Raw genomic sequence first — 56,419 nt, 5'->3', positions numbered from 1 at the left:
AGTCGCCAAGAATGACATTGCCCAACTGCGCGCGGACGAGATCCGGAACCGGTTGCGCCGGCGTGGCGTCACCGGCATCTCCGGGCTGCGCAAGGACGAGCTGGTGAACACCCTCGTCCGGACCATGCGAGCGGAGGGCCGGGGCCGTACCGGTCCGGCCGGACGGTCCGGCGCGGCGAAGCCTGGCGGCCGCGGAGCGGCGGCGGCGAAGCCGGCCGCCCGGAAGCGGTCGACGGCCACGGCCCGGGCCAAATCCGCCGGCCGGACGGCCGGGTCCGCCCCACGCACCTCGACCGCCAAGCGGACGTCCGCGGCGAAGCGGACGACGGCCGCCAAGCGTTCCGGCACGGCGAAGCGGACCAACGCCACGAAGCGGACGACCGCCGCGAAGCGGACGACCGCCGCGAAGCGGACGACCGCCGCGAGGGGGACGACGACCGCGAAGCGGACGACGGCCGCCAGCCGTCCCGGCACGACGAAGCGGACGACCGCCGCCGCGAAGCGGACCACCGGCACCGCGGCCAAGCGAACCACCGGCACCGCGGCCAAGCGAACCACCGGCACCGCGGCCAAGCGAACCACCGCCGCGAAGCGGACGTCGGCCGCCACCAAGCGTGCCCCGGCGAAGCGGACATCGGCCGCCACCAAGCGTGCCCCGGCGAAGCGGACGTCGGCCGCCACCAAGCGTGCCCCGGCGAAGCGGACATCGGCCGCCACCAAGCGGACATCGGCTGCGAAGCGGACGTCCGCGGCTTCAGCGACGAAGCGGACGCCCGCCGCCAAGCGGACGTCGACGGCCACGAAGCAAGCCTCGCCGGCCACAAAGCAAGCCTCGCCGGCCACGAAGCGGGCCTCGACGGCGACCAAGCGGGCCTCGACGGCCACGAAGCGGACGTCGTCGGCGACCGCCAAGCGGACGGCGCCGGCCAGCAAGCGGACGTCGGCCGCCACCGGCCGCAAGCCGGCCGGGACCGCCGCGAAGTCCAGCGCCGTCCCCCGGAAGACGACCGCGACCGCTCGCAAGGCGCCCTCGGCCGGCGCCGGGACCGCGGGCGCGGCGCCCAAGGCCCGGACCGGCGAGGGCGGCATCCGCGAGGGCGAAGGCACGTCCCGGTCCCTGCAGTACGCGCAGCGGATCGCCTCGCCCGACGACAGCCCGGACCGCCCGGGTCGCAGCCTGGTGACCACGAACCACGACGTCATCCGGCGGTGGGCCAGTGACCGCCGGGCCGAGCCGGCGACCATCTCCGGTACGGAGCGGGATGGCCGAGCCGGGGTGCTCACGTTCGACTTCCCGGGCTACCGGGAGAGCGGCCGGATCAGGCCGATCACCTGGGACGAGTGGTTCGACACGTTCGATCTGCGGCAGCTGAACTTCATCTACCAGGAGGAGCGGTCGAACGGCGGGCAGAGCAACTTCTTCCGTACCGAATCGCCGCACCGGGAAGATGCGTGATGCTCCGGGAATGCCCGGGCGGGCCGGCCGGTTATGACCGAGTGCCCGGAAAGCACGCTCCTGGTGTGACCCGCAGAACATGGAAGCCGGGTTGTGGGGTATTCCAGGGGACCTCTAACGTTATTGCACGCGCCGCGCTCGAAACGGCTCGGGGGAGCCGTGGTTCGCGCAGAACCGAGCAGTGGCGCCTGGAGGTGGCATCCCGCCGTTGGGGGACGGCGCGCCACCTGATGACCGGCGGTGTGAGCGGGCGACGCTTACGGGGGTGAGCGTCGCCCGCCGCCGCCGGCCCCACCCAGCCGTACGCATTCCCGCGGTTGCCGGCTCTGCTGGCTGACCTGACGGGCGGCCCGACTGGGAGATCTTGGACCGAAACCGTTCGCCGAGAACGGTTTCGGTCCAAGATTCATATTCGGCGAACCAGGCGATCAGGGTCGCCGTCCGCCGCCCGGTCCGGCAGCGACCCGGTCGGCCGCCTCGGCCGCCGAACCGGCTGCCAAGCACTCGACCTTCGGCCCGACCGCCGAGCCTTCGGCCTTCGGCCCGACCGCCGAGTTTTCGGCCTTCGGCCCGACCGCCGCATCCCCGCCCGCCGGCCCGACCGCCGCACCGTCGGCCGCCTCGGGCGGTGCCGCCAGCGAAATCGCCGCGTCCGCCGCGACCGTCATCGCGTCCGCCGGGGCCGTCGTGTCCGCCGCGCTCGCCCCGACAGCGGTGCCCGCCGCGTCCGCCGTGTCCGCCGGGACCGCCGTCGCGTCCGCCGGGACCGCCGCGCTCGCCCCGACAGCGGTGTCCGCCGCGTCCGCCGCGGCCACCGCGTCCGCCGCGGCCATCGCGTCCGCCGCGGCCGTCGCGTCCGCCGCGGCCGTCGCGTCCGTCGCGTCCGCCGCGGCCGTCGTGTCTGCCGGGACCGTCGCGCTCGCCCCGAGACCGGTGTCCGACGCGACCACCGCGACCACCGCGGCCGTCGCACCCGACGCGACCACCGCGCCGACCGGATCCCCCGACGTCGCCGGGACGCCTGCCGCGCCGGCATCGTCGGCCGGGCCGGCCGAGCTCGCCGGGCCAGCAGCATCCCCCGAGCCGGCGGCGGCGGCCGGGACCGCCGCGCTGCGCGGCGCGGGCGGCGCGGTCCGCGGCGTACCGGATGTGCTGGCCACAAGCGCGGCGGCCTGCCGTTCCCGGGCCGGTCCGGAGATCAGGTGGGCCAACGCCACCAGCAGGCCGAGCGCCGCGCAGCCGAGCCAGAGCGCGGCGTTGCCCTGTCGCTGCCGGACCAGGCCGCCCACGATCGGGGCCGCGGCACCGGCGATCTGCCAGGACAGCGAGAAGACGCCCTGGTAGCGCCCGCGATGCGCGGCCGGCGAGAGTTCGGCGATGAGGGTGGAGTTGGAGGGCGCGCTCAGCATCTCGCCGAGGGTCCAGATCAGCACGGTCAGCGCGTACAGCCAGGCCGTGTCGGCGAGGGCGGTGAGTCCGAAGCCGGCGCCCATCACCACGGCGGCCACGGCGAGCACCTGGGACCGGTTCCGGCCGCGGATGAGGCGGGGCACGAACAGCTGGCCCACCACGATCAGCACGCCGTTGAGCGCGATCACCGAGCCGTACGTCGAGGGCGCGAGCGCGTCGTCGGTCATCGCGATCGGCAGCATCGAGACGTGCTGCAGGAACACCATGGCCGAGAACAGGTTGAGCGCCACGAACCCGAGGAACACCCGGTCGGTGGCGACGGTCCGCAGCCCGCCGCGGCCACCGCCGGCGCCGCGGCCGCCATCAGCGCCGCCGCCTGGCGCCGGCACCGGTCGGCGGTACGCGCCGGACGGGCGGGTCTCGCCGACCTTGATGAAGACGATGAGCGCGGTGATCAGCGTGGTGCCGGCGTCCACCAGGAACAGCAGCAGATAACTGGCCTCGGCCGCCAGCCCGGCGAGCAGGGCCGCGCAGGCGAAGCCCAGGTTGATCGCCCAGTAGTTGAGTGAGAACGCGCGCAGCCGGTCCCGGGCCGGTACGACATCGATCATCATGGCCCCGAACGCCGGCCGGGCGGCCTCGGCGAACATCCCGAGCAGCAGGGCGCCGAGCGCGACGGACCAGAGGTCGCGGGCGAGCCCCAGGCCCACCATCATGGCCGCGCCGCCGAGTTGGGCGGTGAGCAGGGTGGGTCGGCGACCCCAGCGGTCGGCCAGGGTCCCGCCGAGCATCGTCCCGGCGGCGCCGCCGACCCCCCAGAGCGCCAGCACGCTGCCGGCCTGGACCTCGGTGAAGCCGCGCGCCCGGGTCAGGTAGATGGCCAGGAAGATCAGGACGAACGAGCCGAGCTTGTTGATGAGGGTGCCGGTCCAGAGGTACCAGAATGATCCGGGTAGTCCGCCCGTCGTCTGGAGAAGCCATCCCCGTACCGACCGCACGCCGCCGACCTCCGTTGCGTAATGAGTCGAATAAGTTCGATCACTTACAACCTAGGCTCGTGGCCCCGACCCGGTCACCCGAATTCGGGCGTGGCGGTGGTCACGCCGGCCGGTCACCGTCCACCCAGCGGGTCCGTCGGGTACGCGCGGGGCGGGTCGGGCAGGATGAGCCCATGACTGGGAGCACGAGGAGCGAATCGGCCGGCCGGTCCGTGGCGAGCGAGGGCGCCACCATCGGCACGCTGGTGCTGCTGCGGCACGGCGAGAGCGACTGGAACGCCAAGAACCTCTTCACCGGTTGGGTCGACGTGGACCTGACGGCCAAGGGCGAGGCCGAGGCCAGGCACGGTGGCGAGCTGATGGCCGAACACGGTCTGCTGCCGGACGTGGTGCACACCAGCGTCCTGCGCCGGGCCATCCGGACCGCCGAACTGTCCCTGAACGCCGCCGACCGGCACTGGATCGCGGTACGCCGCTCGTGGCGGCTCAACGAGCGGCACTACGGCGCGTTGCAGGGCAAGAACAAGAAGCAGACCCTCGACGAGTACGGCGAGGAGCAGTTCATGCTCTGGCGCCGCTCGTACGACACCCCGCCGCCGCCGATCGCGGACGACGACGAGTGGTCCCAGGCCGGCGACCCGCGGTACGCGCTGCTGCCGCCCGAGCTGATGCCCCGGACCGAGTGCCTCAAGGACGTCGTCGAGCGGATGCTGCCCTACTGGTACGACTCCATCGTGCCGGACGTGCTGGCCGGCCGGACGGTGCTGGTGGCCGCGCACGGCAACTCGCTGCGGGCGCTGGTCAAGCACCTGGACCAGATCTCCGACGAGGCCATCGCCAAGCTGAACATCCCGACCGCCATCCCGCTGCGATACGACCTCGACGCGAGCCTGCGACCGCTCACCACCGGCGGGACCTACCTCGACCCGGAGGCCGCGAAGGAGGCGGCGGCGGCCGTCGCCAACCAGGGGCGGTAGGGGTCGGAGGTTCGCCGGCCCCGCCCACTCTGGGCGGTCAGGCTTGATCCCGACGTGGGCGGGGCCGGCGAACCTCAGTGTTGAGCGGCTTGAGTGCTGCTGCCCAGCCGGGATGGGTCACTGGTCGGTGGGTTGGCCGGTGATGAGGTAGATGACGTGTTCGCCGGCGTTCACGGCGTGGTCGGCGAACCGCTCGTAGAAGCGGCCCAGCAGGGTGGCGTCGATGGCGGTCTCCACGCCGTACGGCCAGTCGTCCCTCAGCAGCACCGCGAACAGGCTGCGGTGCAGATCGTCCATGGCGTCGTCGTCGCGGTCCAGTTCGGCGGCCACCTCGGCGTCCGGCTTGGCGAGCACCGAGCCGATCTTGCCGGCCATCCGGTCGGCCACCCCCGACATGTCGGTGAAGACGGCCCGCAGCTCGGCGGGCACGGCCGGGGACGGGTGCCGGCGCAGCGCGGTCTTGGCCACGTGATCGGCCAGGTCGCCCATCCGCTCGAGGTCGGCGGCCACGTGCAGGGCGGTGATCATCGCCCGCAGGTCCGACGCCACCGGGGCCTGGCGCGCCAGCACGTCGCAGACCCGCTCCTCGACCTGGCGGTACGTGGCGTCGATCTCGGCGTCGGCGCTGATGACCTCCTCGGCCGCCGTCCGGTCGGCGGTCAGCAGCGCCCTGGTGGCCTGCCCCATGGCCGCACGGACCGACTCGGCCATGTCGACCAGCAGCTGGGCGACGATGTGCAGATCTGCCCGGAACTCCTCGCGCATGATCACTTCCTGTGTTTCGGGCGGCACCGGGGAGGGTCAACCGCAGGGATGGGCGAACTCGGCTTTCACGGTAGGTCGGCGGAAACCCGGCGAGAAACCGCGGGGTGAACTCGGCCGGTCCGACCGGTTAACTTTCCCGGTGCTCGGTCCGATTTGCCCTCTTTAAGGTGGTGTCTCGGTTAACGAAGAATCTACGATCGGCTCGTGACCGGGTACGTCGTGGCTGCGCTGGCGGCCGGGCTGGCGCTGGGGCTGGCCGTGGCCCTGCTGATGGCCCGCGCCCGGCGCTCCATCGCGGCCGGCGCGGGCGGCCGCGGCCGCCTCGACATCCTCGCGGACGGGGGAGCGGCCATCGAAGAGGATCTTCCAAGCGGACTGCCCGGGCTGGGTCGCCGGACCGTCGACTCGCTGCGGGTCGGCGTCGTGGTGCTCGGCCCGGACGAGCTGCCGGTGCTGATCAACCCGGCCGCCCGGGCCATGGGGCTGCTGCGCACCGGACCCGAGCCGGGCACCGTGGTGCCGCACCCGATCATCCGTACCCTGGCCGGACAGGTCCGGCGGACCGGCGTGCGGCGCGAGGTGGAGCTCGACCTGCCGCGCGGCCGCGCCGACTCCGGCTCGGACCCGCTGGGCGTGCACCTGCGGGCCATGGGGATCGGCGAGGGGTACGTCGCCGTGGAGGCCGCCGACGTCACCGAGGCGCACCGGGTGGCCCGGGTGCGCCGCGACTTCGTGGCCAACGTGAGCCACGAGCTCAAGACTCCGATCGGCGCCCTGCAACTGCTGGCCGAGGCGCTGCTCGACGCCACCGACTCGGCCGACCACCCGGACGCGGAGGCGGCGGCCGAGGATGTGGCGGCGGCCCGCCGCTTCGCCGAGCGGATCTCCAGTGAATCGGCCCGGCTCGGCCGGCTGGTCAACGAGCTGCTCGAACTCACCCGCCTGCAGGGCGCCGAGCCGCTGCCGGCGCCCGAGCCGGTCTCGCTGGACTGGGTGCTGGCCGAGGTGGTGGACCGGACGCGGACGACCGCCAGCGCCCGCGGGATCGAGATCGAGGTCGAGGGCCTGCGCGGGCAGACCGTGTACGGCAGCGACTCCCAGCTCGCCACGGCGGTGACCAACCTGGTCGAGAACGCCATCGCGTACTCGGGCGAGGACACCCGGGTGACGATCGACATCTCGGCCGACGACGAGCAGCTGGAGATCGCCGTCACCGACCAGGGCATCGGTATCGCGCCCGACGACGTGAACCGGATCTTCGAGCGGTTCTACCGGGCCGACCAGGCGCGGTCCCGGTCCACCGGCGGCACCGGGCTCGGCCTGGCGATCGTCAAACACATCGCCACCAACCACGGCGGCCGGGTGCAGGTCGCCAGCACGCTGGGCGGCGGCTCCACGTTCACCCTGCGGTTGCCGGCCCGCCCACCCGATGCCTTCCTGCCGCCACCACCATCCGCTGATATCGACAGCGGTTCGGCCGCGCTCCGCTAGGCCGGATCCGAGGAAAGGAACGTTTCGTTGGCCCGCGTGCTCGTGGTCGAGGACGAGGAGTCGTTCTCCGACGCCTTGTCGTACATGCTCCGCAAAGAGGGGTTCGAGGTGTCGGTCGCCGCGACCGGCACCGCCGCGCTCACCGAGTTCGACCGCTCGGGTGCGGACATCGTGCTGCTCGACCTGATGTTGCCCGAGATGTCCGGCACCGAGGTGTGCCGGCAGCTGCGACAGCGGTCGGCCGTGCCGATCATCATGGTCACCGCCCGGGACAGTGAGATCGACAAGGTGGTCGGCCTGGAGATCGGCGCGGACGACTACGTCACCAAGCCGTATTCTCCGCGCGAGCTGGTGGCCCGGATCCGGGCGGTGCTGCGCCGGCAGACCCCCGAGGCCACCGAGACCGCGGCGGCCACCCTCACCGCCGGACCCGTGCGGATGGACATCGAGCGGCACGTGGTCACCGTCGAGGGCAGCACCGTGCAGCTGCCGCTCAAGGAGTTCGAGCTGCTCGAACTGCTGCTCCGCAACGCCGGCCGGGTGCTCACCCGGGGCCAGCTGATCGACCGGGTCTGGGGCGCCGACTACGTCGGCGACACGAAGACGCTGGACGTACACGTGAAGCGGCTGCGGTCCAAGGTCGAGCCGGAGCCGTCGACGCCCCGGCACATCGTCACCGTCCGCGGCCTGGGCTACAAGTTCGAGCCCTGACCGGTGCCGCTACGGCTGACGCGGCGGGGTGGCCGGTTCGCGACCGCCGGAGAGCCGCGGCGCCGGCCGGGCGGACGGCGGCTTCTTCGGCGAGGCCGGGTGCGGCGCGATCAGGCCGCTCCGGACGCGCGCCGCGCACAGCTCGGCCAGCCGCTCGTACGCGGCCCCGCCGATCAGCGCGGTCAGCTCCGGAGCGTACGACTGGTACATCGGCTCCTGGCCGACGTGCGCATCCGGCGACGAGGTGCACCACCAGTCCAGATCGTGCCCGCCCGCTCCCCAGCCCCGGCGGTCGAATTCGGCCAGCGTCGAGACCAGCACCTTGGTGCCGTCGGGCCGGGTGCTCCACTCCTGGTCGCGCCGGACCGGCAGTTGCCAGCAGACGTCGGGCTTGTATTCCAGCGGGTGGGCGCCGTCCCGGAGCGCCTGGGCGTGCAGCGCGCAGCCGCCGCCGCCCGGGAAATCGGCGTCGTTGAGGAAGACGCACGGCCCGTCCTCGCCCCGGGTGGCCGTCCGCCGGGCCGGCTTGGTGCCGTCGACCGAGTCCAGCTCGGTCCAGTTCTGGAAGCCGCGGCGGTGGTGCTGCCACGTCTGCGGGGTCAGCCGCCGCGCGGCCGCGCGGACCCGCTTCTCGTCGTCCGCGTCGGTGAAGAATGCCCCGTGCGAGCAGCAGCCGTCGGCGGAGCGGCCGGCGATGATGCCGTGGCATCCGCGGCCGAACACGCAGGTCCATCGGGACAGCAGCCAGGTCAGGTCGGCCCGGATCAGGTGCTCCTCGTCGGCCGGGTCGAGGAACTCGATCCACTCCCGGGGGAAGTCGAGCCCGACCTCCCGGCTGCGGGGATCGTCGTCGTCATCGACCAGGACGCGGAGTTCGGAGCCGGCTGCCACCCGGTCAGCGTACGCCGCCGGCACGGATGCGCTGGCCAACCGTGCGAATTGCGGCCATTGACTTAGGGTCATGGCATGCGGCTGGGTGTGCTCGACGTCGGCTCCAACACCGTCCACCTGCTCGTGGTCGACGCGCATCGCGGCGCCCACCCCTGGCCGGCGCACTCGGAGAAGGCCGTGCTGCGGCTGGCCGAGCAGATCGGCCCGGACGGCGAGCTCACGTCTCGGGGCGAAAAGGCGCTGGTCACGGCGGTGGCCGAGGCGAGGGCCGCGGCCGAGGGACTGGGCACGGACGACCTGCTGGCCTTCGCCACCTCCGCCGTCCGGGACGCCACCAACGCGCCGCAGGTGCTGAATCGGGTACGCAAGGAGACCGGCGTACACCTGCACGTCCTGCCCGGGGCCGACGAGGCCCGGATGACCTTCCTGGCCGTCCGCCGTTGGTTCGGCTGGTCCGCCGGCCGGCTGCTGGTGCTGGACATCGGCGGCGGCTCGCTGGAGCTGGCGGCGGGCGTCGACGAGTATCCCGACCTGGCGCTCTCCGTACCGCTGGGGGCGGGCCGGCTCACCCGGGACCGGCTCCGGGTGCAGCCGGAGACCGCCACCCCGCCGCCGGCCGCGGCCATCGACGAGCTCTACCGGTACGTCGAGGAGACGCTCGACCCGGTCGCCGACAAGCTCGGTCAGATCGCCTGGGAACGCACGGTGGCCACCTCGAAGACGTTCCGCACGCTGGCCCGGCTGGCCGGCGCGGCGCCGTCCGGGGCCGGCCTGTGGGCCCGCCGCTCGCTGTCGCACGACGGGCTGCGCCAGGTGATCGGCTTCATCCGGCACATCCCGCCGAGCAAGCTGTCCGAGCTGGAGGGGGTGAGCGCGAGCCGGGCCCACCAACTGCTGGCCGGCGCCGTGGTGGCGGAGGCCACAATGCGCCGGCTGGGCATCGACTCGCTGGACATCTGCCCGTGGGCGCTCCGGGAAGGGGTGATCCTGCGCCGGCTCGACCAGCTCGACGGCAGGTGACGCCGGCGGTCGCGGCCCGGCGTTCATCGGCGCGGGTGGGCCGTGGCGGACGGGGCTACGCTGATTGGCGTGACTTCCCGCGTACCGGTCCTGCTGTCCAGCTCCTCGGTCTTCCCGGAGCCGACCGCGGCGGCGTTCGAGCTGGCCGCCCGGCTCGGCTACGACGGTGTCGAGGTGATGGTCTGGACCGACGCGGTGAGCCAGGACGCCGGGGCGCTCCGCGGGCTCTCCCAGCACTACGGCGTGCCGGTCCTGTCGGTGCACGCCCCGTGCCTGCTGGTGACCCAGCGGGTGTGGAGCTCCGACCCGTGGGAGCGGCTGCGCCGGGCGGCCGAGCTGGCCGAGACCCTCGAGGCGCCCACCGTGGTGGTGCATCCGCCGTTCACCTGGCAGCGGGACTACGCGCGGACGTTCGGCGACGGGGTGGCCCGGCTGGCCGGTGAGCACCCCGGGCTGAGCTTCGCGGTCGAGAACATGTACCCGGTCCGGATGGCCGGCCGGCAGTTCGTCCCGTACGTCCCGGGCTGGGATCCGACCGAGGCCGGCTACTCGGCGTACACCCTCGATCTGTCGCACTGCGCCGCCGCGCACCACGACAGCCTGGAGATGGCCGACCGGATGGGCGCCGGCCTCGCCCACGTCCACCTCGGGGACGGCACGGGGGAGGGGCGCGACGAGCACCTGGTGCCCGGGCGCGGCAACCAGCCCTGCGCCGAGCTGCTCTCCTCGCTGGCCGGGCGCGGCTTCACCGGCGCCGTGGCCGTGGAGGTGGCCACCCGCGGGGCGCGCAGCCGCGAGCAGCGCGAGGCGGACCTGCGGGCGTCCTTGGAGTTCGCCCGCGAGCACCTCGCGGCCACCAGCACGGTCGGCTGAGGCGTACCGGCGGGCAGGACGCCCGCGCCCGACGGGCCGGGCAGGTGCGGGCGGTGATCGCGGCCGCGATCAGCCGACGGGGGTGAGCGGCGCCGGCACGGCGGCCGGCGCGCGTCCGGCGCCCGCGGTCTGACCGGCCCCGGCGGCCTGCCCGACCCCGGTGTTCTGCCCAACCCCGGTGTTCTGCCCGACCCCGGCGGCCTGCTCGCCGACGGCGGCCCGCTTCCGGGCCCGGTGCGCCGCCACGTGCGAACGGGTGGCGCACCGCTCCGAGCAGAACCGCCGGCAGCAGTTCGACGAGGTGTCCAGGTAGACGTTGCCGCACCGGTCGTCGGCGCAGACGCCGAACCGGGAGCTGCCGAACTCGCACAGCCAGACGGACAGCCCCCAGGCCGCGCCGGCGATGAACTCGGCGGCCACCGACGAACCCCGGCTGGTGACGTGCATGTGCCAGTCGAAGGAGTCGTGCCCCGAGATCCGGGGCTGCACGGGGTACGTCTCGAGCAGCGCGTTCAGCTCGGCGACGGCTTCGGTGTCCCGGCCGGAGGTGCCCAGCTCGAATACGTCACGCAGGCGCTTCTGCGCCCGCCGGAAGATCACCAGATCCCGCTCGGCCACCTCGTCCCGCATCCACGGGTTGGCGTCGCCGAACACGGCCCGCAGGCCGTCGAGGTCGTCCAGCCGGGCGTTGACGAGGTCAACACCGGTCCGGGCGTACGCGTCGAAGTCCACCCGACAACCGTAGACGACTCCCGGCCGGATCGACCCCTCCCCGTGCCACGGCCGGCCCCCGCCGGCCCCCCGACAGGGCCTTGGCTCCGCAGGTGGTTTCGGCCCCTTCGTGGCGTTCCTAGCGGTTGGTGCCCCGGGCGGTGGGCGCCCGTCCCGGGCCCGCGCCGGTGCCCGGACCGGCCGCTGGCGGGCGCCCGTTCAGGGGCCGCGCGGGCGCCCGGACCGGCCGCTGGCGGGCGCCCGTTCAGGGGTCGCGCCGGCGCCCGGACCGGCCGTCTCACCGGGCGTTAGGCTCAGGTCATGCTCCGATCGGTCATCCTCGCCGCGTCCCGGTCATCCCGGGTCGAGCGGCTCGTCGCGACCGCCCCGTACACCCGGGACGTCGTGCGCCGGTTCGTCGCCGGCACCACCCCCGACGACGCGCTGCGCGCCACCCGCGAGCTCGTCACCGCAGGTCTCACCGTCACCCTCGACCACCTGGGCGAGGACACCGTCACGGCGGAGCAGGCCACCGCCGTCCGGGAGGCGTACCTCGAACTCCTGGCCGTGCTGCGAGCCGCCGGGCTGACCGGCTCGGCGGAGGTCAGCGTGAAGCTGTCGGCCGTCGGCCAGGCCTTCGACGAGAAGCTGGCGTACGAGAACGCCCGGCTGATCTGTGCGGCCGCCGCCGAGGCCGGCACCACGGTCACGTTGGACATGGAGGACCACACCACCACCGACTCGACGCTGGACATCCTGGCGAAGCTGCGGGCGGACCACCCCAGCACCGGCGCGGTGCTCCAGGCGTACCTGCGGCGCACCGAGTCGGACTGCCGCGAGCTGGCCGGGGCCGGTTCCCGGGTGCGGCTGTGCAAGGGCGCTTACAAGGAGCCCGAATCGGTGGCGTACCAGTCGGCGAGCGACGTGGACAAGTCGTACGTTCGCTGCCTCAACGTGCTGATGGCCGGCGACGGTTACCCGATGCTCGCCACCCATGACCCCCGGCTCATCGCGATCGGCCAGGAGCGGGCCCGATGGTACGACCGCACGCCCGACTCCTTCGAGTTCCAGATGCTGTACGGGATCCGGCCGGACGAGCAGACCCGGCTGGCCAGCGAGGGCCACACCGTCCGGGTGTACGTCCCGTACGGCGACGAGTGGTACGGCTACCTGATGCGGCGGCTCGCCGAGCGCCCGGCCAACGTGGCCTTCTTCGCCCGATCGCTGATGTCGAAGAAGTGACCCCTCACGGCTCGCTCGACCAGGACCGGCTGCTGAGCACCAACCGGTAGCCGTCCGGGTCGGCGATCGTCACCCCCCACCGGTCCCAGTACGGGCCGCCGGAGACCCGCGTGCCGCCGGCCCGTACCAGGCGATCCACCAGGCCGTCCCGGACCGGGCCGGCGAGGTAGAGGACCAGCAGGTCGTCCTCGGTCGGTCGGGGCGGCTCGGCCAGGTTCGGCCCGCCCACCAGCTCCAGGTGCCAGGGGCCGCCCGGCCAGCCCACCATCAGCAAATCGTGCTCGCCGGGCCCGACCTCGGCGCTGCGCCACAGCACCGACAGGCCCAGGCCGTCGACCCAGAACCGTTCGGCGGCGGCCAGGTCCAGACTGGGCCGGGCCAGCCGGATATGCGGTGTCGGTTTCATTCCGGCAGCGTATGACTTCGGTTCACGTCCGCCCGGGCGACGTCGCCGGTGCACACCTCGACGCCGCCAGCCGGCGACATCTCCCGCGGCACCGGCCTGGTACTCCTGGATCTTGCAATTCTGCTCCCCCTCCGAGGGCAGCAGAATTCCAAGATCTGGGTCGCACGACGTAGCCTTCGACGGTGAACGATGGAGCGGCGCGGGCGAACGCGATGGCGCCGGCCGAACCGCCGGCGCCTGCCGAACCGCCGCTGCCCACCACGCCGGCCGCGTCGGACGCGCCCACTGCGCCTGTCGCGCCCACCGTGCCGGCCGCCCGGCCCGCCCCGGCCGCGCCGGCCGAATCCACTCCGCCGGTCGCCCCGGCCGCGCCGGCCGAGTCCATTTCGCCGGTCGCCCCGGCCGCGCCGGCCGAGTCCATTTCGCCGGCTGCGCCGGCCGTCCCGATCGCGCCGACCGTCCCGATCGCGCCGGCTGTGCCCGCCGCCCCCGCCGTGCCGACCGCGCCCACCGCCCCCGCCGCGCTGGCCGAATCCACTCCGCCGGCCGCGCCGACCGCCCCGACCGCGCCGATCGCGCCGGCTGTGCCCGCCGCCCCCGCCGGGCTGGCCGAACCCACTCCGCCGGCCGCGCCGACCGCGCCCACCGCCGACGCCGCCCCGGACGAATCCACTCCGCCGGCTGCGCCGGCTGCGCCGGCCGCCCCGGCTGCGCCCACTCCGCCGGCCGTGCCCACTGCGCCGGCCGCCCCGGCTGCGCCCACTCCGCCGGCCGTGCCCACTCCGCCGGCTGCGCCGGCTGCGCCCACTCCGCCGGCCGTGCCCACTCCGCCCACTCCGCCGGCCGTGCCCACTCCGCCGGCCGCGCCGGCCGCGCCCACTCCGCCGGCTGCGCCGACCGAGTCCACTTCGCCGGCGGCATTCCACCCGTCGGTGCGGCGTACCCGGTGGAAGCCGTGGTCGGCGCTCGGGCTTGTCGCCGTACTCCTGCTCTGCCTGGTTCCCCTCGGCCTGCTGGCCAGCACGGTGCTGCACCGGGCGGACGGCGGGGTGGCCGGCGGACGCCGGCCGGCGCCGAGTCCCCGGCCGGGGGACGGCGCCGGCGCCACCGGGGCCTGGCTGCGGGATCGGGTGGCCGAGCAGCTCGACCGGCAGGCGGCCGCGCTGCTGGCCGGCGATCGTGCCGGCTTCCTGGCCGTGGCCGATCCGGAAGGTGCGGCCGCCCCGACGCTGAAGCGGGAGTACGCCGCGCTGCGAGCCCTGCGCGTGCGGGTGTGGCGCGCCGAGGTGGCCGACCGCCCCACCGCGGAGCCGGGCGAGCCGCGCCGGTGGCGGTTCACGGTCACCTACCGGTACTGCTTCGCCGAGCCGGACTGTGCGCCGATCCCGTTCACGGTCGGCACCCGGTGGGTGGACGGGGGAGCACGGCCCCGGCTGGTCTCGTTCGAGCCGCCCGGCCCGGCCACCGCCGGCCCGGCCACCGCCGCGTCGCCCACCGCCGGATCGCCCACCGCCGGATCGCCCACCGCCGGATCGGCCACCGCCGGATCGGACGCCGTCGGGTCCGGCGCGCCCGGCCCGGATGCCGCGGGACCGCGCCCGTGGCAGGTGAGCGAGCTGGTGGCGCTGACCGGCAGCCGGGTCACGGTGGCCAGCACGCCCGCGCTGCGCGGCCGGCTGCCGGCCCTGCTGGCCAGCGCCGAGCGGGCGGCCGGGGTGGCCGACCGGTACGCCGTCAGCGGGGCCCCGCCGCGCCGGTACCTGATCTTCTACGCCGGTCGGTCGGAGTGGAGTTCCTGGTACGGCGGTGACCTGCCGAAGTGGACCGGTGGCTACGCGATCCCGGTGGGCGGCGGGCAGCACGACGTGGTGCTCAATGCCGACGAGCTGACGCGCGGCGGGGCCGACGTGGAGCTGCTGCTGCGGCACGAGATGACGCATGTGGCGTCGATGTCCGACCGCAACCGGGTCGGCGCCGACGAGTGGTGGCTGGTGGAGGGGCTCGCGGAGCAGGCGGCCGCGAACGGTCGGCGGCCCAGCCAGTCGCCCGAGCTGGCCGCGGTGCGCCGACTGCTGCGCAGCGGCTGGGACGGCCGGCTGTCCGGGCTGCGGCCGGCCGACGACGCCGCGGACTGGCGGGTGGTGGCCGGGTACGGCGCCAGTTACCTCGCGGTCCACCATCTCATCGAGCGGTTCGGCCAACGGTCGGTGTTCGACTTCTTCCGGCTGGTGGTGCAGGACGGGCGGACCCCCGACCGGGCCGCCCGGGAGTCCTTCGGCGGCGCCTGGCAGCCGCTGGCGGAGGACTGCGTCGGCTACGTCCGCGGCATGCTCGGCTGACCGCCGCGGCGGCACCGCCAGCCCGATCCGGACGCTTGCGCCCCCGCAGTCACCCGGGTCCAGCGCCGCAACTTTCATGATCAAAAGTGCGAAGGGATCGCGCCGGCAACAGTTGCCCCGCTACCGTACTGGTAACACGCGCGTTGCCTGCCGTGACGGAGACGGTCGTCACTCTCCGGGCGCGCGCCGGGGATGGGATGGATTGGTGAGCCATGACGGGATCACCACAGTCCGACGGTCGGCTGTCGGAGGTCAGGTTCCTGACCGTTGCCGAGGTGGCGTCGCTGATGCGGGTTTCCAAGATGACGGTCTATCGATTGGTGCACTCGGGCGAGCTGACGGCCGTCCGGGTCGGGCGTTCGTTCCGGGTGCCGGAGCACGTCGTGCATGAGTATCTGCGGGGAGCGTTCCAGCAGAGCGCCTAGCGGCCGTGCCCGCGTACGACGCTTCCGGCGGGGCCGCGTTGGCCTTGATCGGGACCGGCGGCTACCCTGGACCGCGACCGTGACCTCACTCCGGTGCGCCACGCCGCCCGCCAGCCGGGTCCGGTCCGTTGTCCAGTTCGGTCGCCGGGCCACCGATGGTGGTCCCGGTCAGTTCCGCCAGATTGCATGAGAAGGGCTGTCGTATGGGCTCGGTGGTCAAGAAGCGCCGCAAGCGCATGGCTAAGAAGAAGCACCGCAAGCTGCTGCGCAAGACCCGCGTCCAGCGTCGCCGTCTCGGCAAGTGACCCGTTGGCCGGGCTCCGGCCCGGTCAACGGTTGCGCCGGCCCCCCGTCGACCCTCGGAGGCTTGCGGTGAACAGCTCCCGGCAGCATGGGCCCGGCCCATCGACGCCGGTGGAAAGCGCGCCATGACCCTCGGCCACACCGTCGGTGTGCCGGGGGTCGTCGTGGTGACCGGGGTCAGTCGCTACCTCGGCGCTCACGTGGCCGCCCGGCTGGCGGCCGATCCGGCGGTCGGCCACGTGGTCGGGATGGACCCGGTCGACCCGCCGGCCGAGCTGGCGCCGCTGCTCGACGGCGTCGAGCGGGTACGCGCCGACGCGGGCACGGTGAGCGGGGTCATCGCCGACCTGGACGCCGCCTGCGTCGTACACCTGGCCCTGGTGACGGCGCCGGACAAGCAGCAGGGCGGCCGCGCGGCCATGAAGGACCAGAACGTCATCGGGACGATGCAGCTGCTCGCGGCGTGCCAGCGGGCGCCCCGGTTGCGCAAGATCGTCTTACGGTCGTCGACGGCCGCGTACGGCGCCTCGTTCCGGGATCCGGCCGTCTACACCGAGGACACCGAGCCGCGCGAGGTGCCGCGCGGCGGTTTCGCCCGGGACATCCTCGACATCGAGGGGTACGTCCGCGGGTTCCGCCGGCGGCGCCCCGAGGTGACCGCGACGGTCCTGCGGTTCGCGCCGTTCATCGGGTCGACGGCGGACACGACGCTGACCCGATACTTCGCCCAACCGGTGGTGCCCACCGTCCTGGGCCGGGATCCCCGCCTGCAGTTCGTGCACATCGACGACGCCCTCGAGGCGCTGCACCGGTCGGTCGTCGAGGACCACCCGGGCACCTTCAACGTGGCGGGCGCCGGGGTGCTCACCCTCTCCCAGGCCATCCGGCGCGCGGGCCGGATCGCGCTGCCGGTCCCGGAACCCGGCCTGTCCGGCGCGGCGGGGCTGGCCCGGACCCTCGGGTTCGGCCGGTACGGGTTGGACCAGGTGGACCTGATCGTGCACGGTCGGGTGGTGGACACGACCCGGCTGGTCGACGAGTTCAACTTCACCCCGCGGAGCACGGCGGCGGCGTTCGACGACTTCATCCGCGCGCACCTCGACAACGCGCTGGTCAGCGGTGAGCGGCTGCGAGCGGCGGAGCAGGCGATCCTGGACGGGGTCCGCCAGGTCCGGCAGGTCCGCTCGGCCACCGGGCGGCAGCCGTGAGCGACCATGATCGGCGCCGGACCGACGACGCTCCGGCCGCAGACCCGGGGCCGCCGGATCCACCGCCGGCGGCAACCGGATCGGGATCCGCTGCCGGCCCGGGCCGTACCGGATCGGCCGGCCCGGGTCGTGCCGGATCGGGTCGTGCCGGATCGGCCGGCTCGGTCGGCGCCGGCGCGGCCCGGAGCGGATCGGCGGACGTCGACCCGCCGGCGCAGCGCAACGGGCACCGGTCGACACCGCCGAGCCGGCTGGTTCCGCCGCCGGTGGACCAGGCCGTGGCCGACGGACCGGCCGACGTGTGGGACCGCCGGGTGGCGGGGGCGCTGGCCTTCCTGCGCCGCCGGCTCTCCGGGCAGTACGAGGTGGACGAGTTCGGCTTCGACCCCGAGCTGACCGACCAGCTCTTTCATCCGCTGCTGCGGACGCTCTACCGCGACTGGTTCCGCGCCGAGATCGACGGGGTGGAGAACCTGCCGGCCGGCGGAGCGGGCCTGGTGGTCGCCAACCACTCCGGCACGGTGGCGCTGGATGCGTTGATCCTGTCGACCGTGGTGCGCGACCGGCATCCGGAGCGCCGGCACCTGCGGCTGCTCGGCGCCGATCTGGTCTTCCGGATGCCGGTGGTCTCGGAACTGGCCCGCAAGTCCGGCGGGACGGTGGCGTGCAACCCGGACGCCGAGCGCCTGCTGGACCGGGGCGAACTGGTCGGCGTCTTCCCGGAGGGCTTCAAGGGCATCGGCAAGCTCTACGCCGACCGCTACAAGCTGCAGCGGTTCGGCCGGGGCGGCTTCGTCTCGGCGGCGCTGCGGACCGGTACCCCGATCGTTCCGGTGGCCATCGTGGGCGCCGAGGAGACCTACCCGATGCTGGCCGACGTCAAGCCGCTGGCCCGGTTGCTGAAGCTGCCATATTTCCCGGTCACCCCGACCTTCCCCTGGCTGGGGCCGCTCGGGATGGTCCCGCTGCCGAGCAAGTGGCTGATCCGGTTCTGCCCGCCGATCTCCACGGCGCACCTGGCCGAGCAGGCCGACGACCCGCTGGTGGTGTTCAATCTGGCCGACCAGGTCCGGGAAACGATCCAGCAGACGCTGCTGGAACTGCTGCAACGCCGTCCGGATCCGTTCGGCCCCTGACCGCCGTACCCGGCCTATCGGGCGAAATGCCGGCGCAGCGCGAGGCCCGCGCCGGCCAGCGCGCCGGCCGCGACGGTCGACGGCACGGCGATCTTGACGGCCCGGCGGCCGGTGCGGAAGTCCCGGACCGGCCACCCGCGCTCGCGGGCCACCCGGAGCAGGGCCGCGTCGGGGTTGACCGCCACGGCCTGGCCGACGGCCGAGAGCATCGGGATGTCGTTCGACGAGTCGCTGTAGGCGGTGCAGCGGGCCAGGTCCAGCCCCTCCACCTCGGCGAGCCGGCGGACCGCCGCCGCCTTGGCGGCGCCGTGCATGAGGTCACCGACCAACCGTCCGGTGTACGCGCCGTCCCGCACCTCGGCCACCGTGCCGATGGCGCCACTCAGGCCGAGCCGGGCCGCGATGGCCCGGCCGATCTCGACCGGGGCCGCGCTCACCAGCCAGACCTGCTGCCCGTACTCGAGGTGCTGCTGGGCGAGCGCCCGCGCGCCGGCCCAGATCCGCGGCTCGATGAGCTCGTCGAAGATCTCCCAGGTGAGCCGCTCGATCTCGTCCACCCGCCAGCCCGCGACGAAGGCAAGCGCCGTCTCCCGGGCCCGCGACATGTCGCCGGCGTGCTCGGTCGCGAGCAGCCGGAACCGCAACTGCTGCCAGGCGAACCGGGCCAGGTCGCCGGGCCGGAAGTAGTCGCGGGCGGCGAGCCCGCGGGCGAACCAGTAGAGCGAGGCGCCCCGCATCATGGTGTTGTCGACGTCGAAGAACGCCGCGGCCCCGGTGACCGGCGCCCAGCCGATCGGATCGCCGCGGTCGTCGGCCCCGACGATCACCTTCCGGGAACTTCCCACCAGCCAGGCCCCCTCACCCGTCGCGCCATCCCTGCCCCGGTACGAGGTTAGTCGGCCCGGCCGGGTGACGACCAAGAATGGGCGCTGAGCAGGGAAAATCGGCGTCAGCCGGGCGTTGCGGCCGGCTGGGGTGGCGCCAGGTGTCCCTGCGCGTCCCCGGGCCCGCTGGTGGCCGGACCGGCCGAGGCCGGCGCGGCCCGGGTCCCGCGCGGCTGGTTCGCCGGGTGGGCGGAGGCCCGCGTCGCCGTGGGCTCGGCCGAGTCGGCGCCGGTGGGCTTGCGCGACTCCGGGCAGGCCCGGGGCAGCGGCCCGATCGTGTCCGACCGGATCGACGGCTCGGCGCCGCAGGCCAGACCGGCCGACAGCGCCTCGGTCCGGGTACGGATGTCGTCCAGCAGGGCGCGCGAGGCAGCCACCCGTTCCCGGCCCGGTCCGTCCACCCCCTCGGCCAGCTCGTCCACCGCCCGGCGCTGGCCGGCGACGAACGAGGAGACCAGATCCAGGCCGTGCTGGTCGCGGTGCTGCATGGCCGTGCCGGTGAGCAGCCGTACGCCCTGCCGGGTGTCCGCGTCCATGTCGTCGAGGACCGCAGCGAAGCCGAGCGCGTTCCGCACGGCCGTGGCCTCGGTGAGCCTGGTGCGGGCGAAGTCGAGGAAGAGCTGACCGCGGCCGGTGTCCGAGCCGCTGAGGGCGAGCTGGGCGCGTTCGGTGGACCGCTTCATCCCGTACAGCGCGTCACCCGGTACGGCGTTCTCGCTCGCCGCCGAGATCCCGGACAGCGCGACGGCGCCCGCGGCGATCCCTACGACCAGCGCTGCCCGGGCCCGGGCCCGGCGGGCGTTCAGCCTGGGCAGCCGGCCGTGCCGGACCCGCCGGTCCGTACCGGCGACACCGTCCGCGGCCTCGCGCTCACCCACGCCGTCCCGCTCAGCGGTGGCCATCAGCATGGCGCGCAGGCTGGTTTGGAAGTCGGGGTCGACGGCGGGGCCGGGATGGATGTTCCGCTGGTCGCGCAACCGTTCGGAGAAGGTGACCAGATCGGCCAGTTCCGTGTCGAGCCGGGAGCGCATCCGATGCCGGCTGCCGCCGTCGATCTCGTCGACGAGCTGGGCGAAGCGCTCGGCGCGTCGACGCTCGGTGACCGGGTTCGCCATGCCGCACCTCCCTTTGCTGATCACGGCCGCGCATGGTCGGCAACCCACGTCAGCCGTTGCGACGCGGCGACGGGTACCGATGCCGGAGCTGTCACGTGAGTGAGCCGGGAAGGCCGGCCCGCGGACTCCGGGGAAGGTGGGCAACCGCCGGTCGCACCCGGACAAACGGTCGGTGAACCGAACCGGTTACGGGCGAGTCAACATGTCGAGCGAAAGGGTGAGGTGAGGCCTCGGCTCACGGCTGGAAGCCGTCGGGAAGCAGGCGGGCCAGGGCGCGTACCGCTCGGTATTGAAGGGCCTTGATGGCACCCTCGTTCTTGCCCATGGCCCGGGCGGTCTCCGCCACCGAGAAGCCCTGGAGGAATCGCAGTACGATGCACTCCTGCTGCTCCGGGTTCAGCTGTTTGACGGCGGTCAGCAGCGCGACGTTCGTGATGTGCTCCACCACGGCCGCCTCCGGGCTGCCCTCCGGTCCCCGGTCCTCCCGGTCGGCGTCGAGGACGTCGCCGGTGGTGACCTCCAAGCGGTACCGCCCGGACTTGAAGTGGTCGGCCACCAGATTGCGGGCGATGGTCACCAGCCAGGCGCCAAGGTCCCGCCCCTGCCAGGTGAAACTGCCGATCCGTTTGAGCGCCCGGAGAAAGGTGTCGGAGGTGAGATCCTCGGCGAGCTGCCGGTTGCCCACCCGGAAGTAGACAAAGCGGAACACGGTGTCCACGTACCGGTCGTAGATGAGGCCGAAGGCCTCCGTCTCGCCGGCCTGGGCCCGCTCCACCAGGGTCCACACCTCCGTGGCCGGGTCGGACGGATCCGGCCGGGACGGGTAGCCGGTGGAGGGCCGAGTTGACCCGGGCTGCGCCTGCTCGGGGATGATCGGCAGGATCGTGGTCTCGGTGTTCGACGTGTCCACCGGTGGGCCGGCCGACCGGTGCTGCGCCGGCACCGGCGGGTCCGGCGGGGCGGGCCGGGCCGGTGTGACCACCCGGCCGTTGCCCAGCGGCTTGTTGCCGGCCGGGAGGTGCCGCGAGGGTGTCTCGTTGTGATGCGTGGGGTTCCGGGTCCGTCCGGTGCCGCCGCGCGTGGCGCCGAGCATGCCGGCCACCGACGTGCGTAGCTGTCCCAGCCCCTCGTTGCCATTCATCGCGCGTGGATCGCGACCGGCCGGACCGTCCGAATAGGTGTGTGCAGTCACTTGCCCTCCCCAACCCGGCCGCGCCCGTCAAGGGCCGGCCCTCGGGTCTCGTTGGTGGCGGTGATGCGATGAGATCCCGGGCCGGCATGCGTGGCGGGGTGCGCGGGCGCGAGGGAATGACACGCACCCATGAGGTGCAGGTCCGATGCGCTGACAGGCACGGCGGCCTCCTCGGGCTGAGGGGTGTCGACCCACGGAAAAACGGGTGAGCCGACCCGAGTGATGATAGGGCCAACGTCACCCATATGTGGCGAGTCCGTTACACAGAGCCCTAGTCTTTGTCAGGTCGGCACATTGATGCCGCACAGCCTGTGCGTTGTCGGATGCCAGACAATTGCGACGCTGAGCAGTTTTGCTGGCCCCGTACAGCAGGAAACGCCGAGGAAGAAGGTGTTTTCCTCGGCGTGTCGGATGAACGGCAGGAAGATGCCCGTATCCGCATTCGACGGGCCCATGGCGCCGGTCCCGTTGACGGTACCGCCATCGCCGGCCGGCGTCGAGGGGTTGACCGGTTCACCTCGTGCAAATTGCCAATCGGCCGTGAAAGTTCCTCGACCAACCGGCCCCCGGTACGCCCGGCGGCCCGGTGGGCGACGACTCGTCGCGGACTGTGCCAGACTCAGCGACCGTGGGCGAAGGAGCCGAGACCGCCCGGCAGCCGGTGGCGGTGACCCTGGCGGACCGGGTACGCCGGACGGCCGCCGACCGGCCCGAACGGGTGGCGTTCCACCATCGAGACCGGGCGCTGACCTGGGCCGAGCTTGACCGCGCCATCGACGGGGCGGCCGCCGACCTGCTCTGTCGGACCGGTGAGTCCCGGCCCGTCCCGGACGGCGGCGCCGCGCCGGTTCCGGGCGGCGGGTCGCCGGTGGTGGCCGGTACGCCGGCCCGGGTGGCCATCGCGCTGGGAAACACGCCGGAATTCGTCATCGCCCTGCTCGCCACCATGCGCGCGGGCCTGGTGGCCGTACCGGTGAACCCCGGCGCCGCCGGGCCGGAGTTGCGGCACGTGCTGGCCGACTCGCAGGCGGCGGTCCTGCTGGCCACCGAACGGGTGGGCGGCCTGGTGGAGCCGATCCGGGCCGACCTGCCCGCGCTGCAAGACGTACACATCGGACTGGCGGCGTCGGACGGACCCGGCGGGACGGACCCGGGCCAGGTGGTCGCGGCCCCCGACCCGGACGATCTCGCGGTGCTGCTCTACACGGCCGGCACCGAGGGGCGGCCCAAGGGCGCCATGCTGACCCACCGCTGCCTGCTGGCCAACCACGAACAACTCGGCGGGATCTCGCCCCCGGTGGTCGGCCCCGACGACGTGCTGCTGCTCGCGCTGCCGCTGTTCCACGCGTACGGGCTGGGCTCGGGACTGGGTGCGGTGGCCTACCACGGCGCCTGCGGGGTGTTGATCGACGACTTCGACCCGGCGGACGCCCTGGACCGGATCGCCCGGCACCGCGTCACCATCCTGCTCGGCGTACCTTCGATGTTCCTGGCCTGGTCGCTGCTGCCGAACGCCGGTACGGCGTTGGCCGCCGTGCGGCTGGCCGTCTGCGGCGCCGCGCCGTTGGACGCCGGTACGGCGGACCGGTTCGCGGTGGCCACCGGGCATCCGCCGGTGGTCGGCTACGGCCTCACCGAGGCGGCCCCGGTGCTCACCTCGACGCTGGCCAGTCCGGCGCCGAAGCGTGGCTCGATCGGCCGGCCGCTGCCCGGGGTGCGGATCCGGCTGGTGGGCGCCGGCGGCGAGCGGCTGTGGTCGAGCGACCCCGACGATCCCGATCTCGATGCCGAGGCGGACGACTGGGAGCTCGACCCGGAGTCCGCCGGCACCGACCCGGGGGAGATCGTGGTGCGCGGGGCGAACCTGTTCGCCGGCTACTGGCCGGACGGGCGCGGTGGCCCGGGCGCGGACGGCTGGTGGGCCACCGGGGACATCGCATACGCGGACGCGGACGGGGATCTCTTCCTGGTGGACCGGTTGGGGGAGTTGATCCTGGTCAACGGGTTCAACGTCTATCCCCGAGAGGTCGAGCTGGCCCTCGACGCCCATCCCGAGGTCCTCGAGTCGGCCGTGACGGCCGCCCCGCACCCGTACACCGGGCAGACCGTGCGGGCGTACGTGGTGCGGGCCCCGGGCGCCGGCGTCACCGAGGCGGTGCTGCGGGCGCACTGCGCGGAGCGGCTGGCCCGGTTCAAGTGCCCGACGGCCGTGGAGTTCGTCGACGCTCTGCCGCACTCGGCGATCGGTAAGGTGCGCAAGACGCTGCTGCGGCCCGCGCCGGGGCAGCGGGACGGGCGGTCCACGGCGGAGGTGGCGGATGGTTGACCGATCGGGCGGGGCGGCGCCGCGGCTGACGCTGATCACCCGGCCCGGGTGCCATCTCTGCGAGGTGGCCCGGGAGGCGATCGGCCGGGTGACCGCCGTCACCGGGGACCGGTGGGTCGAGGTGGACGTCAGCGGCGACCTCGAACTCGAGCGGGACTACGGCGACCGGCTGCCGGTCGTGCTGCTGGACGGGCGGGAGCACGGTTACTGGCGGGTCGAGGAGGACCGGCTGCTGCGCGATCTCACCGCTCCGCGCCCACCGGCCTGACGTCGTACGCCTGACGTATCGTGCCGGCATGGCCCGCGCACGCACCCACCTGGTCTGGGACTGGAACGGCACCCTGCTGAACGATCTCACCCTGGTGGTCGACTCCACCAACCAGGTGTTCGGCACGCTCGGCGCCGCGGCCGTCTCGATCGACCAGCACCGGACGAAGTTCCGGCGGCCGATCGCGGACTACTACGCCGAGGTCCTCGGCCGGGCCGTGGACGCCGCCGAGTTCGAGCGGCTCGACAAGATCTTCCACGACACCTACCGGCTGGGCCTGACCGGCTGCGGGCTCGCGACCGACGCCACCGGGGCGATCCGCTCGTGGGGCGGCTCACAGTCGCTGCTGTCCATGTGGTTCCACGAGGAGCTGGTCCCCGCCGTCGAGACGTACGGGCTGACCGGGATGTTCCGCCGGGTGGACGGCCTGCGCGGAATCGTCGGCGGCGACCGCAAGGCCGAGCACCTCGCCCGGCACCTCGCGGCGTTGGAGGTGGACGGCGCGGCCACGGTGCTGATCGGCGACTCGATCGACGACGCCGACGCGGCCGAGTCGGTCGGCGCCCGGTGCGTCCTCTACACAGGCGGCTTCACCGACCCGGAGCGGCTGCGCCGATCCGGCCGCCCCGTCGCCGACAGCCTGACCGAGGCCGTCCGGCTGGCCGCCGCGCTGCCCTGACGGCCGGCCGGGCCAAGCCGGCCGCGGCCCGCCCGGCCACCGTCAGCGGCGGTGTTGGGCTATCCGCGCAGGTACGTGAGCACCGCGAGCACCCGGCGGTGCTGCTCCTCGTCCGGCGGCAGCTGCAGCTTGGTGAAGATGTTCCGGACGTGCTTCTCCACGGCGCCGTCGCTGACCACCAGCGCTCGGGCGATCGCCGTGTTGGACCGGCCCTCGGCCATCAGCGACAACACCTCCCGCTCGCGCGGAGTCAGCTCCCGGAGCGGGTCGTCGCGCCGGCGCCGGACCAGCAGCTGCGCCACCACCTCCGGATCGAGCACCGTGCCCCCGGCGGCCACCCGGCGCAGCGCGTCCATGAACTCGTCGATCGCCGCCACCCGGTCCTTGAGCAGGTAGCCCACCCCGCCGGCCGGGGCGTTCCCGGTGGGCCGCACGGTGGCCAGCAGGTCGTCCGCGTAGGACACCTCGACGTACTGGGACAGGACCAGGACGGGCGCGAGCGGGACCAGCCGGCGCGCCTCCACGGCCGCCCGCAGCCCCTCGTCGGTGTGCGACGGCGGCATCCGCACGTCCACGATCGACACGTCCGGGCGGTGCGCCACGATGGCGTCCACCAGCGCCGGACCGTCCCCGACGGCCGCCACCACCTCGTGCCCCTGCTCGGTCAGCAACCGCACCAGTCCCTCGCGGAGCAGTACGGCGTCGTCGGCGATCACGATGCGCATGGCTGTGTTGTCTACCACCTCACCGGCCCGCCGGTCCGACGCGCCGCCCGGTCCCACCCCGGCCGGTCCGGTCCCGGCCGGTCTCACCCCGCCCGGTCCGGTCCCGGCCGGTCCGGTCCCGGCCGGTCCGGTCCCGGCCGGGCCGGTCCCGGCCGGGTCGGTGCCGGTCGGCGCGCCCGGCGGGTCGGCCGCGGCCGACCCGGCGCGGCCCGGCGGGTGAAGGCGGCCCATCTCAGCCGCCCACCGGTCGGGCCGGCAGGTCGGCGCGCAGCATGGTGGGGCCGCCGCTCGGGCTGTGCACCGACAGGACGCCGTCGGCGGCGGTCACCCGGTCGGCGATCCCGGCCAGGCCGTGCCCCTTGGCCACGTGCGCGCCGCCGGTCCCGTTGTCGGCCACCTCGACGATCAACCGCGACCCCTGCACCCGCACCGAGAGCTGGCAGTCGGTGGCCCGGCTGTGCTTCGCCACGTTGGTGAGCGCCTCGGCCACCACGAAGTACGCGGTGCTCTCGATGAGCGGGTCCAGCCGCACGCCGTCCGTGCTGAGCCGCGGGTCGACGGTCAGCTCGATGGGGATGACCCCGCGGCCGGCCAGCGCGGCCAGGGCGCTGGGCAGGCCCCGGTCGACCAGGATCGGCGGGGCGATGCCGCGGGAGAGTGCGCGCAGCTCGGCCAGCGTCTCCCGGGTCTGCGCGACCGCCTCGTCGAGGGTTCGCCGGGCCGCCTCGGGATCCTCCGCGAGCTGCTGCTGGGCCCGCCCGAGATCCATCGCGAGCCGCACGAGCCGCTGCTGCGGGCCGTCATGGATGTCCCGCTCCAGCCGGCGCAGGGCGGTCGCCTCGGCCGACGCGGCCGCCGCCTTCTGGCGTTCCAGCACGGTGATCCGGTCGCGCATCTCGGCCATCCCGGTCAGCAGCCCCCGGCCCAGGTTGGCCCGCAGCAGCGCGCAACCGCGGACGATCAGCGGCAGGGTGATCAGGAAGAACACCCCGATGGCCGTGTTCAGTCCGATCCGGGCGCCGGCCGAGTCACCGAGGCCCATCAGCTCGGCCAGGTCCTGGTTGTCCGGCGGGTGCGGCAGGGCCCAGTCCCAAGCCCAGTAGAGCGAGCCGCCCACCGCGCCGGCCCACCAGACCAGGGTGATCACCGCCGTGATGATCGAGACGACGAAGGTGAGGATGCCGTACGCCAGGTCGAGCCAGGACTGCGGATCGATGATCGGCGTCACGATCCGGCGCCACACGCCCGAGTTGGCCGGGGTGCCCCGGTATTCCGGCCGGACCGGAGGGCGGCCGAGAATAGGGGCCATCCGCAGCCGCTCCACGTCGGCCAGCGCCCGGGCGGCATAGAGGGTGCCGGCGATCACCGGCAGGCCGATCACGGTCACCGCGAGCCCCGCCCCGATGGACAGGCCGGCGATCAGGACGATGAAGCTCGCCACAGCCAGCGGGAGGCCCAGCAGGACGTACCCGGAATCGACGGCGAGCTGGCGGAGGGTGGACGAGGGCACCCGGGCCGCGGGGGGTGTGGCGACGGTGGTGGTCATGTCCTCGACGTTAGGCATTCCTGCCGTGACCCCCCATCCCGTCGGCCAGCCTCTTAACGGTAGGGCTGGCCTCACCGTCGCGCCGTCCCCTGGGGCGGTCCCGCCGGCTGCCGGGCGGCGTCATGGGGCCACCCCGCGCCCGCCGGACGCCGGCATCGTGCCGCCCCCGTGGCCCGGTGGCGCGGGGGGTGGGCGAGCGTGATTGGCGGTAGAAGTCGGAATTGGGCAATAATCGCCGGGCGGCCGTGCGGAGTCGCGAATCGATCTTCAGAATGGAGTGCCTGGTGAATGCCGCCCGCGATCGCTCAAGATCGCGATTTGTGCGCGCCTTCACAAGCGCCTACTCTGTAAATCCGAGCCCCGCCAGCGCCGCCGGTCGATGCGGCCCCGGGCGGGCGTCCCGCAGCGGCCTGCCTCTTCGGGCGGTCAAGGATCGCATGGCACGGAGTCACATGAGTCAGCAGCGTCCCACAGGCACGCCCGGCCGCGCCGGTCACGTCCCGGCGCTTCCGGATCTTCCTGAGGCGACGGTTGCCCGGCTGCCCGAATATCTGCGTGCGCTGCATCACCTCATCGAGGCCGGGCACGACACGGTCTCCAGCGAGGGACTGGCCGCGGCCGCCGGGGTGAACTCGGCGAAGCTGCGCAAGGACCTCTCCCACCTCGGTTCGTACGGCACCCGCGGCGTCGGGTACGACATCGCGCTGCTGGTCGAGCAGATCGAGTTCGTGTTGGGGCTCACCCAGCGGCGGGCCGTGGCCCTGGTGGGGATCGGTAATCTCGGTCACGCCCTCGCCGGCTACGCCGGCTTCGGCAGCCGCGGGTTCCGCATCGCCGCGCTGTTCGACGCCGACCCCGCCCGGGTCGGCGAGGAGATCAACGGCCTGGTGGTACGCCACATCGACGACCTGCCCCGGTATGCGGCGGAGGAGTCGATCGCGATCGGCGTCATCGCCACCCCGGCCGCGGCCGCCCAGCGGGTCGCCGACCAGCTCGTCGCGGCGGGCGTCACCAGCATCCTGAACTTCGCCCCGTGCGTTCTCGCGGTGCCCGAGAACGTCGATGTGCGCAAGGTCGATCTGGCCATCGAGCTGCAGATCCTCTCGTTCCACGAGCACCGCAAGGCGACGCTGACCGGCCTGCCCGGCAACCGGGGCGGATCCGGCGGCAACTTCCCGGCGTTGCCCCGCGCGCTTCCCGACACCGGCACCCAGGAGGCGGTCGGCACGTGAACCTGCTCGTCGTCGGCGCGTCGTACCGCACCGCTCCGGTTGCCACGCTGGAGCGCCTCGCGGTGTCCCCCGCCCAACACAGTGCCCTCGCGGCCCAGCTGCTCGCCCAGCCGTACGTCGGGGAGGCGGTGATCGTCTCGACCTGCAACCGGGTGGAGATCTACGCCGCGGTTTCCGGCTTCCACGGCGGCCTCGGCGACATCTGCGCGGTGCTGGCGGCCCACGCCGGCTATCCGGCGGCCGAGCTGGCCAACCACCTGTACGTGCACTACGACGGCGCCGCCGTCGAGCATGTCTTCCGGGCGGCGTCCGGACTGGACTCGATGGTGATCGGCGAGGCGCAGATCCTCGGCCAGCTGCGCGACGCGTACCACGCGGCCACCGAGGTGGACGCCGCCGGCCGGCTGTTGCACGAGTTGATGCAGCAGGCGCTGCGGGTGGGCAAGCGGGCCCACGCCGAGACCGGGATCGACCGGGCCGGCCAGAGCGTCGTCACGGCCGCCCTCGGTCGCGCGGCCGCCCGGTTCGGCGGCGAGCTGACCGGCCGGCCCGCGCTCGTGGTGGGCGCCGGCGCGATGGGCTCGCTGGCCGTGGCCACGCTGTCCCGGATCGGCGCGGAGCCGCTGTCGGTGCTGAACCGCAGCGCCGACCGGGCCGTCCGGCTCGCCGCCGCGTACGGGGCGACCTCGGTGCCGGCCGAGCGCCTGACCTCGGCCATGGCCGAGACCGACGTGGTGATCGCGGCCACCGCCTCGACGGCGCCGGTGCTCACCCGCGAGATCGTGAGCAGGGCCCTGGCCGAGCGCGCCGGTCGCCGATCGGGGCCGTTGGTCCTGCTCGACCTGGCCGTGCCGCGGGACGTCGAGGCGGACGTGGCGGAACTGCCCGGCGTGCTGGTGATCGACATCGAGCGGCTGGCCGCGGAGCTGCCGGAGGGGCCGGCCGCCGTCGACGTGGCGGCGGTCAACCGGATCGTCGCGGCCGAGCTCGAGGCGTTCCTCGCCTGGCTGCGCGGCGCGGACGTGGCGCCGACGGTCGCCGCGCTGCGTGGCCGGGCCGACGAGGTGGTCGGCGCCGAGCTGCGCCGGTTGGCCAAGCGCCGGCCGGAGCTGACCGACGAGCAGCGCGGTGAGGTCTCGCACACCCTGCACCGGGTGGTCCAGCGGCTGCTGCACTCGCCCACGGTGCGGGTTCGCCAGCTCGCGGCCGAGCCCGGTGGCGACCAGTACGCGGCCCTGCTGCGCGAGCTGTTCGACCTCGAGGTGCCGCACACCGCGCAGGCCGAGGTCGTGCCGGACATCGCCGCGGCCGACGCGCCGCACCGCGCCGCCGACGCCACTCCGGGGCTCGCGCCCGGTGCGGCCGTCCCGGCGGCCGGCGACCGGCCCGTCCCGGCGGCGGGCGATCGGCCCGTCCCGGCGGCCGGCGACCAGAGCGGTGACCAGGCCGGCGAGCCGGAAACCGGAGGTGGCCGATGACCGCGCTGCGCCTCGGCACCCGGGGAAGCGCGTTGGCGATGGCCCAGTCGGGGTGGTTCGCCGACGAGCTGCGCCGGGTGACCGGCCGGGACGTCGAGCTGGTCGAGGTGGTGACCGCGGGGGACCGGTCCACCGCTCCGGTGCACCGGCTCGGCGTCGGGGTGTTCGTCTCCGCGCTGCGGGACGCGCTCACCGCCGGCAAGGTCGACATCGCCGTCCACTCGTACAAGGACCTGCCCACGGCCGGGCATCCCGGGCTGACCATCGCCGCGGTGCCGCCCCGGGAGGACCCGCGGGACGCCCTGATCAGCCGGGACGATCGGGTGCTGGCGGAGCTGGGCCCGGGTGCCACGGTGGGCACCGGCGCGCTGCGCCGGATCGCCCAGCTGCACGCCTTGGGCCTGCAGCTCGAGGTGACCCCGATCCGCGGCAACGTCGACACCCGGCTGCGCCGGGTGCGTGGCCCGGAGGCCGACCTGGACGCCGTGGTGCTGGCCCGGGCCGGCCTGGCCCGGCTGGGCCGGCTGGACGAGATCACCGAGACCATCGATCCGATGCTCATGCTGCCGGCGCCCGCGCAGGGTGCGCTGGCCGTGGAGTGCCGGATCGACGACGCGGAGCTGGTTGAGCTGCTCGGGCTGCTCGACCACGGGCCCACCCGGGCCGCCGTCACCGCGGAACGGGCGCTGCTGGCCACTCTCGAGGCCGGCTGCAGCGCACCCGTGGCCGCGTACGCCGTCATCGCCGAGTCAGAAACCGGCGGCGACGAGATCTACCTGCGCGGGGCGGTGATCAGTCCGGACGGGTCCCGAGACCTCCGGCTGTCCCGCACCGGTACGCCCGCCGAAGCCGCGGAGATCGGAAAGGCACTCGCCGCCGAACTCCTCGACCTCGGCGCCGATTCGATCCTCGGCACGGATGCTTCGCGCAGGCCGGGGACCCAGCAGTTTGGGAGCACAGAATGACCCGCACCCGTAAGCCCGCCGGCCAGGTGACATTCGTCGGGGCCGGCCCGGGCGACCCAGGTCTGCTCACCCGCCGGGCGCTGGACGCCCTGGTCGAGGCCGATCAGGTGATCGTCGACCGGAACGTCCCGGAGCCGCTGCTCGACGTGGTGAAGGCCGGGGCCAAGCCGGACGCCCAGTTCACGCCGGCCGAGGGCGCCCCCGGCGACGTGGCCAAGGTGCTGCTGTCGGCGGCCCGTTCCGGGCTCGCGGCGGTGCACCTGGTCGCGGGGGATCCGTTCGGGCACGACGCCGTGGTCAAGGAGGTTCAGGCGGTGGCCCGCACCGCCGTACCGTTCGAGGTCGTGCCGGGCATCGGCCAGGCCGAGGGCGTGGCCAGCTACGCCGGGGTTCCGCTGCCGGCCGTACGCACCAGCGCGGACGTCGATGACATCACCACGCTCGACTTCGACGCGCTGGCCGCGGCCGTGACCCGGGGCTCGTTGGCGCTGGCCGTGGACGCGGGGGACCTGGCCGGCGTCCGGGACGGCCTGCTGGCCGCGGGCGTCGACGGCGGCACGCCGGTGGCGGTCACCGGCGACGGTACGGGCGAGACGCAGTACACCAGCACGTCGACCGTGGACAGCTACGTGGCCGCCGCGCTCGGCTTCACCGGCCGGGTCGTGCTGACCATCGGCGAGGGCGTCCCGCAGCGGGACAAGCTCAGCTGGTGGGAGAACCGTCCGCTGTACGGCTGGAAGGTGCTGGTGCCGCGCACCAAGGAGCAGGCCGGCGCCATGAGCGCCCGGCTGCGGGCGTACGGCGCCATCCCGTGCGAGGTGCCGACCATCGCGGTCGAGCCGCCGCGCACCCCGGCCCAGATGGAGCGGGCCATCAAGGGCCTGGTCGACGGCCGGTACGCCTGGGTGATCTTCACCTCGGTCAACGCCGTGCGCGCGGTGTGGGAGAAGTTCGCCGAGCACGGCCTGGACGCCCGGCACTTCGGTGGCGTCAAGATCGCCTGTATCGGCGAGGCCACCGCGGGCGCGGTGCGCGCCTTCGGCATCCAGCCCGAGCTGGTGCCGGCCGGCGAGCAGTCCTCGGAGGGCCTGCTGGCCGAGTTCTCGCCGCACGACGAGATCCTCGACCCGGTGGGCCGGGTGCTGCTGCCCCGGGCCGACATCGCCACCGAGACGCTCGCGGCCGGGCTCACCGAGCGCGGCTGGGAGGTGGACGACGTCACGGCCTACCGGACCGTCCGGGCGGCGCCGCCGCCGGCCGAGATCCGCGACGCCATCAAGTCCGGCGGGTTCGACGCGGTGCTCTTCACCTCGTCCTCGACCGTGCGGAACCTGGTGGGCATCGCCGGGAAGCCGCACGCGCGTACCGTTGTTGCGGTGATCGGGCCCAAGACGGCCGAGACGGCGACCGAGTTCGGCCTGCGGGTCGACGTCGAGCCGCAGACCGCCTCCGTGCCCGACCTGGTCGAGGCGCTCGCGTCGTACGCCGTCGAGCTGCGGGAAAAGCTGGCCGCCATGCCGGCCAAGCAGCGCCGCGGTTCGAAGGTGCAGGGTCCGACCGCCCTCAGGTTCCGGTAACCCCTACGGAGGTTTGCCCGTCATGCCTTATCCGGAGATCCGGCCGCGCCGGCTGCGCCGCTCCCCGGCGGTGCGCCGCCTGGTCGAGGAGACCCGGGTGGCGCCGGCCGAGCTGGTGCTGCCGATGTTCGTCAAGGAGGGCCTGACCGAGCCGCGGCCGATCGCCGCCATGCCCGGCGTGATGCAGCACTCCCGCGAGTCGCTGCGCAAGGCCGCGGCCGAGGCGGTGCAGGCCGGCATCGGCGGGATCATGCTGTTCGGCGTCCCCACCGGCAAGGACGAGACCGGCTCGGGCGGCATCGACCCGGACGGCATCCTCAACGTGGCCATCCGGGACGTCGTGTCCGAGGTGGGCGACGGCACCGTGGTGATGAGCGACCTGTGCCTGGACGAGTTCACCTCGCACGGGCACTGCGGCCTGCTCGCCCCGGACGGTTCGGTCGACAACGACGCCACGCTCGACGCGTACGCCGAGATGGCCGTGGCCCAGGCCGAGGCCGGGGTCCACGTGGTCGGCCCGTCCGGGATGATGGACGGTCAGGTGGGCGTGGTCCGCCGGGCCCTGGACGCCGCCGGGCACGCCGAGGTCTCGATCCTCGCGTACGCGGTCAAGTACGCCTCCGGGTTCTACGGTCCGTTCCGAGAGGCCGTCGAGTCGTCGCTGGAGGGCGACCGCCGCACCTACCAGCAGGATCCGGCGAACCTGCGCGAGTCGCTCCGCGAGGTGGAGCTGGACGTGGCCGAGGGCGCCGACATGGTGATGGTCAAGCCCGCCCTGCCCTATCTCGACGTGCTGGCCGCGGTCCGGGCCGCCGTGGACGTCCCGGTGGCCGCCTACCAGATCTCCGGCGAGTACGCGATGGTCGAGGCGGCCGCGGCCAACGGTTGGGTGGACCGGGAGCGGGTCATCCTGGAAACGCTCACCTCGATCCGCCGCGCCGGCGCCGGGATCATTCTCAGCTACTGGGCCGTCGAGGCGGCCCACCTGCTCCGCCAGCGCTACTGATCGCGGCCGTAGGCAGGGCCGCGGCTGTCGCCGCCCCGACCCGCGCCCGGTCGCGGCACGCCTACCGTTTATAGCGGCGCGACACCGAACGCGGCCCGCGCCTTTTGCTCCTCGGCCTGTTCGAGCCAGCCTCGGTACCAGCGCGTGCCGCCCGGCAGATCCCGTATCCCACCCCGAGGCGAACCGTCCCACTGGCTGCGCCGGGCCGGCAATCTCGGCGCGAGCCGGTGACCAGGGCATTCGTCGTGCTGTGCGCCCTACCGCAACTGTCTCGACTCCCTTTGCTCTGCTGCCATGGACGCACCGCCCGTCGTCCGATTATCGGACGCGAGCCGGCGCGTGAGGGGCAGCAGAGCAAAGGGAGTCAAGCACAACTCGTCGTCCTCGCGGTCTGGCTCGACCCCTGAGCTTCGTCGCTGCTCAGGACCGTATTCCCCGACCGCCGGCGCTCCGTCAGGTGCGGGTTCGAGCCGGTTCTGGCTGCCCAAGAGATGGGATGGCCGCCGAGGGCGTCGTCAACAGGTCGCCGACACCAGGGCGGCCCGATTGTCGGCGCCGGTCATCGCGCAACCTCGGCTGTCGGCTCCGCCTGAAAGTTCAGCCGGCGTTGACAGCCTCGGCACCGGCGGCGCACGCTTCGGTTGGTTGTCCACAGGCGCTCGGTGGTTATCCACAGGAGGCTCGGGCATGCGTTGTCCGCCGGGGCCGGCGGTGGCAGCGTGAACGGCATGGCCTCCGCACTCGATCCGCCGCTGCTCGAGCCGATGATCGGGCGCTACCCGTCCGCGGGGCTGGTGCGGCGGGCCCGCCGGATCGCCGCGATGAGCCAGCGCCAGATGGCTCGCTTCGCCAAGGTCTCACACTCCACCATCGCCCGGGTGGAAACCGGAGCGATCACGCCCAGCCTGGATGTCCTGCAGCGCATCCTCGGGGCGGCCGGCCTCTATCTCACCGTGGTGGACGAGGACGGCCACGTGATCGCGCCGATGCAGGACTGGGACGAGGACACCCGGGACGGCGCCGGCCGGCGATATCCGGCGCACCTCGACACGATCCTGGATCCGCGGACGGGCGAGTGGTGGGGTGACATCTACGGCCTGCTGCGACCGCCAGAGACATACTCCCGGCTCCCGCCGGCCCACCGGGAGGCGCGCCGCCGTCGCAGCGTGTGGGAGGTGCGGGTGAAGCAGAACCGCAACAAGCCGGCCCCACCCGACGTGGGGAACTACTACTACTGAGCCACGAAGGCACGCCTGAGCGAGGAGGGCTGGCCGCCCGCACGGAGTGGGCGATGGCGGCGTGGGTCACGGCGGGATGCGAACGGCCCCGGGCGAGGATCGCCCGGGGCCGTCGCGTCACCGGATCAGACCGGCATCGGTCAGCGCTCAGTCGTCGTTCACGATCGTCCCGAAGGCCAGCGGGTCGGCCAGGGTCACGCCCGGCAGGCCGGCCACGACCAGCGCGAGCTTCTCGTCCGCCTCCCGGCGCCGGTCACCGCGTACCTGCACGGTGAACGTCACCGACGTCTGCCCGGCGGCCAGCGTCTTGCAGCCGGCGTACGGGTCGAAGTCGGAGCCGGCCGTGGCGGTGATGCCCAGCGTGGTGGCGCACAGCAGCACCGGCGCGGACAGCGGGCGGGACACGGTGGCCGTGAAGGTCATCGCCGACGTGCCCTGGTCGCCCTCGGCCACCGAGGCGTCGGCCACGGTCAGCGCGGCCCGGGAACGGAACCGTGCGACCTGCGGGTCGTGGTCGCTCGCCCCCCGGTCGCCGATTCCCTCGGCGTCGGCCGGGTAGTCCGCGTTGATGTGCGCGGCCCGCATCTGCACCAGGTCGCCGTACAGCCTGTCGTTGACGAACAGGTTGTCCAGCGTCTGCGCCTGGCCGCCGAAGGTGTACGAGTACGCCGCCGCCGGGGCGTCGGCCACCAGGTCGTCCCACAGGTTGTGCATCTCGGCCGAGTACAGCGGGCCGAGCTGGTCCGACGGGGTCGGGTTGGCCGCCGTGGCGATCGGATCGTCGGGGCGGGGGAAGACGTTCAGGTCCCCGCCGTAGATCACCCGCGCGTTCGGATCGGTCGCCTCGATCGCCTGGACCAGGGCCGCGCCGTACGCGGCCTGCTCCCGCCGCTGCCCCACCCGGGCGTCCGGGGTCGAGGAGTAGTGGTTGCTCACCGCCCACAGCGTGTAGTGCTCGGTCGAGCCAGGCGCCGCGGCCACGATGAACTTGCCGACCTGCGGGGTGCGGGTGTAGACGTTCGACCCGTCGACCCCGGTGGACTTGTCCACGTCGGCCGGCAGCACCGCGTTGAACCCCTTCGGGTTCTGCACGTCGGCGTTGGCCGGCAGCCCGGCCGACCGGTACGTCACCTGAGGCGCCGAGCCGAGGATCGGGTCGGCCGGGTCGGCCGGGGCCAGCGACAGCCGGTCGGTCCGGTACAGGAACGCCGAGGTGATGCCGCGGGCGTCCGCGCCGGTCCGGTCGTACGCGGCCGCGTAGGCCGGGCCGCCGTTCGCGGCGATGGTGAGCGCCAACTCCTGCACCGTGTCCGGCCTGCCGTCGGCGTTGTTGGTGTCGCCGCAGGCCAGGCTGGCGCCGGAGACCGAGCAGATGTCCTGGTCCTCGGCCTCCTGCACCAGGATCAGGTCGGGGCTGCGCAGGTTGTTGATGATCTGCCGGGCCTCGATCCCGAGCCGGGCCTGGTAGTCCGCGGCGCTCGCCGGCACGTAGTCGAACGGCGGGCTGACCCCGGGGCAACCGGAATTGCCGGTGAAGTCGCAGCCGTCGAACGGGTCGTCCCGGTAGTCGTACAGGTTCTCCAGGTTGTACGTGGCGACCGCGACCTCGCGGGACCGGTCGGCCGGCTGCGGCGGGTTGTTCGCCGACGGGTCGGCGCCCGGGACGAACCCGACCCGCTCGACCTGCACGCTGTACTTGCTGAAGGCGTAGTACCCGGCGCCGTAGATGTCGGCCTCGACCGTGTCGAAGGTGCGGGCCGGCGGCAGCAGCGCGTCCGCGTCACCGGAGGTGGCCTTCACGCCGCCGCCGCCGAGCAGGATCCGCTGCCCGTTGCCGTTGTCGAACAGGCCCGGCTGGTCGTCCAGCGGGTGCGCGTCCCGGAACACCCGGCGGGCGTACGGGTCGGCGCGCTTCATCAGCGGGTCGTCCCGGTCGATCACCCAGATCTCCGAGTCGGCCGTCGACGAGAACACGTCACGCGGGCCGGTGACCCCGCTGCCGGCGCGGACGCGCAGCCGCATCCCCTCGTGCCGCTCCCAGAACCGGCCGGCGTCGGCCGCGTCGGCCGGCGGCCGCGCGTCGGTCACCTCGACGGCGGTGTTGACGTCGAGCCCGGAGTCCAGCTTGCGCACCAGCGAGGCGCCGGAGAGCTGGGTCAGGTTGTAGTACTCGGAGACCTTCCCGCGCAGCACCACCTCGTCGCCGACGGTCGGCGCGTAGCCGCCGATGAGCGTGTCGAAGCCGCCCATGAAGACGTAGATGCCGTCGGAGGTCAGCGGGTCGCCGTCGGCGCTGCCGGTGCGGCTCTGCAGGAAGAAGCCGTACTGGCTGGCGCCGGAGGAGGCCTTGGTGAGCAGCTTCTCGGTGATGACGCCGCGCACCTCGTACGTCGTGGCGCTGGTGCCGTTGCCGGACGGCGGGGCCAGCGGCGACCGGTCGGTCGCGCCCGCCTCGTCGTCCCGGGTCTGTCCCTGCACCTCGCCCACGGACAGCACGGCGGTCACCTGCACGGTCAGCGCGCAGCTGGCGGTGCCGCCCTCGGCGTCCGTCGAGGTCAGCGTCACCGTGTAGGCGCCGGCCGGCAGGTCCGCGGAGGCGGTCACGGTGGCCGTGGCGGTGCCGCCGACCGCCGGCGCCGGCGTGAACGCCGTACGGCTGATCGAGCCGCTCGCGGGCGCCGGGCTCACCCCGGTCACTGCGAGGTCGGTGAGCGTGTCGTCCGGGTCGGTGGCCGTCACCTCGCGAGTGGCCGCCGTGCCCAGCTCGGTGGCGAGCGGACCGCCGCAGTTCAGCGTCGCCGGCTGGTCCACCGGACCGCCGCCGCCGGTGCTGTGCGAGCCGAGCCCGTCGAAGGTGTCGGTCGGGTAGCCGGCCCACTGGGCCGCCGGGTCGAACGGGTCGGTGGGATCGGTGTCGCCGGCCGTGATCGACGGCAGCCGGCGCAGCGTGTTGTCGGCCGTGCTGGTCAGGCCGCTGCCCCACTCGGTGCCCGGGTCGACGCCCACCTGGCCGATGGCGTCGAGGACGGCGTCGCCCTTGGCCAGCACCACGGCGTCGTCGCCGTTGAACAGCGAGCCGGCGTACGTCTGGTCGGCCTGCGCGAGGACGGCCGGGGCGGCCGAGGCGGCCGCGAACACGAACACGTCGTTCGCGGCGACAGTGCCGGTGAGCGGAATAGAGGTCGGTGAGGTGCCGCCGTTGAAGTAGAGCCGCAGCTGGTAGCCGCCGGCGGCGAGGTCTACCGCCGATCCGGTGCCGTTGTACAGCTCGATCGCCTTGTTGTTGGACGATCCTTCGACGTACTCGGAGATGAACAGGTCGGTGGGCGCGGCGCTGGCCGCGACGGGCGCCAGCGCGACCGCCGTGGTGGTGACGGCGGCAGCGGTGACGAGCGCGGCGAGGGTACGCGGGCGCATGGGGCCTCCACGAGGGGTGGACGGGAACCCACGCACGGTAGAGGCTTCGCGTTACCGGCGTCCATACCGCGGGCGAACATCAGCGGCTCGGCCAGGGTTTTCATCCGTTCGCGTCGAGCCGGTGCACCAGTTCGCCAACGTCCACGCCGTACTCGCACCATTCGCGGTCCGGCGCGAAGCCCAGCTCGGCGTTGACCCGCCGCATCTGCTCGTTGGCCTCGGCGTTCCAGGTCTGCACCTCGGCCAGCTTCGGCTCGGCCGAGCGCAGCTCCAGCAGCATGCGGGCCTTGATCGCCCGGTCGATCCCGAAGCCGCGGTGCTCCCGGCCGACGATCGTGTCGTACTGGTCGGCCCGGGTGGGGTGCTGCGCCGGCACCACCACCTCGGTCAGCGCGGCCACCCGGCCGGTGCGCTCATGGTGGGCCAGCACGATGTACGGCTTCATGCCGCGCCGGTGCAGGCAGTCGAGGCTGTCCCGGAGCCGCTGCGGATCGTACGAGCTGGGGCGCAGCTCGAGGTCGCCGCCCTCCTCCTCGTCCCGGGCCTCGGCCTTGGCCCGGGCGTACGCCTCGATCAGCTCCTCGGGTGGGCCGCCCGGGCAGAACTCGAGGTGGTAGCCGGGGCTCACCTCGTCGGCCATGTCCGACACGCCGGCCCAGTCCACCGAAGACAGCCGCAGCACGCTGCGGGTCTCGACGTACTCGCGGGTGAAGCCCAGGGACGAGTAGAAGCCGACGGCCGGCGTCCCGCCCGGCACCTCGACGCCGAGCGCGCTGAAGCCCTCCTGATAGACCCGGTGGGCGGCGGTGGCCAGCAGCCGCCGGCCCAGGCCGGTGCGCCGCAGGTCGGGGTGCACCATCAGGTCGATGACGCCGATGTCGCCGAGCAGCAGCACGTGCACCTGGCCGGTGATCCGGCCGGGCCGGCCGTCGGGGCCGGGCTCCTCCTGGGCGATCCAGCAGATGCGCCGCTCACCCGGCATGACCTCGGAGAGATATTCGCGTAGCGCGGCGTCGTGCCAGGGCGGGTCGTCGGGCAGGTCGGCCGCGAGAACCGCGTTGAGCGCGTCGAGCAGCGACGCGACCTCGGCGGCGGACGCGGTTCGTGGATCCCACTCGCGCACCATCACCCGTACAGCTTGCCGCCATCACCCGCCGCAGGGAAGTGCCCGGTCCGTCAATGTGGGGCGGACGTGCCGCTACGCGCGGCTGGCCGAACCGTACTGGTTGGCCGCGTCATAGACCTGCCGGGCGTACGGCTGGACCTCGTTGTACGACAGGATGGCGGCCCACCAGTCCTCCACGATGCTGAGGTTCCGGCCCTGGGCGCAGAGGTAGTTGGCGGCCGCGAGCGCCGCGTCGTTGAGATCCTGCGGGTCCGCCTGGCCGTCGTTGTCGGCGTCCACGCCGGAGGTGCGCCAGGTCGACGGGATGAACTGCATCGGGCCGAGCGCCCGGTCGAACTGCTTGTCGCCGTCGAGGGTGCCGCCGTCGGTGTCGGCGATCCGCTGCCGGCCGCCCTGGCCGTCCAGCGGCAGGCCGATGATCGGGGGCTGCACCCGGCCGTCCGGCTGCAACCTCGAGCCGTTGGCCGAGCCGTGGTCCGACTCGACCTTGCCGATCGCGGCCAGCGTGGTCCAGGTCAGCCCGCACGCCGGCTTGGTGCGGCCGAGGACCAGCTCGGCGTACCCGTACGCCTGCAGGGCCGTGACCGGGACCTGCACCTTGGCCGAGGTCTGCCGGGCCCACCCGGCCAGCGCCTCGGCGGGGTGGGCCGCCGGCGGCGCGCCGGTGGCGCCCGGCGGTGGCACCGCCGCGCCGGTGGTCGGCAGCGGTCCGGTGGGCGCGGGGATGACCGGCACGGTGGTGGCATCGGCCGGCGCGGAGGTGGCGACCGGCGCGGGGGAGTCGGCGGCCACCGGCCGCGGCGACCGGAGCGCGGTGGGCACGACCAGCGCCCCGGCCGCGCCGGTGGCCGCCACCACGATCAGCAGCAGCGTCGCCGGCACCGCCACCCGGCCGGCGGGCCGGCGGGACCAGGACCGCACCTGCCGACCGGCGAGGATGGCCGCGCGGCCCGGCGGCACCCTGCGCACGGCGTGGGCGAACCGGACCCGACGGCGGGACCGGGTCGCGGCCGTCGCGGCGGCCCCGGTCGGCGGAACTTCCACCATGGAGGCCGGCTCGGTCGCCGCGGATTCGCCGGCCGGCTCGATCGGCGCGGTGGGCGACCCGGCGGCGGCCGCGGACTTGCCGGCCGGCTCGGTCGTCGCGGTGGTGGGCGGGAGCTGCGCCGGTGGTCCGGCGGGGTCGGCCGGGCGTCGCTGTCCGGGCACCGCCGGCCGGAGCCGGTACGCCTCCCGACGGTGCTGTTCGCCATCCACCACGGCAGAAGAGTATTCCCCATGGCACCGAGATCGTCAGGTGCGGTCGTACCCTTGGCGCATGCCCCGTTACGAGTTCCGCTGCCGTGCCTGCGGCGATACGTTTGAGGTGAACCGCCCGATGTCCGAGGCGTCCGCGCCGGCCGCCTGCCCGAGCGGGCACGGTGACACGGTGAAGCTGCTGTCCACGGTGGCCGTGACCGGGCGGGGCGGCGGGGCCGCCGGCCCGGTGGGTGCGCCGGCCGGCGGCGGTTGCTGCGGCGGCGGGTGTGGTTGCTGACCGCCCGGCGTCCGTGATTTCCTAGGTTGTCGCTTCTCGCCTGGTCGGCGCGGGTAGGGTCGCTTGGTCGAGAACCTCACGCGATCACCGGTTGGCACCTTGGTACGCCGCGGGCCACCCGTTTCTACGATGCGCCGGGAAGCCGTTGTGCGGCAGCATGTACGCGACTGCCAGGGGGCGGAGGTTCGACGCATGTCGGCACGGAATCACCTGCCCAGCGGCCTGGTGACCTTCCTGTTCACCGACATCGAGGGCTCCACGCGGTTGGCCCAGATGCTCGGTGCCGGCTACCGGCCGGTGCTCAGCGAACACCGACGCCTGCTGCGGACCACCCTCGCGGCCAGCGGCGGAACCGAGCTGTTCACCGAGGGTGACTCGTTCTTCGTGGCGTTCCCCGACGCCTCGGCCGCGCTGGACGCCTGCCTGGCGGCCCAGCGGGCGCTCGCCGAGCACGACTGGCCCACCCCCGACTCAGTGCCGCGGGTCCGGATGGGACTGCACACCGGGCACGCCGAACCGATGGCGGGCGAGTACGCGAGCGCCGAGGTGCACCGGGCCGCGCGGATCGCCGCGGCCGCGCACGGCGGCCAGGTGCTCTGCTCGGGCGCCACGGCCCGGTACGCCACGCCGCTGCCCCCGGGCGTCTCGCTGCTGGATCTCGGCCTGCACCGGCTGCGCGGCTTCGACGACCGGGAGCGGCTGTTCCAACTGGTGGCGCCGGGCCTGGAACGGCAGTTCCCCCGGCCGCGGACCGCCGACAACATCCCGCACAACCTGCCCACCCAGGCCACCTCGTTCGTGGGCCGGGGCGCCGAGCGGTCCGAGCTGCGCCGGCTCACCCAGGCCAACCGGCTGGTCACCGTGGTGGGCGCGGGCGGCGCCGGCAAGACCCGGCTGGCCGTCGAGGTCGCCGCCGGCGTGGTGGAGGCGCATCCGGACGGGGTCTGGTTCGTGGACGTGGCGACGGTCACCGATCCCGGGCTGGTGGCGTTCGCCATCGCCGCCGTGCTCGGGCTCCGGCCGGAACCCGGCCGCCCCATGGTGGAGACGCTGGTCGAGTACGCGGCGTCCCGCCGGGTGCTGTTCGTGCTGGACACCTGCGACGCCCAACCGGCCGCCACGGCCGAGGTGATCTCCCGGCTGCTGGCCGGCGGTGGCGGGGTACGGGTGCTGGCCACCAGCCGCGAGTCGTTCGGGCTGCCCGGCGAGGTGGTCTGGCGGATCCCGCCGCTCTCCGGCGAGCCCGGCCCGGACGGTTCTCCCAGCGACGCGCTCGCGCTGCTGCTGGACCGCACGGCCGCCGCCCGCGGTGGCCGGCCCGCCGGCTCGGCGGAGATCGACGGGTTGCAGCGGGTGGCCGCCCGGCTCGACGGGTTGCCACTGGCCATCGAGCTGGCCGCCGCGCGGCTCCGGGTGCTGTCGGCCGGCCAGCTCGCCGAGCGGCTCGACGACGTGCTGGGGGCGCTCGACGCCGGGCGGGAGGGGCCCGAGCGGCCGGTGGCCAACGGCCGCCGGTGGATGGGCAACCAGCACGACACGGTGGACCTGGCGGCCGCCGCCATGGGCGGCGCGCCGGTGCCGGGCGTCCGCGCCGCCCAGCGCTCGGCCATCCAGCGGCACGTCACCATGCAGGCCACCGTCACCTGGTCGTACCGCACCCTCAGCCCGCGGTCCGCCCGGCTGCTGCGCTGGCTGGCGGTGTTCTCCGGGCCGGTGGATCTGGCCACCGTGGAGTGGCTGATGGAGGACGACGACCCGCTCGACGCGTTGTCGGTGCTGGTGGACAAGTCGATGGTGCAGGCCGAGCCGCACGCCTCCGGGAGCACCTACCGGATGCTCGACCCGATCCGCGCGTACGCGGCCCGCCGGCTGGCCGACGCGGGCGAGGAGGAGACGGCGCGCAACCGCCACGTGGCCTGGTGCCTGCACGCGTTGCGGCGCGCGGGCCTGGGCTCGGACGGCCAGCCGGTCACGCTGTCGCTGTACGCGCTCGATCCGCTCGCCGACGAGCTGCGCGCGGCGCTGCGCTGGACGGCCACCCGCGGAAGCGCCCGGAACGGCCTGCAGCTGGCCGCCGGCCTCGGTCACTGGTGGCGGGAGCGCGGGCTGGCCCGGGAGGGTCGGCTGTGGCTGTTCCGGCTCTATGGCCGGATCGCCGAGACCGGGGAGCAGATCCCCGAGGCCGAGCTGGCCGCGACGTACCATATGCACTCGCTGCAGGCCGGCGCGGACGGTGAGCTGGCCGAGGAGCTGCGGTTCTCGCAGCGGGCCGAGGCCGCGGCGCGGCGGGCCGGCGACGCCGGCCTGCTGGCCCGGGTGCTGGCCGGTCGGGCCGCGCCGCTGATCGACATGGCCCAGTTCACCGAGGCCGAGCGGGTCTGTCGCGAGGTGATCGGCTGGGCCGACGACAACGGCGTGCCCGGCGACGCGCTGTTCGCCATCTTCCGGCTGGCCGAGCTGCTGTGGCGGCGCGGGGCGCTGGAGGAGGCGGCCGAGTTGCTCGCCTCGGCCCGACCGATCGAGACGGCGCTGCCCGTCGAGCGCGGCCGGCGCTCCGTGGACATGGTGCTCGGGATGGTGGCGCTGGCTCGCGGCGACCTGGTGGCCGCGCACGATCACCTGGTGGTGGCGCTGCGGTCGCGGATGAACCACGGCTTCCACGGCCGGGCCTGTGACACCCTCACGGCCATGGCGGTGCGCTGCGCCTGGGGCGCCGAGCCGGTGCTCGCGGCCCGGCTGTTCGGCGCGGCGCAGGCGGCCGGCACGGCGCTGCGGTGCGCGCCCGGCATCTACAGCAGCTACTGGCTGCGGGAGCAGGCGGCGGTCCGCGAGGTGCTCGGCGATCGCGCCTTCGACGCCGCGTACGCCGAGGGGGCCCGGCTGAGCCTGGAGGAGGCGGTCGCGCTGGCGCTCGCCGTCGACCACCCCGACCTGGCCGCCGGCTCGGGCCGGTTCACCGGGATCGAGACGCCGAAGCAGCGCGCCGGCGAGGGCGGCGAGCTGGTGCGTTGGCAGGCCACCGAGCATCCCGAGGGCGGCTGACCCGCTCGGCGTCCGGACGGGGAGGTCGCGGCCGCGGGACCGTCCCGCGTCAGGCCGCCGGGCCGGTGCCGGGGTCGGCCGCGCCGTCCTCCAGCCGGGGCACGTCGACATCCCGCAGGTCGGCGCGGACCCGGACGTGCCGGACGCCGTGCCGGAAGCGGTGCCATTCGTACGCCGTGTCATGCGAGATCTCGGCCACCACGGTGGGCTCGACCGGCTCGTACGGCAGCGGCTCGGGGCGGGGCAGCCGGCCGGACCAGGCGGCCGGCAGCGGGCGCGGCCACGGGTGGCGCACCGCGGGGCGCAGCAGCGGGGCGATCTCCCGGCGCTGCGCGGGGGCGAGCGGACCGCTCCGGCCGACGTACCGGAGCCGGCCGTCGTGGTCGTACCGGCCGTAGAGCAGCGTGTCCAGCTCGCCGGTGAAGCCGCCCACCACGGCCTCGGTGGTGGAGCGGTAGCGGTACTTGCCCCAGCCCCGCCGTCCCGGCCGGTACCGGCCGGCGGCGGCCTTGACCAGCAGCCCCTCCACCCCGACCGGAACCCAGTCGGCGAGCCACCGGGCCGCCACGTCCGGGTCCGTGGTCTGCGGGCAGAGGGCCAGCTGCGGCGGCGCGGCGGCCAGCAGCCCGGCCAGGGCCTTCCGGCGGTAGGTGAGGGGGCGGTCCAGCAGCACCTCGCCGGGGTGTTCGAGCAGGTCGAAGCACACCACGTGGGCGGGGTGCCGGCGGGCCAGCCCGGGCAGGCGGCCGCCGGCCGACAGCCGCTGCTGGAGCCGGGCGAAGCTCGTCCGGTCGCCGGCCCAGACGACCAGTTCGCCGTCCAGGACGCTGCCGGCCGGTACGGCGGCGGCCACCGCCTCGACCACCTCCGGGAAGTAGCCGTGCAGCGGTCGCCCGGCCCGGGACTGCAGGTAGACCCCGCGGGAGTCGCGGAAGGCCAGCACCCGGAACCCGTCGAACTTCGGTTCCAGCAGGCAACCGCCCGGGCAGGACGCCGGCGCGGGCAGCTCCGGCAGGGTCCGGGCGAGCATCGGCTCGATCGGCGGTCGCAGCATGTCCGGGTGATCGTGCTACCTGCCCGGGTGAGGCGGCGGCCGGAACGCCTCGGCCCGGTCCGGGCTGTTTGCCCTGGTCGAGGCCGGGTAACCGGGCGCGCCGGAAGGGGGTCGGGTGCGCATCGGAATCCTGGGCTGCGGCCGGATCGGCAGCACGCTCGCGCGGCACTTCGCGGCGGCCGGCCACGAGGTGATGGTGGCCAACTCCCGCGACCCCGGGACCCTGGCCCCGGTCGCCAACGAGCTGGGCCGGGTGCGGGCCACGACCGTGCCGGGCGCGGCCACCTTCGGCCCGGTGGTGGTGCTCGCCATCCCGTTCGGGCGGCGCCGCGAGCTGCCGGCGGCGCTGCTGAGCGGCCGGATCGTCATCGACACCACCAACCACCAGCCGGACCGGGACGGCCCGGCGCCGGAGCTCGACGGCGGCGCGCTGGGCAGCAGCGAGGTGATCCAGCGGCAGCTGCCGGGCAGCCGGGTGGTCAAGGCCTTCAACACGATGCGCTGGGATCACCTGCGTGACTACGCCCACGAGGCCGGCGCGTTGGAGCGGTACGGCATCCCGGTGGCCGGGGACGACGAGCCGGCCAAGCGGACGGTGATGGACCTGGTCGAGCAGCTCGGCTTCCAACCGGTCGACGCGGGCGACCTGCGGCACGGTGGCCGGCGGCAGGAACCGGGCGGCCCGGTCTTCCTGGCCGACCTGACCGCCGCCGACCTGCAGTCCCGCCTCGCCCAACCGGCCCGCTGAGGAGCCCCCCAACCGCGTCGGGTGGGGTGATCAGGCTTAGGGGCGGGTTAAGACTGGGCGGGGAGGTCGCGGGGGGCGGCGAGGTTGCCTAGCATCGTCGGGTGCGTTCTCGTACCCTCCCCGCGCTCGCCGCCGTCCTCTGCGCGGCCGGCCTCGCGCTCGCCGGCTGTGGCGCCAAGGGCGAGCCCGGGCGGCCCACGTTCGTGGCCGGCAGCGTCGCCCCCACCTCGGCCGCGGCGGACCCGGCGTCCCCGTCGGCCGCGGCGCCCAGCCCGAGCGGCTCGCCGCGACCCTCGCCGAGCCGGCCGGCGGCGGCCGCGTTCAAGGCCGGCAACCCGTCCGGGCACGCGAGCGTGCCGGCCGAGGCGAGGGCCGTGGACACCAGCCACCCCACCCGGCGGATCGGCACCGGTACGCCCGCCAGCTGCACCTCCCGGGCGGTGGTGGCGGCCGTGGCGGCCGGTGGGGTCATCACCTTCAACTGCGGACCGGCGCCGGTGACCATCACGATGACCGCCACCGCGAAGGTACGCAACGCCAGCTCCCGGGTGGTGCTGGACGGCGGGGGCCTGGTCACGCTCAGCGGCGGTGGCAACCGGCGGATCCTCTACCTGAACACCTGTGACCAGGCGCAAGGATGGACCACCTCGCACTGCCAGAACCAGGCCAGTCCGCAGGTCGTGGTGCAGAACCTCGCGTTCACCGGCGGCAACTCCACCGGGGACCGGACCGAGGGCGGCGGCGGGGGCGCGATCTTCGTCCGGGGTGGACAGTTCCGGGTGGTGAACTCCCGGTTCACCGCCAACCGCTGCGACACCACCGGGCCCGACCTGGGCGGCGCGGCGCTGCGGGTGCTCAGCCAGTACGAGAACCGGCCGGTGTACGTCGTACGCAGCACGTTCTCCGGCGGGCGGTGTTCGAACGGCGGCGCCACCAGCAGCATCGGGGTGTCCTGGGTCTTCCTCAACAGCGCGCTGACCGGCAACTCGGCGATCGGCAACGGCGCCAACCCGGCGAAGGGCGGCACGCCCGGCGGCGGCAGCGGCGGGGCGATCTACTGCGACGGCAACGAGTTCACGGTGCGGATCGCCGGGACGGTCATCACGGGCAACCACGCCAACGAGGGCGGCGGCGCGGTCTTCTTCGTGAGCAACAACCGGACCGGCACGATGCGGATCGAGAACTCGACGCTGCGCGGCAACCCGAGCGCCAAGTTCGAGACGGCCGGCCTCCCCGGCATCTTCTTCCTGGGCGCCCGCAACCCCTCGGTTACCGCCTCCACGCTCCGCCGCTAGCCCCTCGGCGCTGGACGGATGGTCGGCGCTGGACGGATGGTCGGCGCTGGACGGATGGTCAGGCCGGCCAGATGGCCTCGGCGAGGGTGACGCCGGCGAAGGCGGCGCCCAGGCCGGCCACCACGCTCGCGACCACGTTGAGCAGCGCGTGAAAGCGGTCGCCGTCCTCGAACAGCCGGACGGTCTCGTAGCCGAACGTGGAGTAGGTGCTCAGCGCCCCGCACAGGCCGGTGCCGAGCAGGGTCACCACCGAACCGGGCACCCCGCCCGCGGCGGCGCCGCCGATGAGCACGCCGAGGATCAGCGAGCCGCCGACGTTCACCGCGAGGGTGCCCCAGGGGAAGGCCGAGTCGTGGCGGGCCTGCACCGCCCGGTCCACCAGGTAGCGCAGCGGCGCGCCGATCGCGGCGCCGAGCGCCACCAGCAGCACGCTGATCACCGGACGCCGCCGGCCGGAACACGCGGCGCGCCGGTGGCCAGGCGGGCGAGGACCATGCCGGCGCGGACCGCGACCAGGGCCGCCAGCACCGTCGCGGCGAGGTAGAGCAGCGCCGTCCGGGGGTGTCCGGCCGCGACGCCCTGCTGGATGTCGACCGCGTACGTCGAGAACGTGGTGTAGCCGCCGAGCACGCCGACCCCGAGGAACGGGCGGGTCAGCCGGGGCGCCGCCCAGGTCTCGGTGATCAGCACCATGAGCACGCCGATGAGCAGGCAGCCGGAGACGTTGGTGCCGAAGGTGGCCCAGGGGAAGCTGCCGGGCCGGTGCGGCCAGGCGAGGCTCAGGCCGTACCGGGCGAGCGCGCCGAGCACGCCGCCGGCGGCGATGGCCGCAAGCAGGCTGCCGCGCCCGCGGGCCAGCTCGGCGCGCTGGGGCGCGACATGGAGGTCGACATCGGGGTCGGTCGGTGGTCGATCGGGTCGCACGGCGCGCTCCTACCAGTCATCGAGGGCTCTGGTAGGGACCGTTGGCGGCGTGCGCCGCGGTCCTCCCGCCGGTCGGCGGGGGCGGCGGGCCCCACCGCCGCGGGCTGCTCGCCCGCGACGGAGGATACCCGCGCTCAGCGCGCCATCGCCGGTTCGGGCGCGCCGATGAACTGCATGATCGCCCCGTTGACCTCCTCGGGGTGGGTCCACGGAATGGCATGCGGCGCGTCCTGCAGGGTGACGAGCTGGCTGTCCGGCAGCATCTCGTGCAGCCGGGGCGCCGTGTTCGGGTACGGCAGGACCTTGTCCGCGCTGCCGTGGATGATCAGCAGCGGTACGTCGATCCGCGGTATGTCGGCCCGGAAGTCGGTCATCCAGGTCTTGATGCACTCATAGGTGGCGATCGGACTCGCGCTGACCGAGAGGTTCCAGTTGCCCCGGTACGCGTCCTCGCTGACCCGCTTGCCCCGGGTGTCCGGCCAGTTGAAGAAGTTGTTCAGGAACGTCGTCTGGTACGCGTACCGGTCGCTGGCCGCGGCGTCCAGAAAGCCCTCAAAGAGGCTCCGGTCCAGCCCCTCGGGGTTGTCGTCCGTCTTCAGCAGCATCGGGCCGAGCGTGCTGATCGTGACGGCCCGGTTGACCCGGGCCGACCCGTACGTGCCCAGATACCGGGCGATCTCGCCGGTCCCCATCGAGTGGCCGATCAGCACCGCGTCCCGCAGGTCGAGCTCGGTCATCAGGGTGTTCAGGTCGGACGCGAAGGTGTCGTAGTCGTACCCGCTGCCGGGCTGCGCCGAGTTGCCGAAACCCCGCCGGTCGTACGTGATGACCCGGTAGCCGGCGCCGAGCAGGGTGGGCACCTGCTTTTCCCAGGCCGCGCCGCTCAGCGGGTACCCGTGGATGAGCACCACCGGCGGACCGCTCCCGTAGTCGGTGTAGTAGAGGTCGATGGGGGCGGAGTTCTCCGCGCCGACCGCGATGAAGGGCATCGTGCTCTCCTTCGGTTCGGTTTCCCTTGCCCCGGTCGCGTTCCCGATCCCGGCGGGGGCATGCCAGGCATCTGACGCGGCAAAACGGGTATCCGGCCGCGCTCGCCGCCGGGAGGCCCCATGTCCGTGATCGACGCCGCCGTGTACGTCCGCGGCCAGCGCCGCGCCTCGCCGGCGACACTCGCCGACACGTACCGCTGCCTGCACGATCAGGACGACGCGATGGCGTGGATCGGGCTGTACCAGCCGGACGCCGACCAGATCGCCTCGCTGGCCCGCGAGTTCAAGCTGCACGAGCTGGCCGTCGAGGACGCGATCACCGCGCACCAGCGGCCCAAGCTGGAACGGTACGGCGACACCGTGTTCGTGGTGCTGCTGGCGGCCCGCTACCTGGAGTCCCGCGAGGAGGTCCGGTTCAGCGAGCTGCACGTCTTCATCGGCCCCGGGTTCGTGGTGACGGTCCGGCACGGCGCGGCGCCCGACCTGGCGGCCGTGCGCCGCCGGATGGAGAGCGAGCCGACGATGCTCGCGGCCGGTCCCCAGGCCGTGCTGTACGCGATCCTCGACCAGGTCGTCGACGGTTACATCCCGGTGGTGTCCGGCCTGGAGAACGACATCGACGAGATCGAGACGGAGGTCTTCGGCGGGGAGCCAACGGCGAGCCGGCGGATCTACGAGCTGAGCCGGGAGGTGATCGAGTTCCAGCGCGCGGCCCGGCCGCTGGCCGCGGTGCTCGACGCGCTGGACGCCGGGGCCACCCGGTACGAGACCGGTGAGGAACTGCGCCGATACCTGCGGGACGTGGCCGACCACCTGACCCAGGTGGTGGAGCGGGTGGACGGGTTCCGCCAGCTGCTGCAGAACATGCTGGCGGTCAACGCCACCCTGGTGGGGCAGCAGCAGAACGAGGAGATGAAGCGGCTCACCGAGGCCGGCTTCGCGCAGAACGAGGAGATCAAGAAGATCTCGGCCTGGGCGGCCATCCTGTTCGCGCCCACGTTGATCGGCACGGTCTACGGGATGAACTTCACGCACATGCCCGAGCTGGGCTGGCGGTTGGGCTACCCGCTCGCGCTGCTCCTGATGGCCCTGGTCTGCGGCGGCCTCTACCTCGCGTTCCGGCGCCGCAACTGGCTCTGAGCGCCGGTGCCGTCGGGACGCCGGCTCGGCCACGGGCGCCGGCGTCAGCCCGGCCGCGGGCGCCGGCGTCAGCTCGGCCGCGGGCGCCGGCGTCAGCTCGGCCGCGGGCGCCGGCGTCAGCTCGGCCGCGGGCGCCGGCGTCAGCCGCGCTTCATCAGGCGGCCGACGGCGGCCATCATCTCGGCGGCCATCTCGTCGGCCCGGCCCTCGGCCGCGCCCTCCCGCATGCAGTGCCGGGCGTGCCCGTCGAGCAGGCCGAGGGCGACCTTGTCGAGCGCGGCCTGGATGGCCGAGATCTGGGTCAGCACGTCGATGCAGTAGCGGTCGTCCTCGACCATCTTGTTGATGCCTCGTACCTGACCCTCGATCCGGCGCAGCCGGGCCGACAGCTGGTCCTTGCTGGCGGTGTAGCCCCGGGTCGGTCCGGCGGCCGGGGCGCTGGGTGCGGTCATGGGTCAAGGATAGCCGTTACCCGCAGGGGGTATGTTACGGTCCGTTCGCATACCCCTTGGGGGTACGTGCCTCCGCGTGTTATCCGGCGCACATCCGCCTTGCTAATACCCTAGGGGGGTATAAGTTGAAGACGGACCCGAGAGGAGAACCGTCATGGTCACCAACAGCTTCACCGTCCGCGGCATGACCTGTGAGCACTGCGTACGGGCGGTCAGCGGCGAGATCGGCGCGCTGCCGGGGGTCCGGGACGTCCAGGTGGACCTGGCAAACGGCCGGGTCGCCGTCACCAGCGAGGCCCCGCTGGATCCCGCCGCCGTGCGCGACGCCGTCGACGAGGCGGGCTACGAGCTCGCCGACGACTGACGGCCGGGATGGGGGTCACGATGGGCAACGCGCTGAAGCTGGGCGGCGCGACGCTCGGCCTCGCCGCGGTCTTCGGCGCGGCGTTCGGGGTGGGCCGGGTCGGTGGGCCGGTCGCCGGCGTCACCCGGCCGGTGGACGCCGCCGGGCCGGGCAGCCGCGTGTCGGCCCAGCACGGGACCGCACCCGCCGGCCACGATGCGGCCGGCTCCGGCCACGATCCGGCCGGCGCTGGAAAGGACGCTGCCGGTTCCGGGCACGACGCGGCCGGCGCGGCACACGATGCTGCCGGTTCCGGTTCCGGTTCCGGGCACGACGCGGCCGGCGGGGGGCACGACGCGGCCGGTTCCGGGTCGGATCCGGCGGACGCCGTCCCCGGCGGCCTGCAGGTGGCCGAGGGCGGCTACGCGCTGGTCCCGGTCGCCGCGGCCGCGGGCCAGCTCGCCTTCCGGATCACCGGGCCGGGCGGCGGGGCCGTCACCGCGTACGACGAGCGGCACGACAAGCGGATGCACCTCATCGTGGTCCGCCGGGACCTCTCCGGGTTCCGGCACGTCCACCCGGAGATGTCCCCGGACGGCACCTGGCGGGTGGCCGACCCGCTGACCGCGCCCGGCAGCTGGCGCGCCTTCGCAGACTTCCAGCCGACCGGGGGGTCGGCCCGGACGCTGGGCCTCGACCTGGCGGTGCCGGGCGCGTTCACGCCCCGCCCGCTTCCGGCGCCGGCCACCGTCTCCACCGTCGACGGTTACACGGTCACCCTGGCCGGCACGCCCGTGGCCGGCCGGACCAGCCGGCTGACCCTGACGGTCAGCCGGGGCGGCAGGCCGGTCACCGACCTGCAGCCATACCTCGGCGCGTACGGGCATCTGGTGGCGCTGCGCGCCGGCGACCTGGCGTACCTGCATGTGCATCCGGACGGCGGGCCCGGCGACGGCCGGACGGCGGCCGGCCCGGCGGTGACCTTCTTCGCCGAGGTGCCCACGGCCGGGACGTACCGGCTCTTCCTGGACTTCCGGCACGGCGGCGCCGTGCACACTGCGGAGTTCACGGTCGTGGCGGGGCAGGATTGAGGAGAGCGGCCATGACGACCACGAGCGGAACAGCACCGATGGCACCGAATCGGATCGAGCTGGCGATCGGGGGGATGACCTGCGCCTCCTGCGCGGCCCGGATCGAGAAGAAGCTGAACCGGCTGGACGGGGTGAGCGCCAGCGTCAACTACGCCACCGAGAAGGCGGACGTCCGGTACGCCGACGGGGTCACCCCGGAGCAGCTCATCACCACCGTGGAGAAGACCGGCTACACGGCCGCGCTGCCACCGGCGCCGGGGCCGGACCGGGACTCCCCGGCCGAGCCGGCGGACGAGCTGCGCGGCCTGCGTACCCGGCTGTGGGTGTCCGCGGCGCTGGCCGTGCCGGTGATCGCGCTGGCCATGGTCCCGGCCTGGCAGTTCGACTACTGGCAGTGGCTCTCGCTCACCCTTGCCGCGCCGGTCGTGGCGTACGGCGGATGGCCGTTCCACCGGGCCGCGGCCGTCAACCTGCGGCACGGCGCGGCCACCATGGACACCCTGGTGTCGCTCGGCACGCTCGCCGCGTTCGGCTGGTCGGTGTGGGCGCTGTTCCTCGGCGACGCCGGGATGCCGGGCATGACGCACCCGTTCCAGTTCGCCATCACCCGGGGCGACGGCGCCGGCGAGATCTACCTGGAGGCGGCTGCCGGGGTGACGGTGTTCATCCTGGCCGGCCGGTACTTCGAGGCCCGGTCCAAGCGGGTGGCCGGGGCCGCGTTGCGGGCGCTGCTCGAACTCGGCGCCCGGGACGTGGCCGTGCTCCGGGACGGGGTGGAGACACGGATGCCGGTCGACCGGCTCGTCGTGGGCGACCGGTTCGTGGTCCGGCCGGGCGAGAAGATCGGCACGGACGGGGTGGTCGAGGAGGGCGCCTCGGCCGTCGACGCCAGCATGCTCACCGGCGAGTCGGTGCCGGTCGAGGTGGGGCCCGGGGACGCGGTCGTGGGCGCCTGCGTCAACGCCGGTGGCCGGCTGGTGGTCCGGGCCACCCGGGTCGGCGGCGACACCCAGCTCGCCCAGATGGCCCGGCTGGTCGAGGAGGCACAATCGGGCAAGGCGGCCGTGCAGCGGCTCGCCGACCGGATCTCCGGGGTCTTCGTGCCCATCGTGATCGCGCTGGCCGTCGGCACCCTCGGCTGGTGGCTGGGCGCCGGCGCCGGACCGACGGCCGCGTTCACCGCGGCCGTGGCCGTGCTGATCATCGCCTGCCCGTGCGCGCTCGGCCTGGCCACCCCCACGGCGCTGCTCGTCGGCACCGGCCGCGGCGCCCAACTCGGCATCCTGATCAAGGGCCCCGAGGCGCTGGAATCGACCCGCCGGGTCGACACGGTGCTGCTGGACAAGACCGGCACGATCACCAGCGGCCGGATGGCGCTGGTGGACGTGCTGCCGGCCGACGGTGAGGATGTGGCCGAGCTGCTGCGCCTGGCCGGCGCCCTGGAGGCCGCCTCGGAACACCCGATAGCCCGAGCCATAGCGGCCGCCGCCGCTTCGGGCACCGTCCCGTCCGCCGGTTCGGGCACCGTCCCGGCCGCCGGTTCGGGCGCGGTCTCTGCCGCCGCCGCTTCGGGTGCCGTCCCGGTCGCCGCTTCGGGCGCCGCCACCCCGGGCGCTGCCGTGGCCGCCGCTTCGGGGGGTGCCGCCGTCAACCCGGGTCCCGTCCCGGCCGCCGCTTCGGGCGCCCCCACCCCGGGCGCTGCCGTGGCCGCCGCTTCGGGCGGCGGCGTCGCCACTCCGGGCGTCGCCGCGGCCGTTGCTTCGGACGGCGTTGCCGAGGCCAATCGGGGCGGCGTCGCCACTAACCGGGGTGCCGCCGCGGCCGTCGCTCCGGACGGCGCTGCCGAGGCCAATCGGGGCGGCGTCGTCGCCACCTCCGGTGCCGCCGCAACCTCGGGTGCCGCCGCAACCTCGGGTGCCGCCGCAACCTCGGGTGCTGGCGCCACCCCGGGTGCCGCCGCCACCTCGCGTGGCGTCGTCGCCGCCATTCCCAGTGTCTCCAAGGCCGCCACCACCACGCCGGCCGCCACCACCACGCCGGCCGCCGCCACCGCGGCGGCCGCACTGCCACCGGTGACCGCTTTCGGTAACGTCGAGGGGTTGGGGGTGACCGGCGAGGTCGACGGCCGCACCGTGACGGTGGGCCGGCTCCGGCTGCTGCGCGAGCGCGGACTCGACGTACCGCCGGAGGTGGAGCGGGCCGCGGCGGCCGCCGAGGCCGCGGGCCGGACGGCGGTGTTGGCCGGCTGGGCGGGTCGGGCCCGGGGCGTGCTCGCGGTGGCCGACACGGTGAAGCCCAGCAGCGGCCTCGCGGTGACCCGGCTGCGCGAGCTGGGCCTCGATCCGGTGCTGCTCACCGGCGACAATTCGACGGTGGCCCGGGCGGTGGCCGACGAGGTGGGCATCGCCGAGGTGATCGCCGAGGTGCTGCCGTCCGACAAGGTGGCGGTGGTCCGCCGGCTCCAGGCCGAGGGCCGGCGGGTGGCCATGGTGGGCGACGGGGTCAACGACGCCGCGGCGCTGGCCCAGGCCGACCTGGGGCTGGCCATGGGCACCGGCGCCGACGTGGCCATCGAGGCCTCGGACCTGACGCTTGTCCGCGGCGACCTCACGGCGGCGGTGGACGCGATCCGGCTGGCCCGCCGGACGCTGGGGACGATCCGCGGCAACCTGTTCTGGGCCTTTGCCTACAACGTGGCAGCCCTGCCGCTGGCCGCGGCCGGGCTGCTCAACCCGATGATTGCCGGCGCGGCCATGGCGTTCTCCTCGGTCTTCGTGGTGGCCAACAGCCTCCGGCTGCGCGCCTTCCGCTGACGGAGGGGACGCCGGCTCGGCCTCGGCGCGGATGGTGGGGCTGGTCGTGACCTCGGTGGTGGTCGTGGCGTTGGCGTCGATGCTGGTCGTGGCGTTGGTGGCGTTGGTGACGGTGCTGGTCGTGGCGTTGGCGGTGGCGCTGGTGCTGGCGCTGGCGCTGGCGCTGGCGCTGGCGCTGGCGCTGGTGGCGAGGCTGACCGGGCGGGGCCCGCCGGCGTACCGGGTCTGGTTGGGTCGTTCGCTCTTCTCGGCGCGCCGGGCCGGCATCATCGGCGCGAGCGGCGCATCAGCGGCCGAAATAGCACTTGGTCCGGCAGCATAGCTGCGGTGAAGCTTCTCGGCGTGCCGTTTCGCGAGCCCCCACGCGCGGCGCCGCGCCTGTGCGCGACGGAACTCTTCTGCTGCAGGAGAATAATTGCGTGCCCGGACTCGATCAGGCCTCGTCGCCATTTCCGCCCGGCCGAATAAACTGAGTTGTCCGCGCACTCGCCTATTATCTCAGAAATCAGCGGCATACCGACCCCGATCACCACGCGCATTTTCAGATGGAGCGCCTTTACGGCGACGACCTGCGACCATTCCGCCGCCCGCCGCCCGCCGCCCGCCGCCCGCCGCCCGCCGCCCGCCGCCCGCCGCCCGCCGCCCGCCGCCCGCCGCCCGCCGGCCGCCGCCCGCCGCCCGCCGCCCGGCCGGGGTGGCCTGCCGCCCGGGCGGGGCGGCGCTGGCCCGAGCTGCGCTGGCCGGGGCGGCACGGGTCGGAGCGGCGCTGGTCGGAGCAGCGCTGGCGGAAGGGCGCTGGCCGAGGCGGCACGGACTGGAGCAGCGCTGGTCGGAGCAGCGCTGGCGGATGTGGTCCACTCCCGCCCGCAAATAAACCCATATCCGATCCATGCGGTTCGGCCGCCGGCTCAGGGACAGAAATCTGTGGCAGCGTCGTTCCGTTCCGCGGCTCTGCGTCTTTGTGCATACCGTCCAGTGCTGGCACGTTCGGAATGCTCCGCTCAGCTGCCATCGTCTGCTTGCGCCGAATGGCTCATCGCCAGGTTCACCAGGCCGAGCAATGTCGAGGCGTCCGCGCTTCGGGAGGCCGAGTCACTTCGCCAGGTCGGAGCCGACTAGGGCGAGGAAGAACAGGATCACGAACTCGTTGACCAACCAGGAATGGCTGTTGGTCCAGTCGCGGATGCGGGGCAGGACGCCCGCGGCCCGCCGGCCGAGGGCGAGCACCAGCAGCAGCGGCAGGGCAAGCCAGAACAGGGTGAGCAGGATGAAGGGCAGCAGGTGCCACCACGGCCGGTCGTGCCGGGCCAGGCTCGCGCTCACCGACACCATCGTGAGGACGTCGCTCGGCATGGCCAGCAGGAGCAGTAGGCCCAGCCGGAACGCCAGGCCGGTGCTGGCATCCTGCAGCTTGCCCATCCACGCCGGTGGCCGGGACCGCCGCCGCCGTACGAAGATCAGCACCAGCAGCACCAGCAGCAGCGCCAGGACGAACCAGTCGATGGCCCGGTCGATCCCGGCCTTGTGACCGGACCCGCCGGCCGTGTGGACGAGCCGGAAGATCAGGTACGCCACGGTGGTCCCGGCGGTCACCCCGATGGCGGCCCCCAGCAGGTACGCCAGGCTGGCGCGCCGGACGTCGCGGCCGGTGGTCAGGAAGATCGCGGTGATCAGCTGCGGTCCGGCGACCATCACCACCGTCATGGGCAGCACGGTGAACAGATTCATCACGACCCCCGTCCTGCCCGTATTGTCCGTCCTCGCCCGGTCCCGGGCACCGGAACCCCGGATCCAACCCGCCGGATCCCGGACCCGACCCGCCGGAATCCCGGAGCTGACCCGCCGGAGCCCCGGA

At 74.0% G+C, this 56,419-nt stretch carries 46 protein-coding genes and 6 pseudogenes (1 of these 52 cut by a window edge); 32 read left to right on the top strand and 20 right to left on the bottom strand.

Annotated features, from left to right (window positions below; translation table 11 throughout):
* On the bottom strand, nt 1-1,107 hold the 5' portion of the coding sequence (locus tag ACFFHU_RS30135; RefSeq protein WP_377343878.1) for a phosphatidylglycerol lysyltransferase domain-containing protein. 69 nt of this gene lie to the left of the window's left edge; 1,107 of the gene's 1,176 nt are visible here — the first part of the coding sequence; it begins with the start codon at nt 1,105-1,107; its stop codon lies beyond the left edge, outside the window.
* On the opposite strand from ACFFHU_RS30135, the pseudogene ACFFHU_RS31750 reads away from it, so the two are divergent.
* A pseudogene (locus tag ACFFHU_RS31750) lies at nt 1,010-1,456 on the top strand (hypothetical protein); the annotation flags it as partial. The gene ACFFHU_RS30135 and the pseudogene ACFFHU_RS31750 sit on opposite strands and share 98 nt — an antisense overlap.
* 1,046 nt (nt 1,457-2,502) lie before the next feature.
* Here the strand turns inward: ACFFHU_RS31750 and ACFFHU_RS30125 are convergent.
* A pseudogene (locus ACFFHU_RS30125) lies at nt 2,503-3,864 on the bottom strand (MDR family MFS transporter); the annotation flags it as partial.
* Between the two features lie 173 nt (nt 3,865-4,037).
* Here ACFFHU_RS30125 and ACFFHU_RS30120 point away from each other — a divergent pair.
* Nucleotides 4,038-4,841 carry a phosphoglyceromutase gene (locus ACFFHU_RS30120; protein WP_377343875.1) on the top strand — a complete coding sequence of 268 codons (804 nt, stop codon included), beginning with the start codon at nt 4,038-4,040 and terminating at the stop codon, nt 4,839-4,841.
* A 117-nt stretch (nt 4,842-4,958) separates the two neighbouring features.
* On the opposite strand, the gene phoU is transcribed toward ACFFHU_RS30120, so the two are convergent.
* On the bottom strand, nt 4,959-5,606 hold the full coding sequence (gene phoU / locus ACFFHU_RS30115; RefSeq protein WP_377343874.1) for a phosphate signaling complex protein PhoU: 648 nt from the start codon (nt 5,604-5,606) through the stop codon (nt 4,959-4,961).
* Nucleotides 5,607-5,876: 270 nt separating this feature from the next.
* Here phoU and ACFFHU_RS30110 point away from each other — a divergent pair, with 270 nt between their 5' ends.
* Both ACFFHU_RS30110 and ACFFHU_RS30105 read left to right on the top strand, forming a co-directional pair.
* Nucleotides 5,877-7,097, top strand: a complete 1,221-nt coding sequence (locus ACFFHU_RS30110) for a sensor histidine kinase (protein WP_377344072.1) — start codon at nt 5,877-5,879, stop codon at nt 7,095-7,097.
* A gap of 27 nt (nt 7,098-7,124) precedes the next feature.
* Nucleotides 7,125-7,808 carry a response regulator transcription factor gene (locus ACFFHU_RS30105; protein WP_377343873.1) on the top strand — a complete coding sequence of 228 codons (684 nt, stop codon included), beginning with the start codon at nt 7,125-7,127 and terminating at the stop codon, nt 7,806-7,808.
* 9 nt (nt 7,809-7,817) lie between these two features.
* On the opposite strand, the gene ACFFHU_RS30100 is transcribed toward ACFFHU_RS30105, so the two are convergent.
* The gene (locus ACFFHU_RS30100; protein ID WP_377343871.1) at nt 7,818-8,699 is read right to left on the bottom strand and encodes a DUF3109 family protein; all 882 of its coding nucleotides are present in this window, start codon (nt 8,697-8,699) and stop codon (nt 7,818-7,820) included.
* A gap of 75 nt (nt 8,700-8,774) precedes the next feature.
* Here ACFFHU_RS30100 and ACFFHU_RS30095 point away from each other — a divergent pair, with 75 nt between their 5' ends.
* Nucleotides 8,775-9,719, top strand: a complete 945-nt coding sequence (locus ACFFHU_RS30095; RefSeq protein WP_377343870.1) for a Ppx/GppA phosphatase family protein — start codon at nt 8,775-8,777, stop codon at nt 9,717-9,719.
* Nucleotides 9,720-9,788: 69 nt separating this feature from the next.
* The gene (locus tag ACFFHU_RS30090) at nt 9,789-10,592 is read left to right on the top strand and encodes a sugar phosphate isomerase/epimerase family protein (protein WP_377343868.1); all 804 of its coding nucleotides are present in this window, start codon (nt 9,789-9,791) and stop codon (nt 10,590-10,592) included.
* A gap of 177 nt (nt 10,593-10,769) precedes the next feature.
* Here the strand turns inward: ACFFHU_RS30090 and ACFFHU_RS30085 are convergent.
* A pseudogene (locus tag ACFFHU_RS30085) lies at nt 10,770-11,324 on the bottom strand (CGNR zinc finger domain-containing protein); the annotation flags it as partial.
* A 300-nt stretch (nt 11,325-11,624) separates the two neighbouring features.
* Between ACFFHU_RS30085 and ACFFHU_RS30080 the strand changes: the two are divergent.
* Nucleotides 11,625-12,545 carry a proline dehydrogenase family protein gene (locus ACFFHU_RS30080; protein WP_377343867.1) on the top strand — a complete coding sequence of 307 codons (921 nt, stop codon included), beginning with the start codon at nt 11,625-11,627 and terminating at the stop codon, nt 12,543-12,545.
* Nucleotides 12,546-12,549: 4 nt separating this feature from the next.
* Here the strand turns inward: ACFFHU_RS30080 and ACFFHU_RS30075 are convergent, their stop codons facing one another.
* Entirely contained in the window at nt 12,550-12,951 is a 402-nt protein-coding gene (locus tag ACFFHU_RS30075) for a VOC family protein (RefSeq protein ID WP_377343866.1), read from the bottom strand.
* A gap of 182 nt (nt 12,952-13,133) precedes the next feature.
* Between ACFFHU_RS30075 and ACFFHU_RS30070 the strand changes: the two genes are divergently transcribed.
* From ACFFHU_RS30070 to ACFFHU_RS30050, 5 genes are all read left to right on the top strand, one after another.
* On the top strand, nt 13,134-15,290 hold the full coding sequence (locus ACFFHU_RS30070) for a hypothetical protein (RefSeq protein WP_377343865.1): 2,157 nt from the start codon (nt 13,134-13,136) through the stop codon (nt 15,288-15,290).
* 212 nt (nt 15,291-15,502) lie between these two features.
* On the top strand, nt 15,503-15,715 hold the full coding sequence (locus ACFFHU_RS30065; protein WP_377343864.1) for a helix-turn-helix domain-containing protein: 213 nt from the start codon (nt 15,503-15,505) through the stop codon (nt 15,713-15,715).
* Between the two features lie 203 nt (nt 15,716-15,918).
* Entirely contained in the window at nt 15,919-16,020 is a 102-nt protein-coding gene (locus ACFFHU_RS30060; protein WP_007465623.1) for a 30S ribosomal protein bS22, read from the top strand.
* A gap of 123 nt (nt 16,021-16,143) precedes the next feature.
* A complete protein-coding gene (locus tag ACFFHU_RS30055) occupies nt 16,144-17,226 on the top strand; it encodes an NAD-dependent epimerase/dehydratase family protein (RefSeq protein WP_377343863.1) in 1,083 nt (360 codons plus the stop codon).
* 278 nt (nt 17,227-17,504) lie between these two features.
* Entirely contained in the window at nt 17,505-18,362 is an 858-nt protein-coding gene (locus tag ACFFHU_RS30050; RefSeq protein ID WP_377343862.1) for a lysophospholipid acyltransferase family protein, read from the top strand.
* Nucleotides 18,363-18,376: 14 nt separating this feature from the next.
* Here the strand turns inward: ACFFHU_RS30050 and ACFFHU_RS30045 are convergent, their stop codons facing one another.
* From ACFFHU_RS30045 to ACFFHU_RS30035, 3 genes and pseudogenes are all read right to left on the bottom strand, one after another.
* Nucleotides 18,377-19,207 (bottom strand): HAD family hydrolase, encoded by an 831-nt coding sequence (locus ACFFHU_RS30045; RefSeq protein WP_377343861.1) that lies wholly within the window; start codon nt 19,205-19,207, stop codon nt 18,377-18,379.
* Between the two features lie 278 nt (nt 19,208-19,485).
* Nucleotides 19,486-20,361: pseudogene (locus ACFFHU_RS30040) on the bottom strand (DUF5667 domain-containing protein); the annotation flags it as partial.
* A gap of 235 nt (nt 20,362-20,596) precedes the next feature.
* Nucleotides 20,597-21,553, bottom strand: coding sequence for an ECF subfamily RNA polymerase sigma factor, BldN family (locus tag ACFFHU_RS30035; RefSeq protein WP_377343859.1), 957 nt, complete (start codon nt 21,551-21,553; stop codon nt 20,597-20,599).
* Nucleotides 21,554-22,181: 628 nt separating this feature from the next.
* On the opposite strand from ACFFHU_RS30035, the gene ACFFHU_RS30030 reads away from it, so the two are divergent.
* From ACFFHU_RS30030 to ACFFHU_RS30020, 3 genes are read left to right on the top strand one after another with little or no spacing between them, the layout of a single operon-like run.
* The gene (locus tag ACFFHU_RS30030; protein WP_377343858.1) at nt 22,182-23,879 is read left to right on the top strand and encodes an AMP-binding protein; all 1,698 of its coding nucleotides are present in this window, start codon (nt 22,182-22,184) and stop codon (nt 23,877-23,879) included.
* Nucleotides 23,872-24,147, top strand: coding sequence for a glutaredoxin family protein (locus ACFFHU_RS30025; protein WP_377343857.1), 276 nt, complete (start codon nt 23,872-23,874; stop codon nt 24,145-24,147). The genes ACFFHU_RS30030 and ACFFHU_RS30025 overlap by 8 nt, the downstream gene beginning before the upstream one ends.
* 28 nt (nt 24,148-24,175) lie before the next feature.
* Complete coding sequence (locus ACFFHU_RS30020; RefSeq protein ID WP_377343856.1) at nt 24,176-24,826, top strand: HAD family hydrolase; 651 nt, start codon at nt 24,176-24,178, stop codon at nt 24,824-24,826.
* A gap of 59 nt (nt 24,827-24,885) precedes the next feature.
* On the opposite strand, the gene ACFFHU_RS30015 is transcribed toward ACFFHU_RS30020, so the two are convergent.
* A complete protein-coding gene (locus ACFFHU_RS30015; RefSeq protein ID WP_377343855.1) occupies nt 24,886-25,551 on the bottom strand; it encodes a LuxR C-terminal-related transcriptional regulator in 666 nt (221 codons plus the stop codon).
* Here ACFFHU_RS30015 and ACFFHU_RS30010 point away from each other — a divergent pair.
* Complete coding sequence (locus ACFFHU_RS30010; protein WP_377343853.1) at nt 25,550-25,771, top strand: hypothetical protein; 222 nt, start codon at nt 25,550-25,552, stop codon at nt 25,769-25,771. The two genes, ACFFHU_RS30015 and ACFFHU_RS30010, sit on opposite strands and share 2 nt — an antisense overlap.
* A gap of 12 nt (nt 25,772-25,783) precedes the next feature.
* Here the strand turns inward: ACFFHU_RS30010 and ACFFHU_RS30005 are convergent, their stop codons facing one another.
* On the bottom strand, nt 25,784-27,097 hold the full coding sequence (locus ACFFHU_RS30005) for a sensor histidine kinase (protein ID WP_377343852.1): 1,314 nt from the start codon (nt 27,095-27,097) through the stop codon (nt 25,784-25,786).
* Nucleotides 27,098-27,549: 452 nt separating this feature from the next.
* On the opposite strand from ACFFHU_RS30005, the gene ACFFHU_RS30000 reads away from it, so the two are divergent.
* From ACFFHU_RS30000 to ACFFHU_RS29975, 6 genes and pseudogenes are all read left to right on the top strand, one after another.
* Nucleotides 27,550-28,329, top strand: coding sequence for a redox-sensing transcriptional repressor Rex (locus ACFFHU_RS30000; RefSeq protein WP_377343851.1), 780 nt, complete (start codon nt 27,550-27,552; stop codon nt 28,327-28,329).
* A pseudogene (locus tag ACFFHU_RS29995) lies at nt 28,326-29,645 on the top strand (glutamyl-tRNA reductase); the annotation flags it as partial. The gene ACFFHU_RS30000 and the pseudogene ACFFHU_RS29995, both read left to right, overlap by 4 nt.
* 158 nt (nt 29,646-29,803) lie before the next feature.
* Nucleotides 29,804-30,772 carry a hydroxymethylbilane synthase gene (gene hemC, locus ACFFHU_RS29990; protein WP_377343850.1) on the top strand — a complete coding sequence of 323 codons (969 nt, stop codon included), beginning with the start codon at nt 29,804-29,806 and terminating at the stop codon, nt 30,770-30,772.
* Nucleotides 30,769-32,349, top strand: a complete 1,581-nt coding sequence (locus ACFFHU_RS29985) for a bifunctional uroporphyrinogen-III C-methyltransferase/uroporphyrinogen-III synthase (protein WP_377343849.1) — start codon at nt 30,769-30,771, stop codon at nt 32,347-32,349. Before hemC ends, ACFFHU_RS29985 begins: the two co-directional genes overlap by 4 nt.
* Nucleotides 32,350-32,371: 22 nt before the next feature.
* Nucleotides 32,372-33,355 (top strand): porphobilinogen synthase, encoded by a 984-nt coding sequence (hemB, locus tag ACFFHU_RS29980; protein WP_377343848.1) that lies wholly within the window; start codon nt 32,372-32,374, stop codon nt 33,353-33,355.
* A gap of 728 nt (nt 33,356-34,083) precedes the next feature.
* Nucleotides 34,084-34,593, top strand: coding sequence for a helix-turn-helix domain-containing protein (locus ACFFHU_RS29975; RefSeq protein ID WP_377343847.1), 510 nt, complete (start codon nt 34,084-34,086; stop codon nt 34,591-34,593).
* Nucleotides 34,594-34,740: 147 nt separating this feature from the next.
* Here the strand turns inward: ACFFHU_RS29975 and ACFFHU_RS29970 are convergent, their stop codons facing one another.
* The 3 genes from ACFFHU_RS29970 to ACFFHU_RS29960 form a co-directional block, all read right to left on the bottom strand.
* Complete coding sequence (locus ACFFHU_RS29970) at nt 34,741-38,010, bottom strand: lamin tail domain-containing protein (RefSeq protein WP_377343846.1); 3,270 nt, start codon at nt 38,008-38,010, stop codon at nt 34,741-34,743.
* A 100-nt stretch (nt 38,011-38,110) separates the two neighbouring features.
* Complete coding sequence (locus tag ACFFHU_RS29965) at nt 38,111-39,136, bottom strand: GNAT family N-acetyltransferase (protein ID WP_377344071.1); 1,026 nt, start codon at nt 39,134-39,136, stop codon at nt 38,111-38,113.
* A gap of 72 nt (nt 39,137-39,208) precedes the next feature.
* Nucleotides 39,209-40,396, bottom strand: a complete 1,188-nt coding sequence (locus tag ACFFHU_RS29960; protein WP_377343845.1) for a lytic murein transglycosylase — start codon at nt 40,394-40,396, stop codon at nt 39,209-39,211.
* A 58-nt stretch (nt 40,397-40,454) separates the two neighbouring features.
* Between ACFFHU_RS29960 and ACFFHU_RS29955 the strand changes: the two genes are divergently transcribed.
* Nucleotides 40,455-40,673, top strand: coding sequence for an FmdB family zinc ribbon protein (locus ACFFHU_RS29955; protein ID WP_377343844.1), 219 nt, complete (start codon nt 40,455-40,457; stop codon nt 40,671-40,673).
* Between the two features lie 192 nt (nt 40,674-40,865).
* Nucleotides 40,866-43,715, top strand: coding sequence for an ATP-binding protein (locus ACFFHU_RS29950; RefSeq protein WP_377343842.1), 2,850 nt, complete (start codon nt 40,866-40,868; stop codon nt 43,713-43,715).
* Between the two features lie 49 nt (nt 43,716-43,764).
* Here the strand turns inward: ACFFHU_RS29950 and ACFFHU_RS29945 are convergent, their stop codons facing one another.
* Nucleotides 43,765-44,769, bottom strand: coding sequence for an ATP-dependent DNA ligase (locus ACFFHU_RS29945; RefSeq protein WP_377343841.1), 1,005 nt, complete (start codon nt 44,767-44,769; stop codon nt 43,765-43,767).
* Between the two features lie 115 nt (nt 44,770-44,884).
* On the opposite strand from ACFFHU_RS29945, the gene ACFFHU_RS29940 reads away from it, so the two are divergent.
* Entirely contained in the window at nt 44,885-45,517 is a 633-nt protein-coding gene (locus tag ACFFHU_RS29940) for an NADPH-dependent F420 reductase (protein WP_377343840.1), read from the top strand.
* Between the two features lie 101 nt (nt 45,518-45,618).
* Nucleotides 45,619-46,812 carry a hypothetical protein gene (locus ACFFHU_RS29935; RefSeq protein WP_377343839.1) on the top strand — a complete coding sequence of 398 codons (1,194 nt, stop codon included), beginning with the start codon at nt 45,619-45,621 and terminating at the stop codon, nt 46,810-46,812.
* 58 nt (nt 46,813-46,870) lie between these two features.
* On the opposite strand, the gene crcB (ACFFHU_RS29930) is transcribed toward ACFFHU_RS29935, so the two are convergent.
* The 3 genes from crcB (ACFFHU_RS29930) to ACFFHU_RS29920 all read right to left on the bottom strand — a co-directional run bounded on the left by crcB (ACFFHU_RS29930) (nt 46,871) and on the right by ACFFHU_RS29920 (nt 48,725).
* The gene (crcB, locus tag ACFFHU_RS29930; RefSeq protein ID WP_377344070.1) at nt 46,871-47,248 is read right to left on the bottom strand and encodes a fluoride efflux transporter CrcB; all 378 of its coding nucleotides are present in this window, start codon (nt 47,246-47,248) and stop codon (nt 46,871-46,873) included.
* A complete protein-coding gene (gene crcB, locus ACFFHU_RS29925; protein ID WP_377343838.1) occupies nt 47,248-47,736 on the bottom strand; it encodes a fluoride efflux transporter CrcB in 489 nt (162 codons plus the stop codon). The genes crcB (ACFFHU_RS29930) and crcB (ACFFHU_RS29925) overlap by 1 nt, the downstream gene beginning before the upstream one ends.
* 134 nt (nt 47,737-47,870) lie before the next feature.
* Entirely contained in the window at nt 47,871-48,725 is an 855-nt protein-coding gene (locus tag ACFFHU_RS29920; protein WP_377343837.1) for an alpha/beta fold hydrolase, read from the bottom strand.
* A gap of 120 nt (nt 48,726-48,845) precedes the next feature.
* Here ACFFHU_RS29920 and corA point away from each other — a divergent pair, with 120 nt between their 5' ends.
* Nucleotides 48,846-49,865, top strand: coding sequence for a magnesium/cobalt transporter CorA (corA, locus tag ACFFHU_RS29915; RefSeq protein WP_377343836.1), 1,020 nt, complete (start codon nt 48,846-48,848; stop codon nt 49,863-49,865).
* Nucleotides 49,866-50,005: 140 nt separating this feature from the next.
* On the opposite strand, the gene ACFFHU_RS29910 is transcribed toward corA, so the two are convergent.
* Complete coding sequence (locus ACFFHU_RS29910; protein WP_377343835.1) at nt 50,006-50,317, bottom strand: metal-sensitive transcriptional regulator; 312 nt, start codon at nt 50,315-50,317, stop codon at nt 50,006-50,008.
* A gap of 154 nt (nt 50,318-50,471) precedes the next feature.
* Between ACFFHU_RS29910 and ACFFHU_RS29905 the strand changes: the two genes are divergently transcribed.
* From ACFFHU_RS29905 to ACFFHU_RS29890, 5 genes and pseudogenes are all read left to right on the top strand, one after another.
* Nucleotides 50,472-50,681, top strand: a complete 210-nt coding sequence (locus tag ACFFHU_RS29905) for a heavy-metal-associated domain-containing protein (protein ID WP_377343834.1) — start codon at nt 50,472-50,474, stop codon at nt 50,679-50,681.
* Between the two features lie 20 nt (nt 50,682-50,701).
* Nucleotides 50,702-51,751, top strand: coding sequence for a DUF8832 domain-containing protein (locus ACFFHU_RS29900; RefSeq protein ID WP_377343833.1), 1,050 nt, complete (start codon nt 50,702-50,704; stop codon nt 51,749-51,751).
* An 11-nt stretch (nt 51,752-51,762) separates the two neighbouring features.
* Nucleotides 51,763-53,115 (top strand): annotated as a pseudogene (locus ACFFHU_RS31745) (heavy metal translocating P-type ATPase); the annotation flags it as partial.
* 6 nt (nt 53,116-53,121) lie between these two features.
* Nucleotides 53,122-54,564: an HAD-IC family P-type ATPase gene (locus tag ACFFHU_RS31740; RefSeq protein ID WP_446687015.1), complete on the top strand. Its 1,443-nt coding sequence runs from the start codon at nt 53,122-53,124 to the stop codon at nt 54,562-54,564.
* Between the two features lie 31 nt (nt 54,565-54,595).
* Nucleotides 54,596-54,886 (top strand): hypothetical protein, encoded by a 291-nt coding sequence (locus tag ACFFHU_RS29890; protein ID WP_377343831.1) that lies wholly within the window; start codon nt 54,596-54,598, stop codon nt 54,884-54,886.
* A gap of 770 nt (nt 54,887-55,656) precedes the next feature.
* Here ACFFHU_RS29890 and ACFFHU_RS29885 read toward each other — a convergent pair.
* Nucleotides 55,657-56,292, bottom strand: a complete 636-nt coding sequence (locus ACFFHU_RS29885; protein ID WP_377343829.1) for a GAP family protein — start codon at nt 56,290-56,292, stop codon at nt 55,657-55,659.
* Nucleotides 56,293-56,419: the final 127 nt, after the last annotated feature.

This window comes from Plantactinospora siamensis, assembly GCF_042434095.1.
Lineage (GTDB): Bacteria > Actinomycetota > Actinomycetes > Mycobacteriales > Micromonosporaceae > KBS50.
The sequence above is the reverse complement of the archived record's forward strand: the minus strand, read 5'-3'. Positions and strand labels throughout refer to the sequence as shown.

Bases quoted from the DNA above. Each gene is read 5' to 3' on its own strand.
- ACFFHU_RS29985 (WP_377343849.1), top strand. From the start codon at position 30,769: ATGACCCGCACCCGTAAGCCCGCCGGCCAGGTGACATTCGTCGGGGCC.
- hemC (WP_377343850.1), top strand. From the start codon at position 29,804: ATGACCGCGCTGCGCCTCGGCACCCGGGGAAGCGCGTTGGCGATGGCC.
- ACFFHU_RS30110 (WP_377344072.1), top strand. From the start codon at position 5,877: ATGGCCCGCGCCCGGCGCTCCATCGCGGCCGGCGCGGGCGGCCGCGGC.
- ACFFHU_RS30020 (WP_377343856.1), top strand. From the start codon at position 24,176: ATGGCCCGCGCACGCACCCACCTGGTCTGGGACTGGAACGGCACCCTG.
- ACFFHU_RS29950 (WP_377343842.1), top strand. From the start codon at position 40,866: ATGTCGGCACGGAATCACCTGCCCAGCGGCCTGGTGACCTTCCTGTTC.
- ACFFHU_RS30080 (WP_377343867.1), top strand. From the start codon at position 11,625: ATGCTCCGATCGGTCATCCTCGCCGCGTCCCGGTCATCCCGGGTCGAG.
- ACFFHU_RS30075 (WP_377343866.1), bottom strand. From the start codon at position 12,951: ATGAAACCGACACCGCATATCCGGCTGGCCCGGCCCAGTCTGGACCTG.
- ACFFHU_RS30000 (WP_377343851.1), top strand. From the start codon at position 27,550: ATGAGTCAGCAGCGTCCCACAGGCACGCCCGGCCGCGCCGGTCACGTC.
- ACFFHU_RS29970 (WP_377343846.1), bottom strand. From the start codon at position 38,010: ATGCGCCCGCGTACCCTCGCCGCGCTCGTCACCGCTGCCGCCGTCACC.
- ACFFHU_RS30015 (WP_377343855.1), bottom strand. From the start codon at position 25,551: ATGCGCATCGTGATCGCCGACGACGCCGTACTGCTCCGCGAGGGACTG.
- ACFFHU_RS30065 (WP_377343864.1), top strand. From the start codon at position 15,503: ATGACGGGATCACCACAGTCCGACGGTCGGCTGTCGGAGGTCAGGTTC.
- ACFFHU_RS29900 (WP_377343833.1), top strand. From the start codon at position 50,702: ATGGGCAACGCGCTGAAGCTGGGCGGCGCGACGCTCGGCCTCGCCGCG.
- ACFFHU_RS29920 (WP_377343837.1), bottom strand. From the start codon at position 48,725: ATGCCCTTCATCGCGGTCGGCGCGGAGAACTCCGCCCCCATCGACCTC.
- ACFFHU_RS30010 (WP_377343853.1), top strand. From the start codon at position 25,550: ATGGCTGTGTTGTCTACCACCTCACCGGCCCGCCGGTCCGACGCGCCG.
- ACFFHU_RS30095 (WP_377343870.1), top strand. From the start codon at position 8,775: ATGCGGCTGGGTGTGCTCGACGTCGGCTCCAACACCGTCCACCTGCTC.
- ACFFHU_RS29890 (WP_377343831.1), top strand. From the start codon at position 54,596: ATGGTGGGGCTGGTCGTGACCTCGGTGGTGGTCGTGGCGTTGGCGTCG.
- ACFFHU_RS29945 (WP_377343841.1), bottom strand. From the start codon at position 44,769: ATGCTGCGACCGCCGATCGAGCCGATGCTCGCCCGGACCCTGCCGGAG.
- ACFFHU_RS29955 (WP_377343844.1), top strand. From the start codon at position 40,455: ATGCCCCGTTACGAGTTCCGCTGCCGTGCCTGCGGCGATACGTTTGAG.
- ACFFHU_RS29965 (WP_377344071.1), bottom strand. From the start codon at position 39,136: ATGGTGCGCGAGTGGGATCCACGAACCGCGTCCGCCGCCGAGGTCGCG.
- ACFFHU_RS29975 (WP_377343847.1), top strand. From the start codon at position 34,084: ATGGCCTCCGCACTCGATCCGCCGCTGCTCGAGCCGATGATCGGGCGC.
- corA (WP_377343836.1), top strand. From the start codon at position 48,846: ATGTCCGTGATCGACGCCGCCGTGTACGTCCGCGGCCAGCGCCGCGCC.
- ACFFHU_RS29910 (WP_377343835.1), bottom strand. From the start codon at position 50,317: ATGACCGCACCCAGCGCCCCGGCCGCCGGACCGACCCGGGGCTACACC.
- ACFFHU_RS30005 (WP_377343852.1), bottom strand. From the start codon at position 27,097: ATGACCACCACCGTCGCCACACCCCCCGCGGCCCGGGTGCCCTCGTCC.
- ACFFHU_RS30060 (WP_007465623.1), top strand. From the start codon at position 15,919: ATGGGCTCGGTGGTCAAGAAGCGCCGCAAGCGCATGGCTAAGAAGAAG.
- ACFFHU_RS29885 (WP_377343829.1), bottom strand. From the start codon at position 56,292: ATGAATCTGTTCACCGTGCTGCCCATGACGGTGGTGATGGTCGCCGGA.
- ACFFHU_RS30025 (WP_377343857.1), top strand. From the start codon at position 23,872: ATGGTTGACCGATCGGGCGGGGCGGCGCCGCGGCTGACGCTGATCACC.
- ACFFHU_RS30055 (WP_377343863.1), top strand. From the start codon at position 16,144: ATGACCCTCGGCCACACCGTCGGTGTGCCGGGGGTCGTCGTGGTGACC.
- hemB (WP_377343848.1), top strand. From the start codon at position 32,372: ATGCCTTATCCGGAGATCCGGCCGCGCCGGCTGCGCCGCTCCCCGGCG.
- ACFFHU_RS31740 (WP_446687015.1), top strand. From the start codon at position 53,122: ATGGCGCTGGTGGACGTGCTGCCGGCCGACGGTGAGGATGTGGCCGAG.
- ACFFHU_RS30120 (WP_377343875.1), top strand. From the start codon at position 4,038: ATGACTGGGAGCACGAGGAGCGAATCGGCCGGCCGGTCCGTGGCGAGC.
- ACFFHU_RS29905 (WP_377343834.1), top strand. From the start codon at position 50,472: ATGGTCACCAACAGCTTCACCGTCCGCGGCATGACCTGTGAGCACTGC.
- phoU (WP_377343874.1), bottom strand. From the start codon at position 5,606: ATGCGCGAGGAGTTCCGGGCAGATCTGCACATCGTCGCCCAGCTGCTG.